General features: G+C 58.3%; 50 protein-coding genes (1 of these 50 cut by a window edge). 18 read left to right on the top strand and 32 right to left on the bottom strand.

Annotated elements, in window-relative coordinates; translation table 11 throughout:
- Window positions 1–607 carry the 3' end of a citrate synthase gene (locus tag BN1115_RS16005; RefSeq protein ID WP_042059419.1) on the top strand. The gene continues 680 nt to the left of window position 1, outside the view, so the window shows 607 of its 1,287 coding nt (coding positions 681–1,287); its start codon lies off the left edge, out of view; it ends in the stop codon at window positions 605–607.
- A gap of 93 nt (window positions 608–700) precedes the next feature.
- Entirely contained in the window at window positions 701–1,021 is a 321-nt protein-coding gene (locus tag BN1115_RS16000) for a DUF4377 domain-containing protein (protein WP_042657934.1), read from the top strand.
- 117 nt (window positions 1,022–1,138) lie between these two features.
- Here the strand turns inward: BN1115_RS16000 and BN1115_RS15995 are convergent, their stop codons facing one another.
- From BN1115_RS15995 to BN1115_RS15985, 3 genes are all read right to left on the bottom strand, one after another.
- Complete coding sequence (locus tag BN1115_RS15995) at window positions 1,139–1,609, bottom strand: GNAT family N-acetyltransferase (protein WP_042657933.1); 471 nt, start codon at window positions 1,607–1,609, stop codon at window positions 1,139–1,141.
- Between the two features lie 114 nt (window positions 1,610–1,723).
- Window positions 1,724–2,164: a GNAT family N-acetyltransferase gene (locus BN1115_RS15990; RefSeq protein ID WP_042657932.1), complete on the bottom strand. Its 441-nt coding sequence runs from the start codon at window positions 2,162–2,164 to the stop codon at window positions 1,724–1,726.
- Between the two features lie 57 nt (window positions 2,165–2,221).
- Window positions 2,222–3,067 carry a DUF5718 family protein gene (locus tag BN1115_RS15985; RefSeq protein ID WP_042657945.1) on the bottom strand — a complete coding sequence of 282 codons (846 nt, stop codon included), beginning with the start codon at window positions 3,065–3,067 and terminating at the stop codon, window positions 2,222–2,224.
- Between the two features lie 337 nt (window positions 3,068–3,404).
- On the opposite strand from BN1115_RS15985, the gene BN1115_RS15980 reads away from it, so the two are divergent.
- Window positions 3,405–3,797, top strand: coding sequence for an NUDIX hydrolase (locus BN1115_RS15980; RefSeq protein WP_042657931.1), 393 nt, complete (start codon window positions 3,405–3,407; stop codon window positions 3,795–3,797).
- A 74-nt stretch (window positions 3,798–3,871) separates the two neighbouring features.
- Here BN1115_RS15980 and pdxY read toward each other — a convergent pair whose 3' ends face one another.
- From pdxY to BN1115_RS15965, 3 genes are all read right to left on the bottom strand, one after another.
- Window positions 3,872–4,735: a pyridoxal kinase PdxY gene (pdxY, locus tag BN1115_RS15975; protein WP_042657930.1), complete on the bottom strand. Its 864-nt coding sequence runs from the start codon at window positions 4,733–4,735 to the stop codon at window positions 3,872–3,874.
- A gap of 173 nt (window positions 4,736–4,908) precedes the next feature.
- Window positions 4,909–5,685, bottom strand: a complete 777-nt coding sequence (locus tag BN1115_RS15970) for a DUF429 domain-containing protein (protein ID WP_042657929.1) — start codon at window positions 5,683–5,685, stop codon at window positions 4,909–4,911.
- Window positions 5,686–5,768: 83 nt separating this feature from the next.
- Window positions 5,769–6,350, bottom strand: coding sequence for a VC2662 family protein (locus BN1115_RS15965; RefSeq protein WP_042657928.1), 582 nt, complete (start codon window positions 6,348–6,350; stop codon window positions 5,769–5,771).
- A gap of 260 nt (window positions 6,351–6,610) precedes the next feature.
- On the opposite strand from BN1115_RS15965, the gene ybcJ reads away from it, so the two are divergent.
- On the top strand, window positions 6,611–6,844 hold the full coding sequence (gene ybcJ, locus BN1115_RS15960) for a ribosome-associated protein YbcJ (protein ID WP_005361116.1): 234 nt from the start codon (window positions 6,611–6,613) through the stop codon (window positions 6,842–6,844).
- 33 nt (window positions 6,845–6,877) lie between these two features.
- On the opposite strand, the gene BN1115_RS15955 is transcribed toward ybcJ, so the two are convergent.
- From BN1115_RS15955 to BN1115_RS15940, 4 genes are all read right to left on the bottom strand, one after another.
- The gene (locus tag BN1115_RS15955; RefSeq protein ID WP_019446113.1) at window positions 6,878–7,351 is read right to left on the bottom strand and encodes a DUF4442 domain-containing protein; all 474 of its coding nucleotides are present in this window, start codon (window positions 7,349–7,351) and stop codon (window positions 6,878–6,880) included.
- Window positions 7,352–7,517: 166 nt separating this feature from the next.
- A complete protein-coding gene (locus BN1115_RS15950) occupies window positions 7,518–9,269 on the bottom strand; it encodes an ABC transporter transmembrane domain-containing protein (RefSeq protein ID WP_042657927.1) in 1,752 nt (583 codons plus the stop codon).
- On the bottom strand, window positions 9,266–11,002 hold the full coding sequence (locus tag BN1115_RS15945; protein WP_042657926.1) for an ABC transporter transmembrane domain-containing protein: 1,737 nt from the start codon (window positions 11,000–11,002) through the stop codon (window positions 9,266–9,268). Before BN1115_RS15945 ends, BN1115_RS15950 begins: the two co-directional genes overlap by 4 nt.
- A gap of 168 nt (window positions 11,003–11,170) precedes the next feature.
- Window positions 11,171–13,975, bottom strand: a complete 2,805-nt coding sequence (locus BN1115_RS15940; protein WP_042657925.1) for a hybrid sensor histidine kinase/response regulator — start codon at window positions 13,973–13,975, stop codon at window positions 11,171–11,173.
- A 189-nt stretch (window positions 13,976–14,164) separates the two neighbouring features.
- Between BN1115_RS15940 and trxC the strand changes: the two genes are divergently transcribed.
- Together trxC and BN1115_RS15930 are read left to right on the top strand one after the other, a co-directional pair.
- Window positions 14,165–14,599 (top strand): thioredoxin TrxC, encoded by a 435-nt coding sequence (gene trxC, locus BN1115_RS15935; protein ID WP_042657924.1) that lies wholly within the window; start codon window positions 14,165–14,167, stop codon window positions 14,597–14,599.
- 161 nt (window positions 14,600–14,760) lie between these two features.
- Window positions 14,761–16,143 (top strand): SLC13 family permease, encoded by a 1,383-nt coding sequence (locus BN1115_RS15930; protein WP_042063238.1) that lies wholly within the window; start codon window positions 14,761–14,763, stop codon window positions 16,141–16,143.
- A 66-nt stretch (window positions 16,144–16,209) separates the two neighbouring features.
- On the opposite strand, the gene BN1115_RS15925 is transcribed toward BN1115_RS15930, so the two are convergent.
- Window positions 16,210–18,684 (bottom strand): glycogen/starch/alpha-glucan phosphorylase, encoded by a 2,475-nt coding sequence (locus tag BN1115_RS15925; RefSeq protein WP_042657923.1) that lies wholly within the window; start codon window positions 18,682–18,684, stop codon window positions 16,210–16,212.
- A gap of 375 nt (window positions 18,685–19,059) precedes the next feature.
- On the bottom strand, window positions 19,060–19,257 hold the full coding sequence (locus BN1115_RS15920; protein ID WP_042062288.1) for a DUF4250 domain-containing protein: 198 nt from the start codon (window positions 19,255–19,257) through the stop codon (window positions 19,060–19,062).
- A gap of 229 nt (window positions 19,258–19,486) precedes the next feature.
- On the opposite strand from BN1115_RS15920, the gene BN1115_RS15915 reads away from it, so the two are divergent.
- Window positions 19,487–19,972, top strand: a complete 486-nt coding sequence (locus BN1115_RS15915; protein WP_042657922.1) for a cell division inhibitor — start codon at window positions 19,487–19,489, stop codon at window positions 19,970–19,972.
- A gap of 171 nt (window positions 19,973–20,143) precedes the next feature.
- On the opposite strand, the gene BN1115_RS15910 is transcribed toward BN1115_RS15915, so the two are convergent.
- From BN1115_RS15910 to sixA, 3 genes are all read right to left on the bottom strand, one after another.
- Window positions 20,144–21,061, bottom strand: a complete 918-nt coding sequence (locus BN1115_RS15910; protein ID WP_042657921.1) for a DMT family transporter — start codon at window positions 21,059–21,061, stop codon at window positions 20,144–20,146.
- A gap of 164 nt (window positions 21,062–21,225) precedes the next feature.
- Window positions 21,226–21,432 carry a DUF1107 domain-containing protein gene (locus BN1115_RS15905; RefSeq protein WP_005336998.1) on the bottom strand — a complete coding sequence of 69 codons (207 nt, stop codon included), beginning with the start codon at window positions 21,430–21,432 and terminating at the stop codon, window positions 21,226–21,228.
- 133 nt (window positions 21,433–21,565) lie between these two features.
- Complete coding sequence (sixA, locus tag BN1115_RS15900; RefSeq protein ID WP_042657920.1) at window positions 21,566–22,033, bottom strand: phosphohistidine phosphatase SixA; 468 nt, start codon at window positions 22,031–22,033, stop codon at window positions 21,566–21,568.
- A gap of 162 nt (window positions 22,034–22,195) precedes the next feature.
- On the opposite strand from sixA, the gene BN1115_RS15895 reads away from it, so the two are divergent.
- A complete protein-coding gene (locus BN1115_RS15895; protein WP_042657919.1) occupies window positions 22,196–24,982 on the top strand; it encodes an insulinase family protein in 2,787 nt (928 codons plus the stop codon).
- Window positions 24,983–25,313: 331 nt separating this feature from the next.
- On the opposite strand, the gene BN1115_RS15890 is transcribed toward BN1115_RS15895, so the two are convergent.
- Window positions 25,314–25,961: a thiopurine S-methyltransferase gene (locus BN1115_RS15890; RefSeq protein WP_042657918.1), complete on the bottom strand. Its 648-nt coding sequence runs from the start codon at window positions 25,959–25,961 to the stop codon at window positions 25,314–25,316.
- 282 nt (window positions 25,962–26,243) lie between these two features.
- Window positions 26,244–27,614: a leucine-rich repeat-containing protein kinase family protein gene (locus BN1115_RS15885; protein WP_042657917.1), complete on the bottom strand. Its 1,371-nt coding sequence runs from the start codon at window positions 27,612–27,614 to the stop codon at window positions 26,244–26,246.
- Between the two features lie 321 nt (window positions 27,615–27,935).
- Here BN1115_RS15885 and BN1115_RS15880 point away from each other — a divergent pair, with 321 nt between their 5' ends.
- Together BN1115_RS15880 and BN1115_RS15875 are read left to right on the top strand one after the other, a co-directional pair.
- Window positions 27,936–28,700 carry an SDR family oxidoreductase gene (locus tag BN1115_RS15880; protein ID WP_042657916.1) on the top strand — a complete coding sequence of 255 codons (765 nt, stop codon included), beginning with the start codon at window positions 27,936–27,938 and terminating at the stop codon, window positions 28,698–28,700.
- Window positions 28,701–28,751: 51 nt separating this feature from the next.
- Window positions 28,752–29,579 carry a bifunctional transcriptional activator/DNA repair enzyme AdaA gene (locus BN1115_RS15875; protein ID WP_042657915.1) on the top strand — a complete coding sequence of 276 codons (828 nt, stop codon included), beginning with the start codon at window positions 28,752–28,754 and terminating at the stop codon, window positions 29,577–29,579.
- A 329-nt stretch (window positions 29,580–29,908) separates the two neighbouring features.
- Here the strand turns inward: BN1115_RS15875 and BN1115_RS15870 are convergent, their stop codons facing one another.
- From BN1115_RS15870 to BN1115_RS15845, 6 genes are all read right to left on the bottom strand, one after another.
- The gene (locus BN1115_RS15870) at window positions 29,909–30,718 is read right to left on the bottom strand and encodes a toll/interleukin-1 receptor domain-containing protein (protein ID WP_042657914.1); all 810 of its coding nucleotides are present in this window, start codon (window positions 30,716–30,718) and stop codon (window positions 29,909–29,911) included.
- Between the two features lie 103 nt (window positions 30,719–30,821).
- Window positions 30,822–32,543 carry a TIGR04141 family sporadically distributed protein gene (locus BN1115_RS15865; RefSeq protein ID WP_208597766.1) on the bottom strand — a complete coding sequence of 574 codons (1,722 nt, stop codon included), beginning with the start codon at window positions 32,541–32,543 and terminating at the stop codon, window positions 30,822–30,824.
- A gap of 418 nt (window positions 32,544–32,961) precedes the next feature.
- Window positions 32,962–33,234 carry a hypothetical protein gene (locus BN1115_RS15860; protein ID WP_042657913.1) on the bottom strand — a complete coding sequence of 91 codons (273 nt, stop codon included), beginning with the start codon at window positions 33,232–33,234 and terminating at the stop codon, window positions 32,962–32,964.
- A gap of 379 nt (window positions 33,235–33,613) precedes the next feature.
- Entirely contained in the window at window positions 33,614–35,203 is a 1,590-nt protein-coding gene (gene guaA / locus BN1115_RS15855; protein ID WP_019445882.1) for a glutamine-hydrolyzing GMP synthase, read from the bottom strand.
- Window positions 35,204–35,287: 84 nt separating this feature from the next.
- Complete coding sequence (gene guaB, locus BN1115_RS15850) at window positions 35,288–36,751, bottom strand: IMP dehydrogenase (protein WP_042657912.1); 1,464 nt, start codon at window positions 36,749–36,751, stop codon at window positions 35,288–35,290.
- Between the two features lie 442 nt (window positions 36,752–37,193).
- Window positions 37,194–37,745, bottom strand: a complete 552-nt coding sequence (locus tag BN1115_RS15845; protein WP_042657911.1) for a cytochrome b — start codon at window positions 37,743–37,745, stop codon at window positions 37,194–37,196.
- A 290-nt stretch (window positions 37,746–38,035) separates the two neighbouring features.
- On the opposite strand from BN1115_RS15845, the gene xseA reads away from it, so the two are divergent.
- Entirely contained in the window at window positions 38,036–39,403 is a 1,368-nt protein-coding gene (xseA, locus tag BN1115_RS15840) for an exodeoxyribonuclease VII large subunit (RefSeq protein ID WP_042657910.1), read from the top strand.
- Window positions 39,404–39,541: 138 nt separating this feature from the next.
- Here xseA and BN1115_RS15835 read toward each other — a convergent pair whose 3' ends face one another.
- On the bottom strand, window positions 39,542–40,531 hold the full coding sequence (locus BN1115_RS15835; protein WP_042657909.1) for a D-alanine--D-alanine ligase: 990 nt from the start codon (window positions 40,529–40,531) through the stop codon (window positions 39,542–39,544).
- 204 nt (window positions 40,532–40,735) lie between these two features.
- A complete protein-coding gene (locus tag BN1115_RS15830; RefSeq protein WP_042657908.1) occupies window positions 40,736–41,344 on the bottom strand; it encodes a 2OG-Fe(II) oxygenase in 609 nt (202 codons plus the stop codon).
- A 336-nt stretch (window positions 41,345–41,680) separates the two neighbouring features.
- Between BN1115_RS15830 and BN1115_RS15825 the strand changes: the two genes are divergently transcribed.
- Together BN1115_RS15825 and BN1115_RS15820 are read left to right on the top strand one after the other, a co-directional pair.
- Complete coding sequence (locus tag BN1115_RS15825) at window positions 41,681–42,157, top strand: glutathione peroxidase (protein WP_042657907.1); 477 nt, start codon at window positions 41,681–41,683, stop codon at window positions 42,155–42,157.
- A gap of 182 nt (window positions 42,158–42,339) precedes the next feature.
- A complete protein-coding gene (locus tag BN1115_RS15820; protein ID WP_042657906.1) occupies window positions 42,340–43,725 on the top strand; it encodes a DEAD/DEAH box helicase in 1,386 nt (461 codons plus the stop codon).
- A gap of 100 nt (window positions 43,726–43,825) precedes the next feature.
- Here BN1115_RS15820 and hutW read toward each other — a convergent pair whose 3' ends face one another.
- Window positions 43,826–45,187 carry a heme anaerobic degradation radical SAM methyltransferase ChuW/HutW gene (hutW, locus tag BN1115_RS15815; protein ID WP_042657905.1) on the bottom strand — a complete coding sequence of 454 codons (1,362 nt, stop codon included), beginning with the start codon at window positions 45,185–45,187 and terminating at the stop codon, window positions 43,826–43,828.
- Between the two features lie 254 nt (window positions 45,188–45,441).
- Here hutW and BN1115_RS15810 point away from each other — a divergent pair, with 254 nt between their 5' ends.
- Window positions 45,442–47,037, top strand: a complete 1,596-nt coding sequence (locus BN1115_RS15810) for a methyl-accepting chemotaxis protein (RefSeq protein WP_042657904.1) — start codon at window positions 45,442–45,444, stop codon at window positions 47,035–47,037.
- Window positions 47,038–47,142: 105 nt separating this feature from the next.
- On the opposite strand, the gene aroG is transcribed toward BN1115_RS15810, so the two are convergent.
- The 5 genes from aroG to BN1115_RS15785 all read right to left on the bottom strand — a co-directional run bounded on the left by aroG (window position 47,143) and on the right by BN1115_RS15785 (window position 52,860).
- Window positions 47,143–48,198, bottom strand: coding sequence for a 3-deoxy-7-phosphoheptulonate synthase AroG (aroG, locus tag BN1115_RS15805; RefSeq protein WP_042657903.1), 1,056 nt, complete (start codon window positions 48,196–48,198; stop codon window positions 47,143–47,145).
- A gap of 220 nt (window positions 48,199–48,418) precedes the next feature.
- The gene (gene aroA, locus BN1115_RS15800; RefSeq protein WP_042657902.1) at window positions 48,419–49,702 is read right to left on the bottom strand and encodes a 3-phosphoshikimate 1-carboxyvinyltransferase; all 1,284 of its coding nucleotides are present in this window, start codon (window positions 49,700–49,702) and stop codon (window positions 48,419–48,421) included.
- Between the two features lie 168 nt (window positions 49,703–49,870).
- A complete protein-coding gene (serC, locus tag BN1115_RS15795; RefSeq protein WP_042657901.1) occupies window positions 49,871–50,959 on the bottom strand; it encodes a 3-phosphoserine/phosphohydroxythreonine transaminase in 1,089 nt (362 codons plus the stop codon).
- A gap of 225 nt (window positions 50,960–51,184) precedes the next feature.
- Window positions 51,185–52,111 carry an electron transfer flavoprotein subunit alpha/FixB family protein gene (locus tag BN1115_RS15790; RefSeq protein WP_042657900.1) on the bottom strand — a complete coding sequence of 309 codons (927 nt, stop codon included), beginning with the start codon at window positions 52,109–52,111 and terminating at the stop codon, window positions 51,185–51,187.
- Window positions 52,108–52,860, bottom strand: a complete 753-nt coding sequence (locus BN1115_RS15785) for an electron transfer flavoprotein subunit beta/FixA family protein (protein ID WP_042657899.1) — start codon at window positions 52,858–52,860, stop codon at window positions 52,108–52,110. Before BN1115_RS15785 ends, BN1115_RS15790 begins: the two co-directional genes overlap by 4 nt.
- A 169-nt stretch (window positions 52,861–53,029) precedes the next feature.
- On the opposite strand from BN1115_RS15785, the gene BN1115_RS15780 reads away from it, so the two are divergent.
- From BN1115_RS15780 to BN1115_RS15770, 4 genes are all read left to right on the top strand, one after another.
- Entirely contained in the window at window positions 53,030–54,673 is a 1,644-nt protein-coding gene (locus BN1115_RS15780) for an electron transfer flavoprotein-ubiquinone oxidoreductase (RefSeq protein ID WP_042657898.1), read from the top strand.
- Between the two features lie 118 nt (window positions 54,674–54,791).
- On the top strand, window positions 54,792–54,887 hold the full coding sequence (locus BN1115_RS22980) for a 4Fe-4S dicluster domain-containing protein (protein ID WP_082034880.1): 96 nt from the start codon (window positions 54,792–54,794) through the stop codon (window positions 54,885–54,887).
- Window positions 54,888–55,180: 293 nt separating this feature from the next.
- Window positions 55,181–56,128, top strand: coding sequence for a magnesium/cobalt transporter CorA (gene corA / locus BN1115_RS15775; RefSeq protein ID WP_005337059.1), 948 nt, complete (start codon window positions 55,181–55,183; stop codon window positions 56,126–56,128).
- 148 nt (window positions 56,129–56,276) lie between these two features.
- A complete protein-coding gene (locus BN1115_RS15770; protein WP_042657897.1) occupies window positions 56,277–56,738 on the top strand; it encodes a DUF2919 domain-containing protein in 462 nt (153 codons plus the stop codon).
- A 12-nt stretch (window positions 56,739–56,750) separates the two neighbouring features.
- On the opposite strand, the gene BN1115_RS15765 is transcribed toward BN1115_RS15770, so the two are convergent.
- Window positions 56,751–57,470 (bottom strand): hypothetical protein, encoded by a 720-nt coding sequence (locus BN1115_RS15765; protein ID WP_425248145.1) that lies wholly within the window; start codon window positions 57,468–57,470, stop codon window positions 56,751–56,753.
- Window positions 57,471–57,671: the final 201 nt, after the last annotated feature.

Below are 57,671 nucleotides of genomic sequence, written 5' to 3'. Positions count from 1 at the left end.
TGCGGATCACGAGCAGAACGCCTCCACCTCCACCGTTCGTCTGGCTGGCTCCTCCGGTGCCAACCCGTTCGCCTGTATCGCCGCCGGGATCGCCTCCCTGTGGGGACCGGCCCACGGTGGTGCCAACGAAGCCTGCCTGCGCATGCTGGAAGAGATCGGCTCGGTGGATCGCATCCCCGAGTACATCGCCAAGGCCAAGGACAAGAACGATCCGTTCCGCCTGATGGGCTTCGGTCACCGTGTCTACAAGAACCACGACCCCCGTGCCACCGTGATGCGCGAAACCTGCCACGAAGTACTGACCGAGCTGCAGATCAAGGATCCGCTGCTGGACGTCGCCATGGAGCTGGAGCGCATTGCGCTCTCCGACCCCTACTTCGTCGAGAAGAAACTCTACCCGAACGTGGACTTCTACTCCGGCATCATCATGAAGGCGATCGGCATCCCGATGAGCATGTTCACCGTGATTTTCGCCATCTCCCGCACCATCGGCTGGATTGCGCACTGGAACGAGTTCCACTCAGACCCGGACAGCAAGATCGGTCGGCCACGCCAGCTCTACGTGGGCCACCCGCTGCGCGAGTTCACTCCGCTCGAGCAGCGCTAACCACTGCGCTGATATGGTTTGTTACAAAGGCGGTCATTGACCGCCTTTTTGTTTGTCGCTCTAATGCCCCCTTTCGCGTTGAAGGAGTCCATCATGAAACCACTGTTTATCAACGCCGCCTTGCTGCTGACCGCCTGCCAAAGCGCCCCCGCCCCGTCACAGGGGGAGACCCTCTATATCAACAGCCAGCTGGTCGATTGCGTCGGGGTCGGTCCGATGCAGTGCATGCAGGTTCGCAGCGATGAGCAGCAGCCCTGGACGCTGTTCTACCAGGATATTGAAGGCTTCCAGTTCGAGCCGGGCTACCGCTATCAGCTCAGCGTCAGCAAGGAGCAGCTCACCGATGTGCCCGCTGATTCGTCCTCCCTGCGCTATCAGCTGATCAAGGTGGTCAATAAAGTCGCGGCCCGTTAATCGCAGTCTCTCTTTCAGGAACGCATTCCCGCGCCGGGTGGCAACCCGCGCATCTCGTCTGTAAAAAACGGGAGGCCTTACGACCTCCCGTTTTTTCTAATTCACCCGCACCCAGTATCACACTTCCTGGCATACGCTATTTTCCTGCGGCCGTTTGATCACGAATCCCAGCTCGATCCCGGCCTTGAATCCCAGCTTCTCGTAAAGCCGATGGGCAGCCTTGCGCCCCTCCCCCGATAGCAGCATCACCTTGTAGCACCTCTGCTCCCAAGCGAGGGACAACGCCTTCTCCAGCACCCGCTGACTCAAACCACGACGGCGAAACCGCTTGGCGGTGATCACGTGCTCTATAATACCAAATGGCCTCCCCTCGTTGGTCAGCGTCGGAACGATCCCCAGCTGACAGGTCGCCGCCAGCTGACCATCCACCTCGGCAACAATAAGCCGAATACGGGGATCGCTCAGCAGTGACTCAAGGGTCGCGATAGCCATGTCGGCTGCCAGCGGAGGATCATCGGGTCGCAACTCTCCGTAGAGCGCCAGCAATCCGGCCAGGTCAGTCACTCTGCACGTTCTGATCATCTCCATCCCTTTTCTCCATCCAGACCGACGATATCCACACGGTGTCAGCGCATAAACGAACGGGAGCATACACGGCTATTCCCCGCTCGTTATATGGATCCTGCAACTCAACAGGAGCGATCAGCTCGGTGCCAACACCATATGCAACAGCGGATAGGGCTTGCCCTGCCCATCCAGCGGCGAGCGGCCCGTCTCGACAAATCCCATCTTCCGGTAGAAACCCACCGCCTGCTCATTCTGCTCATTGACGTCAACCATCGTCGCACCGCACTGGCCGATAGCATGCGCCACCAGCTGGCGACCGACGCCGCCGCCCCGCGCATCGGGGGCCACAAACAGCATCTCCAGCTTGCGCACGAGCACTCCGCTAAAACCCGCAATGTGCCCCTCTTCTGTGCGGACACAGTGCAGTGTCACCGCATCGAAATAGTGCTTCAGAATAAGCGGTCTGAGAGCCAGGATCTCGGCCTCTGGCAGGAAGTGGTGGGTCGCCCGCACCGAGGCCTCCCACAGATCGATCAGCGCCGGATAATCGGCTCGGGATACAGCAACAATCGTCATGAAATGACCCGATATGATAACCGGCGGGAAGAGACACCTTCCCGCTGGCAAAGGTGATTAACGAGCCTGCACCGCCTGCAGCAGCACAGACACATCGGCGCCAAAACTGCGGCTGCGGATCGCTTCACGGATATCCGCTTCGTTATAACGGCTGCCCGGATATACCACCACACAGGAGGTGTCGCCAGGCTTGAGGAAGTGGGTCTCGCCAAACGGGGTATAGCGGGTGGCACCAATACTGATCAACGCATGGGGAGGATGCCCCGCCTGTGCCAGCAGCCCCTGGATATGCTCCGCCGGCCCCTCGTCCTGCTGATGGTTGAACTTGTCGATGGCCCAGTCGAGCAGCTGACCGTGGAAGTAGCTGTAATCGATGGCAGCGCTGTCTACCCCGTAGGCGTGCAGCTCGCCATCGCGCTCCAGATAGCAGGCGATGCGATAGTCATCAAGCTCGCAACCGGCGGCAAAACCGGATAGCGGCAGCAGGTTGGCCGCCAACCCCTTGCTCTCTTCGCCCCAATTCTTTTTCTCGCTGATCTTCTTGGCGTTGGGACGACGGATGGAGCAGTCGTTATAGGCGCCAAAGGCACGGGGATGGATCGCCACCACCTGCTTGCCGGCATACTCCAGCTCGCACCAGAGCGCCACTTCCGGCTCGATCTGCACCTTCTCGTCACCGCTGACCGCCGCCTCCGGCAGGAAGATCGCCTTGTCGCTTAAGGGGAACACCCCGAGCTGGCCCGGGTGACCCGGCACGAAGAAGGGGAACAGTGCCTTGGGCGCAGTGGTGTCGCGCACCACGACTGCTACGAAATCCGACGCTTCACCCGCCTGCTCCAGATGGCCAGCGAAATTGCCCGCCACCCCGAGTCCGATAAATTTGCTCTCTGCTGTTACTTGCATCTTGCTCACCTGCATCTTGCCCACGCAAGGTAGCAGGCTCGTCGCCCACTACCGCTAAAGTGGCAAGATTAAACCACAAGGGCCACGCCTTCGCCCAGTCCGGCCCTATCGTGGTGTGCGCCAGTCCACTTTTTTAGGGACGAGAAGGCTGTGGCGAGACAGTCCTTGCGCACTCATTCAGCTACGCGGTCACCGCGCTGGAAACAGTGCGTTTCCAGCCTCTCCCCTCTTTCCCCTTGGGACTCAACTTCATCTTTGTTAGGCTGCCGGCATGAAAAGCAGCGGCGCGCTTGAGTGCGCCCGGCTCATCACGGCAACCCCATTGGAGAGAAAACGGATGATCGACAAACTCGCCTGGCTCACCTTTAAAGATCAGCAACTGCTCTGCGCCCGCTCCCACGGCAAGGCGATCTACTACATCCCCGGCGGCAAGCGGGAACCGGGCGAGAGCGACGAGGCGGCCCTTATCCGCGAGATTGAAGAGGAGCTGGCCGTCACCCTGCAACCCGATACCCTGCGCTTTGCCTGCGAGTTCAGCGCCCAGGCCGATGGCAAACCGGCAGGGGTCGAAGTGCGGCTGCGCTGCTACACCGGCGACGCGAGCGGTACCCCGGTCGCCTCGGCCGAAATCGCCGAGCTGCGTTGGCTCGACAGCACTCACCTCGATGAGCTCTCCCCCGTCTCCCATCTGCTGTTTGCCTGGCTGGTTGAGCAGGGGTTGATCCGCTAACCCCATAACTTGGAGCAATACAAACAAAAGAGGTGAGCCAATGGCTCACCTCTTTGCATCACAAGTTGCACAACTCAGGGCAGTTGCACCGCTCGTGCCTGAACTTCCGGCAAGGCAAAGGCATCTTGCGCAGCGATCAGCTGCAACTCGTAAGCCTGCTGGCGCCAGGTCTCCTGCAGCACCGCATCCACCGAGGCGTTGGTGCGCTCGAACGCGCTGACCGCATCGTGACCGGCCAGCAAATTGGCCAGCATCAGGGCGCTGATAAGATCGCCCACACCTACCGGCTGACGGGCAAAGTCGTAGAGCGGACGGGCAATCAGGTAATCCCCTTGCGGGGTCGCCAGCAGCATCTCAAAACGGCTGGAGTCCTGCGCCGCACGACCGAGATGCTTGACCAGCACCAGCTTGACGCCGCGAGCCAGCAGTTGATGGGCAGCGGCGCGGGTTTGATCCAAATCCGCCAGATGAGTGTCGCAGAGGGTCTCCAGCTCCAGCAGATTGGGGGCCATCATGTCGGCCACCGGCAGCGCCTGCTCGGTCAGGAAACGGGTGACGCCGGGGGCGACGATACACCCCTTCTCCGGGTGACCCATCACGGGGTCGCAGAAATAGATAGCATCGGGGTTGGCCGCTTTGACTGCGTTGACCACGGTCAGGATCTCGTCACCCTGCTCGGCGGAGCCGAGATAGCCACTCAGCACGGCGTCACAGCCGCTCAACGCCTCGATATTGCCCAATCCTTTCACCAGCGCGCTGATATGACCCGCCGGCATCGCCATCCCCTGCCACCCCTGGGCATATTGGGTATGATTGGAAAACTGCACCGTGTTGATGGGCCATACATCCATACCAAGGCGGCGCATGGGGAAGACAGCCGCGCTGTTGCCGGCACAACCAAAGACCACGTGGGACTGAATAGAGAGAACGGATTTCATCGGGAATACCACAGCAAAGGATCAGCAAGGTGGGCAATATATCGGATGAAGATAACGATGCGCCACCTTGTCACGGGATGAACAGGCAATTTCCTGACTAAAGACAGGTTTTTTGCGCCATTTCGCCAGCGTCGACAGGGTGAGCGGCGCCATGATGCGCCGCGTTCCCGTCGTCACATGCCGTTGTGCTCAACAGCATGACGGGCAAAGTGATAGACCCATCCCTCATCACGGGGCATGTCACCAGGTGGCTGAACCAACTCGGGCAACACAGTCACCTTGCCACCAGCGGCATATTGCAGCGCCATCAGGGCGCAGAGCGCCGCATCGTAGCGATCGGTGCCGACCAGCAGATCCTCGGGCAGCAAGGCCGCCAGCTCGGGTCGTGCCGGGGAGGCCTTGCCACCGACTTTGGCCAATGCCGGATAGACCTCCAGCACGGCGCGGCTGGCCTGCTCCTGACCCTTGGGCACCAGCTGCAGATCCGAGAGCTGCGGCAGCATGGAGAGCGCCAGGGTGGCGTTGTTGCCGAGCCGATCGAAGGTGGCTGAGAGCGGCTTCTTGCCATATTGCTGATACAGCCAGCGCTCGCAGTCACGATAGGCGTAGGGGTTGTCTATCTCCCGCTCGGGCACGGCGCAGCTGTGTGGTTGGCCGTTGAGCAGATCCCGCACGGCGCGGGGAAAGGCGAGCGGTGCATCGATACCGAGCGCCAGTTGCGGGCAGGCTTCTACCTGCATCAGGGTAAGCTCGTTTTGCAGGGCCGGACGCAGCAGAGCGGCCAGATCCGGCGCCACCCGCGAGCTCAGGCGAAACAGCGGCGACACCCCGAGCCAGTGCAAGCGGTTGGAACCGGCCTGCCAACCCACCACGGCCACCGCCTGGGCGCTGCCCTGCCAGCCACGCACATCCCAGCCGATCCCGATTGCACTCATCTGCCCTGCCGTCATCAATTACCTCTTTTCGCCTGCCACACGTTGCAAGAGGCACAGGGTAATCAGCAGAGGCCCTTAACGCAAAGCGAACCGCTAGGTCAGAACGATTTTTGGAAGTTCACCAGCGGCAAAATAGGGAACACGCCGTTGGCGGCGTAGTTGGCCAGCCCGATCTGCAAGCCATCGAGGTGCTGGGTGGCATTGATAAAGCCAATCTGGAAGGTGGTACGCTCGGCATAGTTGACGAAGCCGACGTTGGCAAGCGCATTGCCTTTGGCGATATTGACCGCCCCCCAGTTGAGCCCCTGCACGTTATTGGTCAAGTTGACCAGCCCCAGATTGACGCCGGTATCCTGCCCTTCGTGCCAGTTAATGGCGTTGATGGCGACCCCGCCAAACTGGTGGCGCACCCGACCGGCACCGAGGAAGATCCCGAGCTGCAGGCCGCTGAACCGATCCACATCGGAGAGGGCGAAGATCGGCAAATCAATGCCCTTCACCTGACCGGTTCGGCCATAGAGCAGCGAGGCGCGCGCCCCTTCAACCTGATGGGACGCGGGCAAATTGACCCCGGGCAGCGAGACCTGCACCGGAGTACTGGCCTGCGCGACACCGCACAGAGTAAGGGCGCTGCACAGGGTAAGGGCGCTGCGCGCCAGCAGCAGGCGGGAGAGTGTCATGGGAAGTTCCTTGGGCCATTGAGAGTGACCCGATCCTAACAGTCAGGGGCGTGTGCGGGCACACCCGCGGGGACGAGGTGCGTCACGATACGTCACGGGTGGCCCTCTCACCTGCACGTCAGGTCTTATAAAGTCGCCAACTCAAGGGCAATCGGCCACTTTTTCGCAGCGAGTGGCCCCTCTTCCTTTCTTTGCCTGAGCGAACTGCCTAAAATAGTCGCCCTGCTGTATCCGGCATTCATCCATCTAGAGGATTTCCCATGGAGACGTTTCTGCTCGAAGGTCACCCCTTCGTTGCCTTGTGTGACCTTATCAAACATCAGGGGTGGGCCGATTGTGGCGGCGCAGCCAAAGCCCTCGTTGCCGAAGGGCTGGTCGAGGTGGACGGTCAGGTCGAAACCCGCAAGCGCTGCAAGATCGTGGCAGAACAGGTGGTCAACTTCAACGGCATGAAGGTCGTGGTGAAAGAGGGCGTCAGCCCGGAGATTGGCTAAACCCGTTTCGGGGAGCCACGCTCTGGCAACCCGCTAGCTGGCCTTGATCGACAGGGTCAGCACAAAACGCGCCATCGCCTCATCCCCGTTCAGTGACGGACAGGTGGCCACCACCTGGATGGGGCGATTGATGCGCTGACCGCTTGCCAGCGACTCGTCGATCATGGCGTCGATCTCCTCCCCCGCTGCGCAGTCGAACTGCACATCCCCCTCCGGTCGTTTCAAAAACTCCCCCTGCACATCCTTGAAGGCGAAGTGCACCTTCTTGCGCCGCTGCCGCCCCTTCTCCATCACCAGCAGACCACCTACCAGATCGGCGCCGGTCGCCAGCGCGCCAAAATACATGCTGCCCAGATGGTTGCGGGTACGCCAGCCAAGGGGAATGCGAATGCGCAGCGCCTTGGCGTTCATCTCTTCGATGATCGGGGCACAAAACCCGATGACGGGAATGTAGCGCCAGGCAAACAGCCGAAGCGCCAGATTGGCTTTGAAGCGTTGCAAATCCATATGCGAACTGATCCGATGAGTTAATGTAAACAACATGTTGCCTGCATCTGTGGCATTCGACAAGCACAGGGATCACGGTTACGACCTTTTGATCGGCGTAAAAAAAGAGGGAACCGCACCGGTTCCCTCTTCTCGTTCATCTCTCTGATAACAGCAAATGTGCCACTCAGGCGCGCTTCTCTTCCAGCCAGGCCCCCTGACTCTGCATCTCGAACAGCTGGGCATAGTGACCGCCGAGGGCCATCAGCTCGCTGTGGCTGCCCCGCTCGCTCACCTGACCGCGGGAGAGCAGCAGGATCTCGTCCGCATCGACGATGGTCGAGAGGCGGTGGGCGATGGCGATGGTAGTGCGACCACGACGCGCAGCTGAAATAGCCTGCGACAGCGCCAGCTCGGTCTGGGAGTCCACGCTCGCCGTCGCTTCATCCAGAATGAGGATGCGCGGATCCCCCACCAGCGCGCGGGCAAAGGAGAGCAGTTGCCGCTGACCGGCGGAGAGGTTCTTGCCCCCCTCCTCCATCAGGGTGTTGATCCCCTGTGGCAGGCTGCGCACAAACTCGGCCAGCTGCACCTCGCTCAGCGCCTGCCAGAGCCGCGCTTCGTCTATTCCGGCGCGACCGAGACGCAGGTTCTCCGCCAAAGTACCGACGAAGATAAAGGGATCTTGCTGCACCAACCCGATAGTGCGGCGTACCGCTGCCAGCGACAGGGTATCCAGTGCGTGTTCATCGAAACGGATCTGCCCCTGATCCAGCGGATAGAAGCCCATCAGCAGGCTGATGATGGTGGACTTGCCGCTGCCGGTATGGCCCACCAGCGCCAGCATCTGGCCCGGTTTTGCGGCAAAGCTGACCTCCCGCAGCACCGGCTGCTCGCCATCGTAGGAAAAGCTCACCCGCTCGAAACTGACCCGCCCTTCCAGCGGGAGCATCTCGCCGTCGGTACTCTCGCGAGTTTCATCGAGCAGGGCAAAGACCCGCTCCCCCGCCACCATCGCCTGCTGCAGCTGGTTGAGCTGGTTGGTCATCTCGATGAGCGGCTCGATCATCCGTCCCAGATAGCTGATAAAGGCGTAGAGCACCCCCACCTGAATGGCACCCGCGCTGCTCAACCCCTCATGGGCAAACAGCGCCAACAGGCCGATCAGCACCATCATGTAGAAGAGATCGATGAGCGGACGCAGCAAGATGCCGTTGATCTTGAGGCTCTTGATCCGTGCCGCCCAGTGCTGCTGATTTACCTCGGCAAAGGCGTTGGCAAAGTGACGCTCCTGCACCATGGCCTGGATCACCGGCATCCCCTGCAGCGACTCGTTGAGACGGCTGTTGATGTCGGAGAGCAGGCTGCGGGTCGCTCGCACCACCGGCACGCTCAGTTTCTGGTAGAGCCACATCACCCCGCCCACCGCGGGCAGCAGCAGGGAGCAGACCAGCATCAGCCGCAGATCCAGCAGCGCCATGGAGATGAGGATGCCGCACAGCAGCACCACTTTTTGCACCAGCAAGCCGATCACCTGCACATAGAGGTTCATGATCGCCTCGGTGTCGTTGGTGATGCGGGAGATCAGCGAGCCGGAGCGATGCTTGTCAAAGTAGCGGGCTGGCAAACGGATGGCGGTGGCAAATACCTGCTCGCGCAAGGTTTGCACCACCGCCTGGGCGATGCGATTAAAGCGCAGGGATTGCAAATAGAAACCTGCCGCCGAGAGCACCTGCAAACCCAGATAGCCCGCCGCAATCAGGGCAATGTTCGGCAGCACGATATTGCGCGGCGCCAGATAGTCATCGATAAAGAGTTTGATCAGCAGCGGCCCGGCCACTTCGGCGCCGGTGGCGAGCAGCAGGCAAATCCCCGCCTGAATGAGCCAGCGAGGATAGCGGGCGCAGTAGGCGAGCAGTCGTTTAATGGTCGGATTCACAGGCTCTCCTCCACCGCTTCTTCGAGACGCTGGTAACGCACCATGTCGGCATACCAGCCATTGTGCGCCATCAGGGCACCGTGATGACCCCGCTCGCTGACGGCCCCCTGCTCCAGCACCAGGATCTCGTCGGCCTGCTCCACCGCTGTCATGCGATGGCTGACCAGGATCAGGGTGCGACGATGGGCTTTCAGGGCGTGCAGAATTTGCTGCTCGGTGTGGGCATCCACAGCCGAGAGCGCATCATCGAGCACCAGAATGGGCGCCTCCAGCAGCAAGGCGCGGGCAATGGCCAGCCGCTGTTTCTGGCCACCGGAGAGGGTCACTCCCTTCTCCCCGACCTCGGTCTCATAACCCTTGGGGAAACGCACGATATCATCGTGTACACAGGCAATGCGCGCCACCCGCTCGACCTCCTCGCGGCTCGCATCGGGTTTGCCGAGGGCGATATTGGCGGCGATGGTGGTAGAAAACAGGAATGGCTCCTGCGGCACATAGGCAAACTGGCTGCGCAGAGTACCGAGCGGCAGCTGCTCAATCGGTACGCCCCCCATGGCAATCGAACCGTCAGTCGGATTGGCAAGGCGCATCAACAACTTGAGCAGGGAGCTCTTGCCTGCCCCGGTGCGTCCCACCACCCCGAGCATGCCCCCTTGCTTGAGGGTAACGTCGATATCCGCAAGCAGGGTGCGCTGCTCAAGTCGATAGCTCACCTCTTTGATCTGCAAAGGAAACGCAGAGGTAAACGCCACCGGATTGGCAGGCTCTTCGATATCACTGCGCTCCCCCAGCAGGCTCTCGATGCGGGAGTAGGCGGCGCTGCCCCGCTCGATGATGTTGAACAGCCAGGCGATGGCAAACATCGGCCAGATCAGCTGGCCGAGGTACATGGTGAAGCTGGTGAGCTCACCCAGGGTCAGCTCATCACGCAGCACCAGCACACTGCCCCCCGCCACCGCGAGAAAGTAGGAGCAACCGATGCAGAGATAGATGACCGGATCGAACTTGGCATCGATGCGAGCCACCGCCATATTGCGCTCCCCCGCCTGTCTGGTCAGCTCGGCAAAGCCCTCATCCTCCAGCGATTCAACCGCATAGGATTTCAGCACCCGCACGCCGGAAAGGGCCTCCTGGGTCTTGTTGTTGAGCCTGGAGAAGGCCCCTTGCGCCGCCTTGAACTGGGTGTAGATCTGGGTGCCGAAGCGGTTCATGAAGTAGGCCATCACCGGCAGCGGCAGCAAGGAGACCAGCGTCAACTGCCAGGAGTACTGGCTGCACATGATGGAGAGCACCAATACCCCGACCATGATGGAGTCAACCAGCGTCAGCACCCCTTCGCCAGCGGTCATCTCCACCGCCTGAATGTCGTTGGTGGCATGGGCCATCAGATCGCCGGTACGGTGACGCTGATAAAAATCAGGGCTCATCCGGGTGAAATGGCTGAACAGACGATTGCGCACTACATAGGCCAGCCGGTAGGAGGCACCAAACAGCATCACCCGCCATACGTAGCGCAGCAGATAGATGAGCACACCTAGCCCGAACAGCCCGGCCAGATAACGCATCAGAGTGCCATTGTCGAGACCGCCCTTGGCGATGCCATCCACCACCCAGCCCACCACTTTGGGCGGAATAACGGTCAACAGGGCCACCATCAGCAGCAAAGCGATGGCGGCCAGATAGCGGGGCCACTGCTCCTTGAAAAACCAGCTCAATCGTAGAAATACGCTCACATCACCAACCTTTAGCGCTATCTGCCCGTGACCGCTCCCAGGAGCAGCTATCTGACAGATCACACAGAACAATAGAAGAATGAAAACAATCGCCTCCGGCTGGAGGCGATTCGAACGAAAGCTCATGATATCCCGAACAGGAATGGTTGAGAATAATTACTATTTAATTCACTGTGACATGCGATCATCCCCTAACGAATAGGGATTATACGAGTTTTCATGCTGCTCACCGGTCAACAAGAAGTGTGACACCTCTTCCCGGGTCTGGCTGAACACCTGTTGCAGCTGCTCCAGATCCGTCTCGCTCAGCACCTCGTTTTGCCGCAGGCGCCACTCCAGCTCGCCAGCCACCAGCTGCAGGCGGGCCGCCGAGATATTGGCCGACACCCCCTTGAGGGTATGCAGCAGCTTGCTGGCCACCTCGGGTTGCTGGCGGCGCAGGGCGGAGCGGATCTCCCACAGATCGTCCTTGTGCTCCGACATGAACAGCTTGAACAGGATCTGCAGCGCCTCCTTGTCCTGCTCCAGCCGCTTGAGGGCATCCTGCAGATCGAGGATCCCCATCATATCCGGCGGTTTCACCTCCATGATCCCCGCCTGCTCAACCCCTTGCGGCTTCACCCATTGCAGCAGGTTATTGTAGAGATCCAGCTTGCTCACCGGCTTGGTCACATAGCCATTCATCCCCACTCCCAGACAGCGATCCTTGTCGCCGGGCATGGCGCTGGCGGTGAGGGCAATGATGGGCACATCGTGCTTGTCGACCATTTTGCGGATCTGGCGGGTAGCATCGAGCCCGTCCAGCACCGGCATCTGCAAATCCATCAGGATCACGTCAAAAGGCTGCTCGGCGACCCGCTCCACCGCCTCCCGACCATTACTAACCACGCACACCACCGCATCGACCCGCCGCAGATACTCGATGATCAGCTGCTGGTTAACCCGGTTGTCTTCCGCCAGCAGCACTCGGGTACCCTGCAGCAGGGATTTGAAGTGTTGCTGATCCCCCTGCGCCTCGGCCTTGCGCAGGTTGAGTTCATAGGCGCTGCCGTTGAGCAGCTCATCCACCTTGGCCAACAGGGCATTTTCGGTCATCGGCTTGGGCAGAAAGTGGGTCAGCCCCATGCTGTCCATCCGGGCGTGCAACCCCTCTCTGGCCCAGGCGCTGATCATCAGGATGGGGATCCGCCGCCACTGGCTGTGCTGATACATCTCCAGCGCGAGATCGAGCCCATCCTCCTGACCCATCCGCCAGTCAAGGATCGCCAGCCGCAGATTCGGCCCCTCTTCACGGAGCTGCTGGCGGGCACGCGACAGGGAGTTGACCGGCAGCACCCGCACGCCCGCGCGAGTCAGAATGTCCCGGGCCAGATCCAGCACCAGCTCGTTGTCATCCATCACCATCACCAGCGGCTGGTTTTCGAAAAAGACCTTCCGTCCTGCCACGCCGTAGACCGCCTGCGCCATCGGGATATCGAACTGGAACAGGGAGCCCACACCGGGCTTGCTCTGGACAATGATCCTCCCCCCCATCAGTTCGACCAGCCGTTGGGAGATATTGAGACCCAGACCCGAGCCGCCATATTTGCGGGTATTGCCTGCCTCCAGTTGGGTAAACGCCTGAAACAGCTGGCTCTGCTTCTCTTCGGCAATGCCGATGCCGGTATCGCGCACGCTGAAGCGGATCCGCATTGGATGGGGATTGGCCAGCTCGATGGAAACTTCGACTTCACCGCGCTCGGTAAACTTGATGGCGTTGTTCACCAGATTGACCAGCACCTGCCCCAGTCGCAGGGGATCCCCGCGCAAGAAGACCGGCACCTCAGGCGACTTGCGAATGATCACCTCCACATGTTTGCGCTCCGCCAGATCGGCAAACATCCCCGCCAGCGAATCGAGCTGCTCGCTGAGATCGAAATCGATCTCCTCCAGCGTCAGCTTGCCGGACTCCACCTTGGTCAAATCGAGGATATCGTTGATAAGCAGCAGCAAGGTATCGGATGAGGATTTGATCTTGCCCAGATAGTCCCGTTGTTGCTGATCCAGTTCGGTCTGCAGTGCCAGCGAGCTGAAGCCGATGATTGCGTTCATGGGGGTGCGGATCTCGTGGCTCATGTTGGCCAGAAAATCGCTCTTGGCCTGGGCCAGCAAGCCGGTCTGGCGCGACAATTCGCTCAGCTTCTGATTGCGGCGCCACAGGGTGAAGGCCACCAGCGCGAAGCAGATCAAGGCCCCGCACAGCGCCATCAAATAGAAGCGGTTCATCAGCGAGGAGGCGCGCTCCAGCTTGTCGATTTTCCAGCGCACCAAGCTCTCGATCACATGCATGTCGATCAGCTGGTAACGCAAGGCGTGATAGGCGACCACCTGTTGGCTCATGTCCTTGCTCAGGCGGATCAGGGTAGCGATTTCCGGCAGGTGGCCGTAACGGGATACCATCTGCTGCTGCAACTGGGCCAGCGTAGTCTGCTCACGTTTGTCCCAACTGCGCTGCAGATAGTTGCTCAGCTGCGCCAGCTCCTCGACATCGCGATGCAACGCACTGTCTGACGGGCTTATCTCGCGCACCTTTTTAATCTGGGTCTGCAGGGGCGCATTGATATACTCGATGGCCATCTCCATGGCATGGAGCTTGGCCAGCGCCATCAGATAGGTATCCATATCCTCAAGCAGCGCCTGAGACAACTCGTCTTGCGCCAGATCGGGATCGCTGCGTACCTTGCGCACAAAACCGTCAAGGGTGATGGATAACTGGTTCAGGCGCTGCTGAACATTGCTGTCGTTGGCCTGCTCCCGCCCGAGCAGATAGACCGTATCGGCGTTGATCCGGTTCAGCACCACCTCGGCCGCTTCGTTCAGGTCGTGGGCCTGTTGCTGCTGACTGAGCGACTGCCAGCAGTAGCCCGAAAAGGCGAGCAGCAGGGCAACGATCAGCCCTGGTACAGCACGGTTTTTCCGTGATCCTTTTTTCATCCCGTCTCGACTCTCATCTGGTAGTCGCTGAATTATCCGGTTGGGCAATGAACCTTGGGGGGGAATTATCCACTCCCGCCGGTCACTGTGTTACCGTTATTGCTCTGATATTTCGCTGTTGTTTCGCTATTGCGTCATTCTGGCCCCTCATCATATCTCCGGCCAGCGCAGATCGAGAAGGAACCAATTATGTCATTTGTCACTACTTATTGTAGCCACTGCTTTACCAGGAACCGCCTGCCCATTACCCATATCGATACATCCGCCAAGTGCGGGCACTGCAAGGCCCCCCTGTTCAGCCAGCCCCCTTGCCTCGGGAAGGCGGATAACTTCGATACCCTGATCAACTCCGATATCCCGGTCGTGGTCGATTTCTGGGCCAGCTGGTGCGGCCCCTGCCAGCAGTTTGCTCCGGTATTTCATGATGTTGCCCATGAGCTCGAACCTAGAATGCGCTTTGTCAAAGTCGATACCGAGCAGCAGAGCACCATTGCCGCCCGTTATGCCATTCGCAGCATCCCCACCTTGATGGTCTTCAAACAGGGCAAACTGGTGAACCAGATTAATGGTTCCTTGCCCAAGAGCATGTTCAAGCAGTGGCTGGAGCAGTTCATGGATGTTTGATTTATATTTCAGACATGTTTTATTTATGTGTTCATTTCCTCATTTTTATCAATGCTTGTGTGAGTCGAGGCTGATTTTCAACATGTGAGCCTGTTTCAAACAAGTGAATAGATGTAATCTCGGCAACACAAAAACAACCATAAATTAACCGAGAGAACATTATGCACACATCGGCTGTACCCTCTGCTCCATCTCGCTGGCTGGACATCAAATCAGGGATCGTCATCCTGGATGTCCTGCTACTTTGTGCCATGCTCGCCTGGCTCCCGTTTGATCCCATGGTCAACAAGGGGCTGGGCATTCTGGTCTTTATCGCCATTCTCTGGCTGACCGAAGCGCTGCACGTCACCATCACTGCCCTGCTGGTGCCCCTGCTGGCCACCGTGCTCGGGGTGTTTGACATGAGCAAATCCCTCACCGACTTCGCCAACCCGATCCTGTTCCTCTTTTTCGGCGGTTTCGCCCTCGCGGCCGCCCTCTCCAAGCAGGGACTGGATACCCTGATGGCAGGCAAGGTGATGCACCTGGCCAATGGCCATCTGGGTTGGGGCATCATCCTGCTCTTTACCATCACCGCCGCCATGTCAATGTGGATCAGCAACACCGCCACTACCGCCATGATGCTGCCACTGGCGATCGGTATGCTGGCTCGCCTCGATAGCAAAAAAGATCGCACTACCTTCGTGTTCGTTCTGCTGGGGATCGCCTATAGCGCCAGCATCGGCGGCATCGGTACCCTGGTGGGCAGCCCACCCAACGCCATCGCTGCCGCCCAGATGGGGATCGGCTTCACCGACTGGATGAAGTTCGGTATTCCGGTGGTGCTGATCCTGATGCCCTGCGGCATTGCCCTGCTCTATCTGGTGACCCGTCCACAGCTCAACCATCGCGTCGAGATCCAGGATGTCACCATCAACTGGACCCGCGAACGTAAAGTGACGCTGGCAATCTTCCTGACCACTGTTGTGCTGTGGATCGGCTCACAGCCTATCTCCAACGCCTTTGGCGGCATCCCGCAACTCGACACTCTGATTGCCATGGGCGCCATTGTGGCCATCGTGGTCAGCCGCGTTGCCAGCTGGGATGATGTCAACCAGAACACCGACTGGGGCGTGTTGATGCTGTTTGGCGGCGGCCTGACCCTGAGTGCCATTCTCAAAGCCACCGGTACCAGCGCCTTCCTGGCCAGCCATCTGTCGGCCGTGCTCTCCCACGCCAATATCTTCGTGATCCTGTTGATGCTGGCAGCGTTCGTGGTGTTTTTGACCGAGCTGGTCTCCAACACCGCCACCGCAGCCCTGCTGATCCCGCTGTTCGCCGGTGTGGCAGAGGCGCTGGGTGTCTCCCCCATCGTGATGGCGGTGTTGATCGCTATCGGTGCCTCCTGCGCCTTTATGCTGCCGGTCGCTACCCCACCCAATGCCATCGTCTTCGCCAGCGGCCACATCCGCCAGAAGGAGATGATGAAAGCCGGTATGGCCCTCAACGTGGTCTTCACCGTGTTGCTCGCCCTGCTGGCTTACTTCGTTGGCGACATCCTCTGATCTACCTCCCCCCAATAAACAAAAACCCCCGCATTTTTGCGGGGGTTTTTTCATTTCTGCATCTGATTAGCCGATGTTGCAGGGCTTCAGCGCCCAGATCCGATCCACATAGTCCTGAATGGAGCGGTCGGAGTTGAACTTGCCCATGGTGGCCGAGTTGATGATGGCCTTCTTCGCCCACAGCGCCGGATCCCGATACCAGGTATCGATCAGCTTGTGTGCATCCGAGTAGGACTGGAAGTCCGCCAGGGTCAGGTAAGGGTCTCCCCCTTCCAGCAAGGAGCGCTTGATGGAGGCCAGCTCACCCGGGCGACCCGGCGTGAAGTAGTCGGTATCAAACCAGTCCAGCACGGCTTTGAGCTCGGAGTTGGCATAGTAGAAGTCGTACGGGTTGTAACCGCGCGCCTTCAACGACTTCACCTCGTCCACGTTCAGACCGAAGATGGCACAGTTTTCCGCACCCGCCTCTTCAGCGATCTCGATGTTGGCGCCGTCCAGCGTCCCGATGGTGATCGCACCGTTGAGCGCCATCTTCATGTTGCCGGTACCTGAGGCTTCGTAGCCAGCAGTGGAGATCTGCTCGGAGACATCGGCCGCCGGGATCAGCTTCTCGGCCAGGCTCACGCGGTAGTTCGGCATGAACACCACTTTCAGCTTGCCCTGGATACGGGCGTCGTTATTGACCCGATCCGCCAGCTTGTTGATGGCATAGATGATATCTTTGGCCAGCTTGTAACCAGGCGCCGCTTTGGAGCCGAAGATGAACACGCGCGGGTGCATGTCATAGTCCGGGTTGGCCAGCAGACGACGATAGAGCGCCATGATGTGAATGAGGTTCAGCTGCTGACGCTTGTACTCGTGCAGACGCTTAATCTGAACGTCAAAGATCGCCTCGGCACTGACATCGATACCGGTTTCGTCCTTGATGACCTTGACCAGCTTCTCTTTGTTGTGACGCTTGATGGTCATGAACTGCTGCTGGAACGCCTTGTCGTCGGCAAATTTCACCACGCCACGCAGCTTGTCCAGTTGCAGCGGCCACTCCTTGCCCACCACTTCGTTGTAGAGGCCAGCCAGTTCCGGGTTGCACGCCAGCAGCCAGCGACGCGGGGTCACCCCGTTGGTCACGTTGCACATTTTTTCCGGCCACAGCTCGGCATACTCGGGGAAGAGATCTTCCTTCACCAGCTTGGAGTGGATTTCGGCCACACCGTTCACTTTGGACGAGCCGATCACGCACAGATTACCCATGCGAACCTTGCGTACATCTCCCTCTTCGATGATGGAGAGCTTGGCCTTGATGGCATCGTTGCCCGGCCACTTGGGCTCGACCAGCTCGCTCAGGAAGCGGGCGTTGATCTCGTAAATCACTTCCAGATGGCGAGGCAGCACTTTCTCGAACAGACTGACCGACCACTTCTCCAGCGCTTCCGGCAGCAGGGTGTGGTTGGTGTAGGAGAAGACGTGATAGCAGATGGCCCAGGCGGCATCCCAGTTCAGATCTTCCTCGTCCACCAGCACCCGCATCAATTCGGGGATGGCGACAGTCGGGTGAGTATCGTTGAGCTGAATGGCAATTTGCGCGGCAAAGTTGCTGAAATCGGCACCATGGACCCGCTTGTAGCGGCGCATGATGTCCTTGATGGAGCAAGCACAGAAGAAGTACTGCTGGATCAGCCGCAGCTCTTTACCTGCATCGGTCTCATCGTTCGGATAGAGCACCTTGGAGATGGTCTCGGCCTGGGCTTTTTCAGCCTGGGAGTCGATGTAACCACCGGCGTTGAACACGTCCCAATCGAAAAACTCGGAGGCACGGGATTCCCACAGACGCAAGATGTTGACGGTGTGGCCACCAAAACCGACCACCGGAATATCCCAAGGCACCCCTTTGATCTTGCGACCGGCGTGCCATACCTTCTTCAGGCCGCCATTGTCACCAAACACAGTCTCGACGTAGCCGTAGAGCGGCACTTCTTGCACCGACTCGGGACGGCAGATCTCCCAGGGGTTGCCATATTCTCGCCAGGAGTCCGGACGCTCGATCTGGCGGCCATCCTGGATCTCCTGACGGAACAGACCGTGTTCGTAATGGATACCGTAACCAACCGCCGGATAGTTCAGGGTGGCCAGCGAGTCAATAAAGCAGGCAGCCAGACGACCCAGGCCGCCGTTGCCGAGTGCCATGTCCGGCTCTTGTTCGCACAGATCGGTCAGTTCCAGACCGAGTTCGCTCAGTGCCTCTTCGCAAGTCTTGTAGAGGGAGAGGTTGTGCAGGTTGTTGGAGGTCAATCGTCCCATCAGGAATTCAGCAGAGAGATAGTGAATCGCACGAGTATCTTTCTTGAAGTGAGTCTGCTGAGTGCGGGTCAGGCGCTCGTACACCTGTTCATTGACGGCCGCAGCAGTGGCTTTCCACCACGCTTCGGGAGAGGCTTTCTGTTCGCTTGTTCCCAAGGTAGAACGCAGGTGACGCACGATACTCGCCTTGAGCTGATCTTTATCCAGTTGGAGATCCTGGTCTGTCTTCTTCTTGGTAGCCATAAACCATATTCCTTCGTTACAAATAAAATTGTTATCCCGCTTGCGGGACCGGCGCTGTTGTTATCTCAAAATATGTACCGGCGTGAGAATACTAACTAAAGCGGCAGAATTAAAAGTTAACGCAAGTCACACTTTAACCGATAAAAACAGCCTGAAAAGCTTGAAAACCCTTTCCTTTAACTGATTACAGAAAAACAAAAATTCCCTTTTTTATCAGCACGTTAATGGATAAATAAAAATAATATGACATGAATAGGTTTTCAGAGATTGCCAAGCCTTGAAAATCCCTGAAAATAGGCAACAAGACAGCGCGTTGAAACCGGTTTCAACGCGCCTGAAAAATTACCGTATAAATATGAAGCAATCATTGCACCCTCAGCGATGTGCCTTGAACTGATTGCTCAATGGATCGTAATGGTACCCAATCTGATCCAGACGCCCTGCCAACTGCTCTTCACTCATATCGTAATAGGCCAGCAGCTCCTCCAGCCCGTCACACTCAAGCCTTAGCTTCTCATTGATGATGCCCAACAAGATGTTGGCATCCAGACGCTGCAAGGTACTGATATCCATGGCGGCACCTCCTTTAAATGACCTGTATAACCATGAGCGGTTACACAAGGTTTGTCCATAGTACGAAAAACACCCAGCTGGTTTTATATTAAATAACGTTTAAAAACATAATGTTATTAAGGGTGCATGCCAACACCATCACATTTTTCAGCAAAAACACCTTGTCACTGCCTCAGGATAGAACTACTGTATGCGCATACAGCTTGGATATTCATACAGGAAACCGTATATGAACCAGCCCCTGCACTCACTGTCCTTTGCGATGAATCGTGCCATGAGCAACCCCTGGCCAACCAGAACCGCCTGCAAGGCAGAGTCGGCTCATTATGGTGTGACTATCCAGGCTGAGGATCAGTTTCTCAGCGAGCTGAGCAAGTTAGGTGACTCTCATACCGGCTGGATCTTGTTGATCGCCCCGCCGGGACGCCCCACAGCAAGCCACCTGGAAGAGCGAGGCATCGATCCCAACAGAGTGCTGGTAGTGCACAGCCCCAAAATCAAGAACTGGCAGCAAACCCTGGAACGCAGCCTGGGCAATGGTCACTGCGCCGCTGTGTTTACCTGGCTACCCGAGCAGATCGAGCTGGATCACGTCAAGCTGCAGCGTCTGGGGCAACAATCCGGTGTACTGACCCGCTTCTTTGGCGCGAAACGCGCTAACCCCAGCACGCCGCTGCTGGCCTATGCAGAGCAGGATATCTATCTCAATCACTAAGTTAAAATTTGGCCCATTGTTGGACATGGCTGCAACGACAAAGCCATTGCCATCATTACTCAGTAAAATCCCTGAAAAAACAAACAACATGAAAAAGCGCCTGCATTGCTGCAGGCGCTTTTCATTGAAGGCCAAGCAGGCCACTTGGCCCCTCTACGCTTTCACGCAAGATTACTCTTCGGGGCAAGGAGCCAGCACTACCCGGCGGCGACCCATCACCACCGGACGCACCAGCAGCTGTGCCAGCAAGACACCCAGCAGGGTCAGACCGCCCCCGATCAGGTGATAGCTGGTCAACCGCTCACCCAGCAGGGTGATGGCAAGGCCAGCCGTCATCACCGGCAGCAGGTTCATAAAGATGGCGGTACGGTTGGCACCGAGCAGGGCGATACCCTGCATCCAGAGCCAGGGCGAGAGCGCCGAAGTGGGGATACCGGCATAGAGGATCAGCCACAGGGCCCGCCCATCAGGCCACTGGCCATCCATCAGCAAAAAGAAGGGGGTCAGGATCACCACACTGCAGATCACCTGACCATAGAGCAGCGACCAGTTGTCGAGCCCAAGATCCCACTTCTTGAGCAGCACACTGTAAAGGGCATAAGTGCCCGCCGAAATCAGCATATAGACAGAGCCGATATGAATGCCTTGGGTAAACAGCCGGGTCGGATCCCCCTGCCCCAGCAAGATAGACAAGCCAAGGATGGAAAGCAGCGCCCCCAGCACGGCGCCCCAGGTGGGCCGCTCGCGCAGCAGCCAGATGCTGAACAGCACGGTCAGCAGCGGCGTCAGTCCCATCATCAACCCCATCTCGGTGGCTCCCAGCGTTTGCGCCGCGTAGTACCCAAAAGTCTGGTTGAGCACCATGCCCAGCAAGGCCAGCATGGCGATCTGCCAAAAACCGGCACGAATGCGGGCACGCGCACGCCATACCCGACGGGCCAGAAACGGGCTTAATACCAGCGCAGCCACCACCCAGCGCGACCAGGCCAAGGCTGCGGGAGACAAAACACCAACCGCCAGTTTGCTGACGATGCCATTGCCAGCCCAGATGGCAATGCAGGAAAAGGGAAACAGAAAGGCAAGGGGCATGAGAAGATCCAGACCGAAGAGACAACAGCGGGCCAGTATAGGGGGCGATGGGAGATAAACAAAGGTGTGGGCCTGAACAGCCACGCGGTGAACGCCAGTCGCCAGAAACAAATATGCCCGCAAAAGTGCGGGCATATCAGTGCAGAAACAGGTTCAGAAGCGCATCACGCGGCATCCATGTGCAGTCTGGAGATCAGCTCGTTGACCTCGGTGACTGTCTGGCGGTGGGGAATATCCGCCGGATTCGGCATCAGCAACAAACCGGATTGGAAATCAAACCGCCCCCGACCATGGATGTAAATCCGACCTTTAAAGAAGGTTTTGACGTGCTTTGCCACCATCAGTGGCAGGTACTTCTTGAACACTCTCATCGTTTGCAACCTCTTGCAGTTGTATCCGTATGACAGCAGCTTCTGCGAATTAATTCCGTAAAGTATTTATAAAAATCCGGAAAACTCGCCCATCTCTTCCCAAAAAATTCAATCTATAACTTTTTATTAACTTTTAGCCTATTGTATGCGGCCCTTCGAGCCAGAGCAAGGCTCCTTTGCCATCGTGCCACTCGATACAGGCGATCCCCGAGGTGGCGAACATGGGTGCTCCTGCGGTCGGGCAGAGGCTTTGCACCAGATAACCCACCAGCGGCAGATGGCTGACCATCAGGATTTGGTCATGTTGTTCAGCCAAAGTGGTGAGGTAGCTGGCCACGAAAGCGGGATCACCGTAAGGGGTAATGTCGCCACTCTCTTCAACGGCTGCTGCGTCAGGTAATTCACTGCATATGGCTTGCCAGGTCTGGCGTGCCCGCAGATAGTTGCTGTGGATCACCCGATCCAGCGGGCCAATCAGCTGAGGCGCCAGCCAGCGGGCCATCTGGATAGACTCTTCAATACCCTGCTCGGTCAATGGACGCTGTTCATCTGTTTTCGCATTCATGCCAGCCTGGCCATGACGCATGATATAGATCTTCATTACAACCTCGCCCAACGGGCCTGTTTTGATAGCCGGGGGATCTTACCCCGCCACGGGTGTGGAAACAATTGCGCTACCTCTCAGAAAAGGGTTTGCCTGACGGGATAGCGGGGTCGATAATCATGTTTAAATTCAAATAAATCCAACGTGAGTCACACGCCAATGAGCCCATATGCCAGTCCCAATGACCATCGGCAATACCATTTTCTGGAGCTGGCCAACCGGCTCAGGGTCTTGTTGATTTGTGATCCCGACACCGACAAATCCGCCGCCTCGCTGGCGGTCAATACCGGCCATTTTGACGACCCCGCCGATCGGCAGGGAATGGCCCATTTTCTCGAGCACATGCTGTTTCTCGGCACCTGCACCTACCCCAAGCCTGGTGAGTACCAGCAATTTATGAGCCGTCATGGCGGCAGCAACAACGCCTGGACCGGTACCGAGTTCACCAACTTCTTCTTCGAGATCGACAACGGCTTCTTCGAAGCAGGGCTGGATCGCTTCTCCCAGTTCTTTATCTGCCCCACCTTTGATCCGGAGTGGGTGGACAAGGAGCGCAACGCGGTCGACTCCGAGTATCGCCTCAAGCTGCAGGATGACATGCGCCGCAGCTATCAGGTGCATAAAGAGACGGTCAACCCGGCGCACCCCTTCTCCAAGTTCTCGGTGGGCAACCTCGATACCCTGGCCGATCTGCCGGGACGGGATCTGCGCTCCGACCTTATCCGTTTTTACGAAAGCCACTACAGCGCGGATCGCATGGCGTTGGTGATGATCTCGCCGGAATCCATCGATACCCAGTTGCAGTGGTGCTGTCGCTACTTTGCTCCCATTTTGAATCGCAATTTGGGAACCCCGACTCTCACCATGCCGCTCTATCGGCTCGATGATCTCGGCGTGCGCATCCACATCAATCCGGTCAAGGAGACCCGCAAGCTGTCGCTGAGCTTCCCCTTGCCCAATGTGGACGAGTTTTACGACAAAAAGCCCCTCACCTTCCTGAGCCATCTGATTGGCTACGAGGGGGATGGCAGCCTGCTCTCCCTGCTCAAGGCGAAAGGCTGGGTCAACCAGCTCTCGGCAGGTGGTGGCATCAGCGGCGCCAACTTCAAGGATTTTGGCGTCAACTTTGGCCTGACCCCCTTGGGCCTTGAGCATGTGGATGACATCCTCGCCGCCCTGTTTGGCTATCTGAAACTGATTGGCCGCGAAGGGCTGCAGAGCTGGCGCTATGACGAAAAACGGACCGTGCTCGAATCGGCGTTTCGCTTTCAGGAGCGCGGCCGCCCCCTCGATACGGTGTCGGGGCTGGTGCTCAACCTCTTTAGTTACCAGCCTGAGGATCTGCTCTACGGCGACTACATGATGCGCGAATATGACGAGCAGCTGATCCGCCGCTTCCTCGCCAAGCTCACCCCGCACAATTTGCGTATTACCATCACTGCGCCGGAAGTAGCGACCGATCGGCTGGCCCGCTGGTATCAGACCCCCTACAGCGTGGCGACCATTACCGAGGCCGAGAAAATTCGCTGGCAGCAGAGCGAGCCGGATCCGGCGCTGGCGCTGCCCAAGCCCAACCCCTTTATCAGCAGCCGGCTCGATCCGCGCGCGCCAGAGCTTGCCGCCGACATGCCCGCATGCCTTATCGATCGCCCCGGTTTTCGCCTCTGGCACCTCCATGAGCACCTGTTCAGTGTGCCCAAGGGCAATCTCTATATCTCCATCGACAGCGAACATGCGGTCAAAAATCCGCGCAATATCGCCATGGCGCGCCTCGCCGTGGAGCTGTTGGCCGACCACCTCAACGCCCTCACCTATCCGGCGGAGCTGGCGGGGCTGGGTTACCAGATCTATGCCCATCAGGGGGGCTTTACCATCAACCTGAGCGGTTTTGCCGACAAGCAGCCGCTGTTGCTCGACATGATCCTCGGCAACCGCACCCTGGGGTATCCGGATCCGGGTCGCTTCGCCGAGATCAAGGAGCAGCTCATTCGCAACTGGGACAACCAGTCCAAGGCGCGCCCCATCTCCCAGCTCTTTAACCAGCTCACCAGCCTGTTGCAACCCAACAACCCGCCATTCGAGCAGTTGCTGCGTCACCTGCGCACCGTCGAGCTGGAAGAGATGCCCGGCTTCGTGGCCCAGCTGTTTGGCGAGGTGCATGTCGAAGCCCTGGTGCATGGCGACTGGACTGCCGCCGAAGCGCTGGAGCTGGCCGCCCTGATGGAGCGTCACCTGAGCGATATCAATGGCACCAGCAGCAAGCCGAGTGGCGAGACCCGCCGCCCGCTCATCTCCATTCAGGACAGGGGCACCCTTATTCGCGAGCAGGGTTGCGATCACGAAGACTCGGCACTGCTGGTCTACTACCAGTCCCGTACCACCCGGGCGCGAGATCTCGCCTGCTTCACTTTGGCGAACCACATCATGTCCTCCACCTTCTTCCACGAGCTGCGCACCCGCCAGCAACTGGGTTATGTGGTGGGCGCTGGCAACCTGCCCCTCAATCGCCATCCGGGCCTGATCTTCTATATCCAGTCGCCGGTGGCGGGGCCGCAGATCCTGCTGGATGCGGTGGAGGAGTTTATCGACCTCTTCCCGCTCGCCATGCTCGAATTCACCGAGCAGCAGTGGCAGGAGAGCAAGGCGGGGCTGCAAGCCCAGCTGAGCGAGCGGGATGCCAACCTGCGCAGTCGCGGCCAGCGGCTGTGGGTCAGCATCGGCAACAAGGATCTGGGGTTTGATCAGCGCGAAAGAGTCTGCGACGAGGTGGGCAAGTTGAGCCGCGCCGATCTGGTGCGCTTTATCACCCAGCTGCGCTCGCGCACCTCCGATCGACTGATCCTCTGTAGCTATGGTCAGGGGCACGAACATGACGAGCGGATCACCGGCCAGTTTATCGACGATCCACGGGCATTTCGGCTCAATGCCGCCACCTTCGAGGCCTGATCAGGCCTCGACATCCCCCGTTTTTCCTGCCCACCGCAAATCACAGACAATAAAAAGCCGACCCATCAGGGTCGGCTGGAAAAACCATAACAATTGCGACCAAAGCCGCCAAAAGTGAACATGAGCGTGAAAATCAGACACTGAGTTGCTGATCAGCAAGCGGGAAAGACCCGATACTCGCTTTGCAATGCCAACAGTGATTGAGAAACAGCCTCATATTAGGCACTCCCCCCGTCAGTCACGTTGATCTACGTCAAAGGAGGTAGCGAAGAGCGCATAGCCCGATGATTTGTCGGCGCAGATCACCCTTTGGCCGCCCGCTAGCTGCCCGTTAACCCCGGCGAACCAGTCGGTAGGCCACCTCATCGAAGTAGGAGAGCTGACCCGACAACACCCGCGGGTGATCCACCTCGGCGGCGCGCCCCAGCACCTCAATACGAAAATCGCGCTCGAACAGGGCTCGCACCTCCATCTCACCCACCGAGAAGGGGGGCTGACTCTGCTGCTCCGGCTGATATTCGAGGGTCACCAGCAGGATCTGGCCACCGGTCTCGACCAGCGAACTGATCAGGGCTGCATACTGGCGGCGCATCGCGGTCGGCAGGGCGATCAGCGCCGCGCGGTCATAGACCAGCCGGTAACGGCGACCCAGACTGGGGGCGGCGAAAAAATCCCCCTGAAAAATGCGCAGGCTGTCTACTTGATGGCACTGATAAGGGCACACTTCGCTCACGGTCGCGGCGAGCTGGTTTTCACTGAAGAACTGGCTGACGGCAAGGCTCGATAGCTCGAAACCGTCGACCGGATGACCCTGAGCGCTCAGCCAGAGCATGTCGCGGGACTTGCCGCACAGGGGAACCAGCACCGGCTCGTCCGCTTGCTGGGCCGACCACCAGGATTGCAGCCAGTGGTTGAAGTCCGCCTGATGAAAGCCAATCCGGTTCTCTTCCCAACGCTGATGCCAAAACGCAGCTTCCATCGTTATTACCCTTCTGTACTAAAGATGCCTCAATATCACAACTTAACCGGCACCGCGCAACCCTCTGCCCTCCCCTTTTTGCCGCGCAACCTCTGCGTGTTATCGGGCGAATGGCGGGACGTCATCTTGCCGTGCGCTTCACTGTCGCAATGGGCGCTATTGGCTGCATTTATAACGGACAAGGCACACCAATCCATGCAAATACGTCATGCATTGATAGCCATTAATGAAAGAAGGGAATGACGTTGGCAAGCCAAAACGTGCCTACCAACGCCAAAAAAGTCACGACAGCGTGGCGCGAGCAGCCGCCAGCTGACGCTCGATATAAGCAAAATCGGGGCGTTCGGCTGGGAGTTCCGAGAGGCAGGCCGCTTTGAGCTGATGCAACCCATCAAGCAGTGAGTCTTGCGTATCGCAATGGGCCAGCAGCTCCTCCAGCAGGCAGCCAAAGGCGCGCACTTCCAACCGCTCAAGGCCCACGGCCCGCTCGCGGTCGCTGCGCTCATACAAAGAGGCCGCACCAAAATCCCCCAGCAGAACGCGAGCCGGCGTGTCAGACCCACGGGCAAACAGGATATTGTGACCGTAGAGATCCCCGTGCATGATGCCCGCGCGGTGCAGATGGCCCGCCACCGAGGCGATGCCGTGGGCCATCGCCAGCGCATCTGGCACACTCAGATGCAGCCCCTCGGGATAGACATCCCGGGTACAGGAGTCCAGGCTCGGCGGCCCGGCCAGATTGGCAAAGGCCGGATCGATCAGCTCCATCACCAACGCCGGAATGCCGGAGGGGTGATCCGCCACCTTGCCTATCACCTTGATAAGGTTGGGATGGCTGCCCGCCGCCAGCGATGCCGCCATCTCGCAGCGGGGCAGCCCGTCGCTGGTCACCGCCCCCTTGAACAGCTTGACCGCCACCTGATTGCCATCGCCTCTATCGCTCGCCTGAGTCACTTCATCAGCAGTATTACCCACAAGGGTGGCGCGATGGATAACGCCGGATGCTCCCTGCCCCAGTAGCTCACCCAGCGCCAACGTCTCCCAGGCAAGAGGCGTGACATGGGCATCATCGATGGCCCGCGCCTCCGCCCCTTCGCTAAAGGGGTTGCCGGAGTAGGCGAGCCATGAAAGGCGCGGCAGCGAGAGCAACCACTCGGGGAAGCGTTCGATGCGGTTGGCGGCGATACGCAACAACTCAAGATTGCGGCAGTTGGCAAGACTTGCCGGCAGCTCGCGCAGGCGGTTGCCCGCCAGCATCAGCTTTTGCAGAGCGTCGCACTGGCCCAGCTCATCGGGCAACTGTTCCACCGCATTGTCGGTCAGGATCAACCAGCGTAACCCCGCAGGTAGCGCCTTGGCCGAAACTGTGACGATCTGGTTGGCCTTAAAACCCACCATGGTGAGCGCCGGGCAACGCCCCAGCACCTCGGGCAGCTCGGTAAAGCGGTTCTCGGAGCAGAAGATAATGCGCAGTTTGCCAAACCCGGCCAGCTCGTCGGGGAGCGTGCTTAGCTGGTTGTCGGTTAGATCCAGCACCTCCAGCGTCTCTTTCAGGCTCAAAATCTCGGGGGGGAAAACCGCGAGGTTTTCAGAGAGCTTCAGATGGCGGGCACCGCACAGTTCACCTGCGCGCAGCTGTTCCAGAGTATGCATAACCGTTTCTCAATCCTGATGATCTACCTGATGGCACAGCGACCATCAGCGCGCGCCGAACCGAGGTCCGGCGGTTTTAAAGGGGGGCATTATAAAGAATTCGGGGCGCAGATCGCCCCTTTTGTTGCCGCAAAGGCCTGTATCGACATGTAGCAAAACGACTCGGGAACAAAGAGAGCAAGATTCGGGTCGTCCCGGCAAGGAGTGGTTGCCATAGTGGGGGCCAAACCCAAGTCGGTTGGAACCTATTGGAGTTCCAACCCACAGCCAACCCTGTGTACCACTTAGCAGACGCACAACACACTCAGCGAGGGAACTGCCATGTCATTACTGTCCAACAAGGTCGCCATTATCACCGGCGCCAGCTCCGGCATCGGTCGCGCCAGCGCCATCCTGTTTGCCCGCGAAGGGGCCAGCGTCGTCGTCGGTGCCCGCCGCCAACCCGAGCTGGATCTGCTGGTGGAGGAGATCCGCCACAAGGGGGGCCAGGCGGTGAGTCTCGCAGGAGATGTGAAAAGCGAGACTTACGCCCGCGACCTGGTGGAGCTCGCGCTGACCCGTTTCGGCGGGCTAGATATCGCCTTCAACAACGCAGGTACCACTGGCACGCCGGGCAGCGTGGAGGAGCTTGAGCTGACGCAGTGGCAGGAAACGCTGGATACCAACCTCACCAGCGCCTTTGTGGGGGCCAAGTACCAGATCCCCGCCATGCTGGCGCGTGGCGGCGGCTCGCTTATTTTTACCTCTACCTTTGTCGGCCATACCCTGGGGCTGCCCGGCATGGCGGCCTATGCGGCGAGCAAGGCGGGCCTGATTGGCCTGACCCGGGTGCTGGCCGCCGAGTATGGGGCACAAGGGATTCGGGTCAACGCCCTGCTGCCGGGGGGCACCGACACTCCCATGGGGCGGGCTTTTGCCAATACGCCAGAGAGCCTCGCCTTTGTGCAGAATATGCATGCCCTCAAACGGCTGGCCCAACCGGAGGAGATCGCCCGCTCGGCCCTTTATCTCGCGTCCGATGCATCCAGCTTTACCACCGGCATTGCCCTGCTGGCCGATGGTGGGGTATCAATTTGTCGTACATGACGTTGTCGCCCCCAAGATCCTGCGACCGAAACCTTATCGTGAGAGCGCCTTATGTCTGATTACGCCCGCATCGCCGATGCCATCCGTTTTATCGCAAGTCAGGTGGAGCGCCAGCCCACTCTGGACGAGATAGCGGCGCACGTGCACTTAAGTCCCTTTCACTTCCAGCGGCTGTTCAGCCGCTGGGCCGGAGTGACGCCCAAACGCTATCTGCAGGTGCTGACCCTGGAGCGGGCCAAGGCACTGTTGCAGGAGTCGCGCCCGCTGCTGGAGGTGGCCGATACCCTGGGCCTTAGCAGCGGCTCGCGGCTCTACGATCACTTCGTGCAGCTCGAAGCGGTGACGCCGGGCGAGTACAAGCAGCGCGGGGCCGGGCTGGTTATCGATCACGGGGTGCACGACACCCCCTTTGGTCAGGCATTCGTCGCCCTGACCCCACGGGGGGTGTGCAACTTCTCGTTTCTCGATGACAAGGCCCCAGAGGCGCCACTGGCCACCCTCGCCCGCAGCTGGCCTGAGGCAACGTTGCAAGAAGCGCCATCACGCACCCAAGGGGTCATCAACACCATGTTCGATGGCAGCAAGGCGCCGGATCGCCCCATCTCGCTGCACGTGAGCGGTACCAACTTTCAGATCAGCGTCTGGCGGGCGCTGCTGCTGATCCCGCCCGCCAAGGTGGTGAGCTACGCCCAGGTGGCGAGCGCCGTCGGCAATCCCAAGGCCACCCGCGCCGTGGGGCTGGCGGTGGGCGCCAACCCCGTCGCCTTGATGATCCCCTGTCACAGAGTCATTCAGCAAAACGGCAAACTCGGCGGCTATCACTGGGGCGAGACCCGCAAACAGGCGATACACGCCTGGGAAGCGGCGAGGTATGAGTAAACGTGGCCTTTTTCTGCCCGGCCTGATAGGGGTGACGAAACAGGAGTGTTAGTAGTGACTCAGCAGACAATCAGACTGCGCCAGACAAGCGTGTGGCGATATAAAACGGGGACATAAGAAAAATCGGGGCGCAAATCGCCCCTTTTGTTGCCTTGGCAAGACATGGTGCCTAGCCACCCCACCCCAGCGGATTAACAAAACACGTAGGGTGCAATAAGCGCAACGCATTGCACCATTTGCAGAGCGGCTTTTGTGCAAGGTATGAGAAACAAAAGTAGAGGTGCAATTCACATTGTTCATTGCATCCTACGGACTTTCATAACCTCTCTTTAGGGTAGCTTCACTGCATCTGCTATTTTTTCAGCAATTTCTCTCACCGTAAGCGTTGCTGAATTCAGCGCTACTTTATCAACTAGAGAAGGACTTAAACGCATAATTTCATCTTTAGTAATATTGTGCCAAATAGGTAAGATGACCTTATTCCCTTCCATTTCCTTCACCACAAGTCCATTTAACTCGTATTGAGTCCAGTTCTTTTCAAAAAAAGCTTTCGAAAGGATAATCAAACCATATTTAGACTCTGCCAAACCTTTATCAATTGAACGCCGTAAACTGTCACCTATTCGCAATGTATATTCGTCATACCATACTGACACGCCCAATTCTATCAATTCATCTGCGAGTGGTTTTACAAAACCAGCTTTATCTTCCGATGCGTGAGAGATGAACAACTCAGTCCCAGTCTGCTGCTCTTTTTTTTGAAATGGGACATTGATTTTTACATTATTTAATTGAGACAAAATATTCTCCTGCTTCTTCATTTCTTCATTGATTGCACGATTTAAAGCTAATCGCTCCTTTTTCTTAGCTTGACCACCTAACTTACTATGCTGACGCTCATTGACTTTACGATTTCGCTGATCTTTTTTCGCTTTTACCTGTCGGCGAGCCTTTATAACCTGTTTTTCCTTACTTCTGAGTTGCTGCCTGAGCCTGTTAATGTTATCAACAGATGGATCTGCATTTTTTAACTCATTAACTATCCAGTTAAATTCAATTTCTTTACTTAGCAATTCTTTCTGAAATATATCTAACTCAGCATCTAAAGTGCCTATTCCTTTAAATTTTGGATGTTTCATAAAACCCCTGATAAAAAACTTTTATGTCATGTAAATTCTAGGTGATAGGCATTTCAAAAAAAAATATATATAAATCCTACTGCCGCTTCTTAAATATATGTTTTTATGTGCCATCTCGTACAACCTTTTCAGCCCCAGCAATCTTCACCTCGTAGCCTCTCTGTGAAAGATTTTCGAAGGCAAGGGTCAAATTAACCTTACTAAAAAAAGGAAGGTTCTCTTTGACACTTAAATTAGTATCACCCAAGATCAAAAATACAATCTCATAGTCTGAGCTTTTCAAGCCGTCGATAGGAATGAGCTCATGTGCAGAATTTGAAATACGACGCAATACTTTCCGAGCCTCTTTCCTAAATGCCCTATCACCGAGCATAACCTCTGCCGATATGCTACCTTGTGCAAATAAGTGGCTTAGGCCAGCTGAACCACCTTTTCGGTGCTTGACATGAATTAGTTTTTTGTCTTTTGTCAAAAGGTCACATAGCTCGATAGGGGACGTAGTCTTCGAACATTTCACAAGTTTCTTATCCAATAAATAGCAATCTAAGCTAACGGCTATGCGCTCGTTATAATCACCCTCCGCCTCGATTTTTTTCTTCTCCCCTTCCTCCCAAACTTCAATACTGGGAAATGGGATATCACTGACTTTTATCAAAGCTAACGTGGCATCGATACCACTCATGAAAGATTTATCGATCTCATACCAATTACCACCGAAAATTATTTTTTTGGAATTTATACCATCTAACTCGAAGTACAGGCAATCGTAGAGTGAGTGAGTAAATTCGTTGTCATGTATATCAGTAATGTAAAGTCGGTCTCGACGAATGGATTCGACAGATATAGAGTCAATAACAATATTCTCAAGATACTTACCAGTGTCAATTGTTGGCGAAAGATCGCGTTTAGACCGAGTGAAACTGAATCCAAGCACAGAATCCCACTCAATGAGCTCTGGCAATGTAACAACAATAGACTCATCCCGCCTCTTAACAGCTGCAAGTAATAAATCATCTAAAGCTGAAATCGACGCGGTGTCTTTTACACGCCTAATATTATCCACCCAACTGAACGATTTTTTATAAAGATCTAGATTGTAGTGTCCAAGAAGGTCTGCAGCAATTTTCGGTATATCTTCCACCAGCATTTCCATACCAAAAGAATATATCGCATCACCACCAGAAATGTTCTTGTACTCAATTCCAACTCTAGGTGAACCAGTGACCGCCCGGAGTACATCTCTAAATATATCAATTCCAAAGACGCTTGCCTCAGAACCTCGGGTAGCTTGGGACTTCTTTTGGATAGGTTGATCTTCAAGTGTGTGAAGCTCAACACTGCGTAAGCTCTGATGATTAAGTGTATTTAATGCCGTTTTTAGACCAAAATCCTGTTCAAAATACCCAGGATTAAGAAGAAACCGACCATAGCCAAAGGTAAATGCAAGCACCTTACTATTAACACGAATAAGAAGAACGGCTGAACTAGATTTATTAGATAACTGGTCTATTTCCCTACCGACAATTGCATCTGCCAGCGATGCCCAGTGTGGGCGTTTCTCTTGCGTAATTTTTATATATAAAATACCTTCAAAACCGTGTTGTTCCGACACTTCTAGCGAAATGACTCGAGCATCTGTACTCAGGAACTCTCTGAAATCAGTATCACCATGTTCGGCTTTCGCTAGCAGGGTGTTTAGGTATCTATATGGTTTAGGGTCTGGCATCTTTTCCTCTATGACAAATAAAATTTTGTTCGGTAGTTCCCACCTAGTGATACTTACCATCAAAACCAAGCACAGCCCTAGGATGATGATATTTTCCATCTACTCCGAATTTTTTCTTTCGTGACATATCTAATCTCCATTCAGGATGAACTCGGCTATGTCACCTAGCGTAACTAGATGGAACGGATCCACCGTTATCATTCCCCCTAGATAACAACCTCATCTCTTTCACTTTTTGCCGCTACCATATGCTTTTCTAGTCTGCTACATATGTGATTCAAAGAGAGGGTTGCCAATCGGCAATCTCAAAGAGATTAACGAGCGAGACAGATAAGAAAAAGAGAATGATGTTAGTTTCCTGAGCAAGATCAACAAATAAATCAATAAGTACAAATGCTGACCACGTCTGAGCAGTGCCGGAGCATAGATAAAGAAAAGACGCCCTAAGGCGTCTTTTCTTTTATCTGGAGTCTGGAGCAAACCAGTTAGGAGATCTCTCCCCCTTCCCACAACCCTATCAGATCGGGGTAATGGAGGTAATATGGGCATCCCCGTCCAGTGATTTGAAGATCTGCACCACGGCTTCGCCATGGATCGGTTTGGCAAGCGGCACAGTGCTCTTGCATTTGAAGCGGTAGTTGGTGCCAGCCACCACTTGAGTGGCGACTTCAAAGGGTACGTACTGCACCCCGACAAATCCCTTCAGCGCCTGGTCAAATACCGCCTGATCCTCGGCGGTCAGCTTGTGATATGCGGTCCATCCACCCACCAACACTGCTTGTTCTGACATATCAAACTCTCCGTGCTCTATGATCCCGACTCGTTTGGCCGTTCGGGCTGCGCCCCGTTGATTCAAGTGGTTTCCGGTCTCCACCGGGGTGTCATCACTGCCGGTTGGCACGATAACGATGGGCCCGTTTGCGCAGCTATCTGCAACTGGATCAGCCCTCCCCCCAGCCACGAGCCGCTGTTGATAGCGGGCTCAATTGGCATGAGAGAGCCTAGTGCGGGATGGCAAAAATGCCCCTGTCACATATGACAGGGGCAAGGTGGCGAAAAAGCTGCTCGAAAAAAGAAGATGTGTGGCGCAAACGATTGAGAAAAGAAAAGACGCCTCAAGGGCGTCTTTTTGCATTTTTATGCTCGAAGGGCAGAAGGGCGCGCGCCGCTTATTCCCATTCGATGGTTGCGGGCGGCTTGCCGGAGACGTCGTACACCACGCGGGAGATACCGTTGATCTCGTTGATGATGCGGTTTGATACGTGACCGAGGAAGTCGTACGGCAGGTGAGCCCAGTGGGCGGTCATAAAGTCGATGGTTTCGACGGCGCGAAGCGCAATGACCCAGTCATATTTGCGACCATCGCCCATGACGCCAACGGAGCGCACCGGCAGGAACACGGCGAACGCCTGGCTGACCTGGTTGTAGAGGTCGGCTTTACGCAGCTCTTCGATAAAGACCGCATCGGCGCGGCGCAGAATATCGCAGTACTCTTTCTTCACTTCGCCAAGGACGCGTACGCCCAGACCCGGGCCCGGGAACGGGTGACGGTAGAGCATGTCGTAGGGCAGACCCAGCTCCAGACCAACGCGGCGCACTTCGTCTTTGAACAGCTCGCGCAGCGGCTCGACCAGACCCATCTTCATCTCTTCCGGCAGACCGCCGACGTTGTGGTGAGACTTGATGACGTGGGCCTTGCCGGTCTTGCTGGCAGCGGATTCGATAACGTCCGGATAGATGGTGCCTTGCGCCAACCACTTGGCGTTTTTCAGCTTTTTCGCTTCATCATCAAACACTTCGACGAAGACGCGGCCGATGATCTTGCGCTTGGCTTCCGGCTCGTCAACACCGGCCAGCGCAGAGAGGAAGCGCTCTTCCGCTTCAACCTTGATGATGTTCAGACCAAAGTGGTCACCAAACATCTCCATCACCTGCTCGCCTTCGTTCAGACGCAGCAGACCGTTGTCCACGAAGACGCAGGTCAGGCGATCGCCGATGGCGCGATGCACCAGCATGGCGACCACGGAGGAGTCAACACCGCCGGAGAGGCCGAGGATCACTTCATCGTCGCCCACCTGCTCGCGGATGCGGGCGACGGCGTCGTCAATGATGGTGGCCGGGGTCCAGAGGCATTCGCAGCCGCAGATGTCTTTGACGAAGTGCTCCAGCATGCGGGCACCCTGACGGGTGTGGGTCACTTCCGGGTGGAACTGCACGCCGTAGAAGCGCTTGGCCTCACACGCCATGGCCGCGTGCGGGCAGGTCGGGGTCTGGGCGATGGTGGTGAAGTCGGCCGGAATGGTAGTGACCTTGTCACCGTGACTCATCCAGACATCCAGCAGGGCATTGCCGTTGTCAGCGATGGCATCTTCGATATTGCGCAAGAGCGCGCTGCTCTTGCCAGCTTCGCCCAGCACTTCCACCTTGGCGTAACCGAATTCACGCTCGGTAGAGGATTGCACCTTGCCACCCAGCTGCTCGGCCATGGTCTGCATGCCGTAGCAGATGCCGAACACAGGGACACCGGCGTTGAACACATACTCAGGGGCGCGCGGGCTGCCCGCTTCGGTGACGGACTCGGGGCCGCCGGAGAGGATGATGCCGCTCGGATTGAATTCGCGGATCTGCTCTTCGGTTACGTCCCAGGCCCACAGTTCGCAGTAGACGCCGATTTCGCGCACGCGGCGGGCGATCAGCTGGGTGTACTGGGAACCGAAGTCGAGGATAAGGATACGGTGCTGGTGAATGTCTTTAGTCATTTTATTCCTGCATCAGGCTGATGTTGTCACAAAGGGCACGGGATAAAAAAAGGGTGGAAAAACGGGGCGCAGGGCCCCGTTTTATCAGCCCATCCGATAGTTGGGGGCTTCTTTGGTAATGGTCACATCGTGGACGTGGGACTCTTTCATCCCGGCGCCGGAGATGCGCACGAACTCTGCCTTGGTGCGCATGTCGTCGATGGTGGCGCTGCCGGTCAGGCCCATGGAGGAGCGCAGGCCGCCCATCTGCTGGTGGATGATCTCTTTGAGGCGACCCTTGTACGGCACGCGACCTTCGATGCCTTCCGGCACCAGCTTGTCGGCGGCGTTGTCGGTCTGGAAGTAGCGGTCGCTGGAGCCTTTGGACATAGCACCCAAGGAACCCATACCACGGTAGGATTTGAAGGAGCGACCCTGATAGAGCTCGATCTCGCCCGGCGCTTCTTCAGTACCGGCGAACATGGAACCTACCATGACGCAGCTGGCGCCCGCGGCAATGGCCTTGGCGATGTCGCCGGAGAAGCGGATACCGCCATCGGCGATAACCGGAATACCGGTGCCTTCCAGCGCGTCAACGGCGTCGGAGATGGCAGTGATCTGGGGCACGCCCACGCCGGTCACGATACGGGTAGTACAGATGGAGCCCGGGCCGATACCGACCTTGACGGCGTTGACACCGGCTGCAGCCAGCGCCTTGGCGCCCGCGGCGGTAGCAACGTTGCCACCGATGATCTGAAGATCCGGATAGGCGTCGCGAGTAGCCTTGATGCGATCCAGTACGCCTTGGGAGTGGCCGTGGGAGGAGTCGATCAGCAGCACGTCAACACCGGCTTCCACCAGCGCAGCGACGCGCTCTTCGTTGCCGGCACCGGCACCGACCGCAGCACCGACCCGCAGACGCCCCTTGTCATCTTTACAGGCGTGCGGCTTGCGCTCGGCTTTCTGGAAATCTTTAACGGTGATCATGCCCTTGAGTTTGAAGTCGCCGTTCACCACCAGCACTTTTTCGATACGGTGCTTTTGCATCAGGGCAACCACCTCTTCACGAGGAGCCCCTTCACGCACGGTGACCAGACGAACTTTCTGGGTCATGATCTGTTCAACGGTCTGGGAGAGGTCAATCACGAAGCGTACGTCACGGCCGGTGATGATACCGACCAGCTGATTGCCGTCAGTCACCACGGGGTAACCGGCGAAGCCATTCTTGTGGCTCAGCTCCTTGATTTGGGCGATGGTCATGTCAGGGCGCACGGTGACGGGGTCAGTGACCACGCCGCTCTCGTACTTCTTGACCTTGCGCACTTCGGCAGCCTGCTGCTCGATGGACATGTTCTTGTGGATAAAGCCGATACCGCCTTCCTGGGCCAGTGCGATAGCCAGACGGGCTTCGGTCACTGTGTCCATGGCAGCGGAGATCATCGGGATGTTCAAGCTGATGGCGGAGGTCAGCTTGGTACGCAGATCGGCAGTATTGGGAAGAACTTCGGAGTGGGCGGGAACCAACAGTACATCGTCGAAGGTTAACGCTTCTTTGGCAATCCTGAGCATGGCAATATCTCACCGTTGAGGAAGTGGGGGTGTAAAATATTGCCGACGAAGTTTACTCACGCATTGGTCACTGGTAAAGAAGTTTTTTGAATTTTTTATGGCATAGCCCTCTTTTAGGCGGCCAAAACGCCAAAAAACCAAGATTATCAGTACGAAAAGCGCCATTTCGGGGCAAAAGAGTTGGCTAGCCGGTGATTTATGCAAAACCGGTAGGTGCCGACGCAGCGCAACCCCCATGCAAAGGAATGGTCGACAGGGGCTCAGGGGCAAGCGGCTTCTGCCCCCCTCCCCTTGTCTTGTGTCCTTGTATTGTCTCTTGCCCTCGCGGTGAACACTCGCACCGGTATCATTCTCCCCTCAATCTCCTTTGCTCAGTCTGAATAATAAATTTCGCCCGCTACCAATATATATTTCCCGGCACAACAAGGGGTGCCTCTCTTTATTATTTTCGCCCCACCATCCGCAGCAAGGTATTATCTTTATCCAGCAGATGATGTTTCAACGCTCCGACAATGTGCACCAGCAAAAATGCCAGCATGATACATGGCACATATATATGGACTGTGTGAGCCATATCCCGAACGGATTCACTGAATGGAATCACGTTGGCAGGATCATGGATATCTGGATTCATCGGGATAATAGACCAGCCAAATATCGCGACTCCTCGGCCAGCCGCTGCGGAATAACAGAGACCGGACACCGGAATAAGCAGCGTTGAAATCAGCAAACCCCAGTGGATCGCCCTGGCTGCCAATGCCTCGTAAACAGGATATTGACGAACAGGCTCAGGCCACCCTTTAACAAGGCGGAGAATGGCGCGGGGCAGGATCAAGATCAGTGCAATCACCCCCAGAGATTTATGCAGGGCATAGAGATCCCATATTTCAAATTTAACCATCAGATAGCCCACAAGGGTCAGGCCAATCATCAGCAAGGCAACCGACCAGTGCAGCAAACGGGTCGTCAAACTTAAGCGGATTGAGGGATTCATAAGCTACTCCAAACAGGGGGCGAGTAAACGTTGGTCAAGATAGTGGCGCCGTGAACATCAGCAGCACCTGAGAAATCAACGGCATCTAGGCAAGCCGCGACTTGGCCAGATGCAGGCAAGCACGAGGGCTTTTATCGGGAGCTATACTGCCTGCCCGAATAAACGGCAGCGTTTCCAATCTTGCTTTTCTGCTGCTGGCGCCTCCTGCTTAACGCCCTCCCCCTGTTTCGGGTTAAGATAGCGGCCACCGTTTTATCCCGGCCCCGCCGGAGCAGACCACAGGTACGCCATTGAACCGATTTACTCCATCCAGTACGGCGAACGGCCGCGAGCAGCAGGTCTTTACCGTCACCCGCCTCAACAGCGCCGTGCGCATGATCCTGGAGCAGGATCTGGGGCTGGTGTGGCTGACCGGCGAGCTCTCCAATCTGGCGATGCCAAGCTCCGGCCACTGGTATTTCTCGCTTAAGGACATGTCGGCGCAGGTGCGCTGCGCCATGTTCAAGGGCAACAACCGGCGGGTGGCCTTCCGCCCGCAGGATGGCATGCAGGTGCTGGTGCAGGCGCGGGTCTCCCTCTATGAGCCGCGCGGCGACTACCAGCTGATCATCGAGTCGATGCAACCCGCTGGCGACGGCGTGCTGGCGCTGCGTTTTGAAGAGCTCAAGCGCCGCCTCGGGGCCGAAGGGCTGTTTGACGAGAGCCGCAAGCGGCCGCTGCCCCGCGAACCGCGCGCGGTGGGCCTCATCACCTCCGCCACTGGCGCGGCTTTGCACGATATGCTGACGGTGCTTAAACGCCGCGCCCCGGATCTGCCGGTCTTTATCTATCCGACCCAGGTGCAAGGGAGCGCCGCCATCAGCCAGATCGTCGCGGCGATAGCCAAAGCGAACCAGCGCGCCGAGGTGGATGTGCTGATCGTCGGCCGCGGTGGCGGGTCGCTCGAAGATCTCTGGTGCTTTAACGAAGAGGCGGTAGCGCGCGCCATTGCCCACTCCGCCATTCCGGTTATCAGCGCGGTGGGCCACGAGGTGGATGTCACCATCAGCGACTTTGCCGCCGACTTGCGCGCCCCAACCCCGTCGGCGGCCGCCGAACTGGTGGCGCCGGACAATCAGGCCCGCATCCAGCGCCTCGCCCATCTCAAGCAGCGACTGCTGCAGGCGATGAGTCGCCGCCAGACCGCCGCCCGTCACGATTTCATCCTGCTGCAAAAACGGCTCGACCATCAGGATCCGAAGCGGCGGCTGGAGCAACAATCCCAGCGCCTCGACGAACTCTCTAGCCGTTTGCAGCAGCTATTGCGCCAGCGGCTGCATCAGGGTGAGCGGCGCCTCACCAACCTTGAGCTGCGCCTGCAGGGCAAGAGTCCGGAGCGCCTATTGGCAGCTGGCAAGCGCCGCCACCAGCTGGCCGAGGAGCGGCTCTATGCTCTGATTGCCAAGCGGCAAGACCTTGCTAGTCACCGCCTCGCCATGCTCACCGCCCGCCTCGACGGGGTGAGCCCGCTCGCCACCCTGGGCCGCGGCTACTCCATCACCCGCACTCCGCGCGGCGAAGTCATCAGCCGCGCCGATCAGGTCAGCAGTGGCGACCAGCTTATCACCACCCTGGCGCAAGGCAGCCTGCAGGTGCGGGTCGAGGGAATTAAGCCGTAACCCGCGTTCTTGAGCCGCGACCCGGCGCAGCGCCTCACTGGCAGCTGGTGCCCCGGTCATACCTGTATAAAAAATCCCCGCCAGTTGGCGGGGATTTTTATTGAGTCATCCTTCACTCCCATGAACGGGAGAGCACACTTAGCTGGCCTTGCGCAGGATCAGCTCAAGGTAGTCAGCGAAGCGGTGACCGTGATGCTCCAGCAGTTTCGGGAACATGGAGATGGAAGTCATGCCCGGGAAGGTGTTGATTTCGTTCAGCAGGATCTCGCCTTCCTCGGTCAGGAAGAAGTCGATGCGCGACAGATGGGTCAGTTTCAGCTGACGGAATGCCTTGAGGGCATACTCGTGGATAGCATCGGCCTGCGCCTGGGTCAGCCCTTGTGCCTTGAGGCTGGTCTCGGTGTGGCTGGCGCTGCTGTACTTCTCTTCATAGGTGTAGAACTTGTCCTGCGGCACGCAGATCTCGCCCGGGTAAGTGGCCACCAGCTCGTCACCGTACTGGTAAACCGCCACTTCCAGCTCGCGCGGCTTGACCGCTTTCTCGATCAGAACCTGCTCGGAGTAACCGAAAGCATCGGCAATGCCTTTCACCAAGTCTGCTTCGTTGCTGGCAGAGTAGCAGCCAACGGAAGAGCCCTGGGAGGCCGCCTTGATAAAGACCTTGCCCCACTTGGCCAGCGCAGCTTTCGCCTCGGCGAGCGCCGCATCGTTCTGCTCGGTCAGGAACAGGTAAGGGGTGTTGGGAATGCCGATGGCGGTGAGCCACAGTTTGGTGCTGATCTTGTTGAAGCAGATCTTGCTCGCCTCGGCATCGCAACCGAGATAAGGCAATCCGGCCAGTTCGAGGAAGGATTGCAGATCGCCGGTCTCACCCGGGTAGCCGTGGATGCAGGGCACCACGTAATCCACCGGACGGGCCACGCTGTCAAACGAGAGCAGCTTGTCGAGCCCCAGCTTGCACTCACGGCCATCGGCACTGAGCCAGCGATCGGCGAACATCTCGACGCGGGTCACTTCGACACTGGGCAAAAGGCCCAGTTGTTGCTCGAGGAAATTGGCGCTGCGCAGAGAAACCTCGTGCTCGGAGCCACCGCCGCCGCACAGCAGCAAGACATGCATGTTCTTCATTAGATGTGATCCCTTGGGAAAAGCGGCCTCGTCATGACCATTTGATAAGCCAACCACCATAAAAACCGGACGAAGCCAGATACGAACATAAGTGCGCGCCAGTGTAGCAAGGGAGATCAACCCTTGTCAGCTGATGGGAGACCCATGACCCCACTTCTTGCAGTGAAAAGTCTCCCCTGTGTCAAAATCGGGACACATTGCCCCTCAGCGCGGCGGATCGACCCTTCCCATGCCGTTGCCATTGACCCGAAACCAGCCGGCGATGCTGTAGCGCTCGCGGTTGGCCGGCAGCACCTCGTGGGGAAACTCCTCGGAGAGAAACAGCACCAGCCGCCCCCCCTTGGGACTGACATCCATCAGAAACTGCTCGTCGTTGTCATAGAAGCGCAGCAGCCCACCGGCTTCCGGTTGCCAGTCGTTGTTGAGGTAGAAGACCGAGGTCAGGCGGCGGTTGGAGCGACCAGCAAAAGCATCGCGATGGGTGGCGTAAAAATCGCCGCTGCGGTAGCGGGCAAAGTGGGCCTCGTAGTCAAACAACCCCAGCATCAACATCCGGTTGGCGGCAAGACGCAGGGACTCCATCCGGGCGAGGTAGTCGGCCACCGGCGCCCCGAGTGAGGGCTCCAGCCAGTGGATCTGGTCACGGCGAATATCGGGATTGCCCTGATGAAGGGCGTCACGGCCGATCCCGGCCGGTTGCCATTCGCCTGGCAAACAGGCTTTGAGGGCATCCACCTCGGCGGCGGTCAAAAAATCATCCACTATCACCCATCCCCGGGTGTAAATGGCATCCATGGCAGCTTGATAGTCCAAGATTGGCTCACAATGAGTGGAGAGAGGGCGCTTTTTAGCGACTTACCGGCCAAGTCACAAACCGGTTTGCTTCTCTTGAGAAGTCCCACCATCAATACGCGATTTGTCGCCCGCTTCCCCGCTTTTTGTCGCCAGTTGTGAACCCGCCCCACCGGACGGCGTATTGGCTGTCGAAACTGTGATGGCCCTTGCAATCAAGGAGAAGAGAGAGTGCGGGTCTCTTGCCGCACAAAGAGCCAACCGATACCGTACTCCTGTACCATCATGCCGTTCATCTGGCACTTATCGCCACAACCGACCGAACACCTCACGGACAACCAATAGAAGGATCTGCTTATGCCTCTGCCCGATCTCACTTTGCAACGACTGGATGGCACCCCCTATCCGCTGGCCCAACTGGCGGGCAAGGTGGTGCTGGTGGTCAATGTCGCCAGTCGCTGCGGCTTTACCCCACAATATGAAGGGCTGGAAGCCCTCTATCGGGAACTCGGCCCCAAGGGGCTGGTGATCCTGGGCTTCCCCTGCAACCAGTTTGGCAATCAGGAGCCGGGGGATGCGGACGAAATTGCCCGCTTCTGCTCCATCGACTATCCGGTCACCTTCCCCATCATGGCCAAGTGCGATGTCAACGGCGAGCATGCCCACCCCTTCTACCAGTGGCTTAAAAAACAGAAACCGGGTTTTCTGGGGCTGGAAAACGTCAAATGGAACTTCACCAAGTTCCTGATCGACCAGGAGGGTAATGTGGTGGACCGCTTCGCCCCCCAGGCTAAACCGGAGAACCTGGCCGAGCAGATCCGCGAGATGCTCTGAATCGCCCGATGCGTGTTGCGCCACTGCGTTGAATGATTGTGTGGCGGCCGGTGCGACAGCTACTGCGCAGCGGCCGCTATTTTGCTATATTACGGCCCCACTATCTTTTCCATATCGTGGCTGGCCCCAAAGTGCTGGCTGCCCGTTGAGCCAAAGGCTCATCTCAGGAGTGTCTCTCGAACATGTCATTCAACGAACTGGGTCTGTCTCCGCATATTCTGCGGGCCGTCAAGGAGCTGGGTTACGAACAGCCAACCCCCATCCAGCAGCAAGCGATTCCGGCGATTCTTGCCGGTCAGGATGTGCTCGGCGGCGCTCAGACAGGCACAGGCAAAACGGCCGGTTTCACCCTGCCGATGTTGCAGCGTCTGCTGGCCAACCACGGCCGTGGCCGTCGTCAGGTGCGCGCCCTGGTACTGACCCCGACCCGCGAACTGGCGGCACAGGTGGGCGAGAGCATCATCAAGTATGCCCACCACCTACCGTTCAAGACGCTGATCGCCTACGGCGGCGTCAGCATCAAGCCCAATCTGGATGCCATCAAGCTGGGTGTGGACATTCTGGTCGCCACCCCGGGCCGTCTGCTGGATCTGCTGACCCAGGGTGCCCTGACCCTGAGCGAGCTGGAAGTGCTGGTGCTGGATGAAGCGGATCGCATGCTCGACATGGGCTTCATCGTCGACATTCGCCGCATTATGAAGGCGCTGCCTGCAGAGCGGCAGACCCTACTCTTCTCCGCCACCTTCTCCAACGATATCAAGGCGCTGGCCGATGATCTGCTCAACGATCCCACCCTGATCGAGGTGGACCCGAGCAACACCGCCGCCGAGCAGGTCTCCCAACGCATCATTCAGGTGGATCGGGAACGCCGCCGCGAGCTGCTTTCCCACATGATTGGCCGTGGCAACTGGCAGCGGGTGCTGGTGTTTGTCCGCACCAAGCAGATCGCCGATCGCCTCGCCCAGCAGATGCAAAAAGATGGCCTCAATACCGTGGCGATCCACGGTGACAAGAGCCAGGGAGCCCGCAACCGGGCGCTGGCCGATTTTCGCAGCGGCGCTGTGCGAGTGCTGGTGGCGACCGACATCGCCGCCCGCGGTCTCGATATCGATCAGCTGCCCCACGTGATCAACTTCGAACTGCCCCAGATGGCGGAGGATTACATCCACCGCATCGGTCGTACCGGTCGTGCCGGTCGCGGTGGCGAGGCAATCTCGCTGGTCAGCCATGACGAACTGGGTCAGCTCAAGGCCATCGAGGCGCTGATCGGCCAATCCCTGACTGTGGAGATCCTGGAAGGGTACGAACCCAGCGGCAAGCCGAGCCGTCAGACCCTGCCGGGCAGCAAACCGGTGCAGAACCCGCCCCGTGAGCGCGGCCATGCCAACGCCAAGAGCAATGCCAAAGGCAAACCTGCCGCTGGCAAGGGCAAAGCCAAGGGTGATGCCGCCAAGAAGCCAGCGCCGGCCCGCAAGCGGGAAGTGGTGGGCGAGGATATCGGCTTTACCCCGATGCGCCGCCTGCCCAAGGCGATGCGCGACAGCTATCAGGACAACAGCGACGAGTAAGCTCGTGCGCGACGCTAACTGCCAAGCCCAAAGAGGGAGCCTGCAAGGCTCCCTCTTTCGTTATGGACGGTGCGAGTTGACGCAAACGCAGCGCTAAGGCTCAGACCAGCGAATGGTGCACCGCGGCGGCGTCATGGCTGGGCGGTACTGAACCATCGAGCGGATTGAGCTGCAAAAATTCGAACAGCCCGGCCTGCATATTGACGTTCCAGAAGCGCCCGGCGAGGGTGAGTTGCAGCCGTGCGCTCTCTATCTCGGCCAGCCCGTGCTGCTGCCAGGCGGCAAAGAGCGGCATCAGATGGGTCAGCAAAGGCGCAGGCAGACGCTCCAGCGCCAATACGCCGCTGTCGAGGGCGCCGCGCAGCAGACCGTCCATCCGCGCATTGGGGTTGCGCCCCATCACCATGCCGGGCGTCCGCTTGCCGTTGGCCAGTGCGTCGTGCCAGGGGGCAAGATCCCGCCCATACATCAAACCGTGACCGAGAATACTGCCCCCCGCACCGGCGCCAAAGGGGAGGATCTCGGCGCCGCGCTTGGCCATCTGGTTATAGCGGCTCTGTTCGGCCGGGCTGCGCCGCCAGTGACTGCAAGAAAGGCGCTCCCAGCCGTGGGCTTCCAGTTGCGCTCCGCCATAGGCATACATGGCCGCTCGCTGCTGGCCATCGGCGAGCCAATCCAAGGTGCCCTTCTCCTGCGCCCGCTCCAGATTGGTGCCCGGCATGGCGATGAGCTGGTAGAGATCGACCCCGTGCACCCCGCTCGCCATCACGTCGCGGATATCCTGCTGCCACACGGCATCATCCTGACCGGGCAGACCGAAAATGAGATCCGCCACGATCACCGCCGCATCATCCCGGGTCAGCTCGCCAAGGCGGGCCAGCAACGTCTCCCTGTCATCGAAACGGGCCGCATGCTGACGGACTCGGGTATCAAAGCTCTGCACCCCGAACGAGAAACGGTTGAAGCCACCCGCCAGCGCCGCCTGCCATTTCTCATCGTCAAAACCGTTGAGGCGCCCCTCCAGCGTCACCTCGGCATCGGCCGCCAGCGGAAAACGGCGGATCACGGCGGCCAGCATGGCCAACTCGCCGGCGCTCATGTCGGTCGGTGTGCCGCCCCCCACATAGACGGCTGAAAATGGCATGCTCTGCGCCAGCGGGGTATCAGCCGCCTGCGCAAGGGAGGCGCAGAGCGCGTTGACATAACGGTTGATCCGCGCCGGATTGGCGCCATTTTCAAAGAAATTGCAGAAGCTGCAACGCTTGCGGCAAAACGGAATATGGATGTAGAGGGCGCGCTCCTCAGCTTCACTCTCTCGCTGCCACCAGCTCTGCCAGCCAGCCTCATCCAGCGGGAAGGGGCGCATCCCTCCCCGACTGGCGTGAGCCGAGGTCTTGGCACTAAAGGCAAACTTGAGGGGATCCGGCGAGGCAATGCCGGTCATTGAAGGAGTCAGAATCATGGTGGTCACTATTCAGCAAATAATGACAATGATAACGATTATCGTTACTTGCAATTTGTTCTGGATCAACCCGCAGAGCCGCGTACCTCGCCGAGGTCATTTTGGCAACCTGCATTACCGATCTGCTTAACAGATTATTTACTAAAGAGCGTTTATGGTGTGCCGATAGAGAACCATCTCCCGCCATTTCATCGTCTACGATCAAGACGATACGGGATCACATAACAACACCGAGCGCCTGGAACTTGCCCAACATGCATAACCTCTCCCTGAACTGGAAAATCTTCCTTCCCCTTGCGCTGGTCATCAGCACCACCTTTGGCCTCTGCTTCGAACTCTCCGCCTGGCTGCAACGGGATCTCGCCATCCGGCTGGCGGGCGAAAAAGTGGAGAGCGCCGCCAACACCTACATGGATCAGCTCAACGTCCTGATGATGACCGGTGGCATGGCCAACCGGCAAATCGTGCAGACCAAGCTCAAGAGTGAAGCGGGCATCGTCGAGGCTCGCCTGATCCGCGCCCCGGCCGTCAGCAACCTGTTTGGCCCGGGTCACCCGGATCAGAAAGCGCAGGATCCCCTCGATGAGCGAGCCATCAATCAGGGAGAGACCATTATGGAGCAGCAGGGTAACCGGCTCACCCTGATCAAACCGTTCAAAGCCTACAAGGAGTATCGCGGCACCCAGTGCACAACCTGCCATCAGGTCAATGAAGGGACAGTGATGGGTGCGGTGCGGATCAGTTACGACCTCAGCCACACCTTCGGCGAGATCCGCCACAACAACCTGATCCTGAGCGGCAGTCTGGCCGCCGTCTTCAGCATCGGCTTCGGTTTGCTCTGGTGGGTGTTGCAACGCTACGTAAAACGCCCCCTGCGCCAGCTGCAGCTCACAATGATCCAGATGGCCAAGGAGCGCAACCTCGCCCTCCCCCTGGTCAATCATAGCCGGGATGAACTGGGCCAGATGACTCGCGCCGTCAATGACATGGTGCAGGGCTTCCGCCACAGTCTGCAGGAGGTGGAAGGGGCAACCCACCAGCTCTATCAGGAGTCGAACCAGATCCGTCAGGTGGCAACCCAGACCGAAAACTCGGCCCGCCAGCAAGAGGGGATGACCACCCAGGTCGCCGCCGCCGTCAGCGAGCTGGCCGCCAGCTCTCATGAAGTACGTGAACATGCCCGCCACAGCGCCGAGCTCTCCGCCCTCACCAATCAGGATGCCGCCGACACCAGCCGTCTCGCCCAGCACTCCATCACCGATATGGGCGAGATGTCGGCAGAGATCGATCGGGTGGATCAGGTGATCCAGCAGCTCGACAGCCGTTGCCTGGCGGTTGACGGTGTGCTCGAGGTGATCAAGGGGATTGCCGATCAGACCAACCTGCTGGCCCTCAACGCTGCGATTGAAGCGGCCCGGGCAGGTGAGCAAGGCCGTGGCTTTGCGGTAGTGGCCGATGAAGTGCGGGCCCTCTCCAACCGCAGCCGCGCCGCCAGCGAGGAGATCTCCCAGATGATCGCCGCCCTGCAAAATGAGGCCCAAAGTGCAGTTACGGTGATCGGGGATGCAAAAAGCAAAGCCGATGAGAGCATCAGCAAGACCGAAGCGACCCTGGCAGCCATGCAGAACATCATCGAGCGCATCGCCCGCATCAACGACCTCAACGCCCAGATGGCCCAGTCGGCCGAAGAGCAGGACAGGGTCTGCCATGAGGTAGACAGCTCGGTGAGCGATATTCGAAATACCTCCAACGACACCCTGGGTCAGGCGCACGCCGCCAACCTCGCCAGCATTCAGCTGGTGGAGCAGTGCCAGAAACTGGAGGCGCTGCTGAAAACCTACCGTTGGTAATCCGCTTCACAAATGAAAAAGCGCGACCCGAGGGTCGCGCTTTTGCTTTATGGATTCGATTTGGCCGAACGGCAGCGTTGCTGTTCCAGCGCCGCCAGGATAGCTTTAACGGGCGTTACGGGTTGCGACGGCATCAGCCAAGTTGCGCAGCAGCACTTCGGTATCAGCCCAACCGATGCAGGCATCGGTGATGCTCTGGCCGACGGTGAGTTCACACCCTTCCACCAGATCCTGACGGCCTTCTACCAGATGGCTCTCCACCATCACACCAAACACCGCCTTGCTGCCGGCACGCAGTTGGCCGGCCACATCCTCGGCCACCACCATCTGGTTCTTGAACTGCTTGCTGCTGTTGGCGTGACTAAAGTCGATCATCACCTTCTGCGGCAGACCGGCCTTCTCCAGCCCCTTCACAACTTCGCTGACATGGGCGACGCTGTAGTTCGGCTCACGACCACCACGCAGAATGATGTGACAGTCCGGGTTGCCGCGGGTCGCCACGATGGCGGAGTGACCGTATTTGGTGACCGACAGGAAGTGGTGCGGCGCACTGGCAGCGCCAATGGCATCGATGGCCACCTTGATGGTGCCGTCAGTGCCGTTCTTGAAGCCCACCGGACAGGAGAGGCCGGAGGCCAGCTCGCGGTGTACCTGGGATTCAGTGGTACGGGCACCGATCGCGCCCCAGCTCATCAGATCCGCCACATATTGCGGGGTGATCATGTCGAGGAACTCGGAGGCAGTTGGCAGCCCCATGTCGTTGAGATCCAGCAACAGCTTGCGACCAATGCGCAGACCGTCGTTGATCTTGCAGCTATTGTCGAGGTACGGATCGTTGATCAGTCCCTTCCAGCCCACTGTGGTGCGCGGTTTTTCGAAGTAGACCCGCATCACGATCTCCAGCTGACCTTTCAGCTCGTCACGCAACGCCTTGAGGCGCTTGCCGTACTCCAGCGCGGCGACCGGATCATGGATGGAGCAAGGACCAATCACCACCAGCAGACGATCATCTTCGCCGGCCAGGATATTGTGAATGGCCTGACGGGATTCAAAAACGGTGGACGAGGCAACCTCGGTAGCCGGAAACTTCTCAAGCACCGCAACCGGGGGTAATAACTCTTTGATTTCACTGATACGAACGTCGTCGGTTTGATGCTGCATGACAAGGCTTCCTGCTAGATGACTGCGATTAGGAAATCTCAACATAGCCCGCGACAGCGCATGTGTAAATAGGAAATTACAGCAATCACAAAACTATTTTATATGGCAATCTTGCAAGTTATTGAAATGATGCTAAGGGAAATGACGATGCTGGTGAGGAAGGCAAAAAGGCCCGCTCAGCGCGGGCCCGAAGCATCGGTGATGACGGGTTTGTCAGTGATCAGCCACGCTGGCTGATACTGGCCAGCTTGTCGAAGTAATCCGGGAAGGTCTTCGAGGTGCACTTGGGATCATTGATGGTGACCGGGGTATCCGACAACGCCACCAGCGAGAAGCACATGGCGATACGGTGATCGTTGTAGGTATCGATCTCGGCATGCTTGAGCTGGGTCGGCGGGGTCACGGTAATAAAGTCACGTCCCTCCTCCACTTCTACGCCCAGCTTGCGCAGCTCGGTCGCCATGGCATGCAGGCGATCGGTCTCTTTCACCCGCCAGTTATAGATATTGCGAATGGAGGTCGGCCCCTCGGCAAACAGCGCAGCAACCGCGATGGTCATGGCAGCATCGGGAATATGGTTCATATCCATATCGATGCCGTGCAGCGGCGCCTGCTCCGCTTCGATAAAGTCATCACCCCAGGTGATGCGCGCACCCATCTTCTCCAGTACGTCGGCGAAATGGATATCGCCCTGAATGCTGTGCTTGCCGATGCCGGTGACCCGCACCTTGCCCTTGATGGCGCCAGCCGCAAGGAAATAGGAGGCGCTGGAAGCATCTCCTTCCACCAGAAAATCCCCCGGGCTGATGTAGGTCTGGTTGCCCTTGATGTAGAACAGCTTGTAGTTGTCGTGCTCGATGACCACCCCGAACTGCTTCATGATGTGCAGGGTGATATCGATGTAGGGCTTGGAGACCAGCTCCCCCTTGATATGGATGCGAGTGTCGCCGGCCGCCATGGGCGCAGCCATCAGGAAGGCGGTCAGGAACTGGCTGGAAACGGAACCATCGACGTGCACATCGCCGCCCCACAGCCCCTTGGCATCCACCACCAGCGGCGGAAAACCATCTTTTTTCAGGTACTGGATATGGGCGCCCGCCTCACGCAGAGCATCTACCAGATGGCCTATGGGGCGCTCTTCCATGCGCGGCTCGCCACCCAGGGTGTACTCACCGGAGCCCAGACACAGCGCGGCACAGAGCGGGCGCATGGCAGTGCCGGCATTGCCAAGAAACAGATTGATCGGCTCTTTGACGGCAAAACTGCGGCCAAGGCCTTGCACGGTGCATTCGGTCTTGTCGGCAGAGAGCTTGTACTTGACCCCGAGCTGGGTCAGTGCTGCCAGCATGTGACGAATGTCATCGCTGTCGAGCAGGTTGGTCAAACGGGTAGTACCACGGGCCAGTGCCGCCAGCAGCAGCGCCCGGTTAGAGACACTCTTTGAGCCGGGCAGATTGACCTCACCGGCCACACGAGAAATGGGTTCCAAACGCAACGAATTCATAGACTTCCTGTGCAATCTCAAATAAATGACCTGACCGGACGTTAACAGTACGCGCCCCGCTCGGCAAGGGCAGCGACAGGGGAAAAACGGGGCTGCGCGCTAAGATTCAGTCGTTGTTGAAAAAAAGACGCCGGGCAAGCCCGGCGTCAGGATTAACTGCAGACCGGATCAGCCGTGACGCTTGGCAAACTCATCCATAAAGCTGACCAGCGCCTTCACACCCTCCAGCGGCATGGCGTTGTAGATGCTGGCCCGCATGCCACCGACGATGCGGTGTCCTTTGAGCGCCAGCAGGCCAGCCGCTTCAGATTCAGCCAGGAACTGCTTGTCCAGCTCGGCATTTTTCAGCTGGAACGGGATGTTCATCCGCGAACGGCAGCTGACATCCACCTGATTGCCGTAGAAGCTCGACTGATCGAGATAGTCGTAAAGGAAGTCGGCCTTCTCCTTGTTGCGCGCTTCCATCGCCGCAAGGCCCCCCTGTTCTTTCAGCCACTCGAACACCAGACCGGCCAGATACCAGGCGTAGGTGGGCGGCGTGTTGAACATGGAGTCGTTCTTGGCGGTGAGCTTGTAGTCAAAAATCGAGGGCACATCGGCTCTGGCCTGATCCAGCAGATCATCGCGCACGATGGCGATGGCGAGCCCGGACGGGCCGATATTTTTCTGGGCACCGGCATAGATGATGCCAAAGCGGCTCACATCGATGGGACGGGAGAGGATGGTGGAGGAGAGATCCGCCACCAGCGGTACATCGCCGGTTGCAGGGATATCGAACATTTCGATCCCTTCAATGGTCTCGTTCGGGCAGTAGTGCACATAGGCGGCATCAGAGCGAAACGCCGGTGTCGGCAACAGGTGCGTAATCCCCTGCTCGTTTTTGGCAACCCCTTGCCAGGTCTGGATGTCGCCGTACTTTTGCGCCTCATCCACCGCCCCTTGCGACCAGACACCGGTCAGCAGAAAATCGGCTTTCTTGTTGGCGCCGCCCAGCAGGTTCATGGGCACGGCGGAGAACTGACCCCGGCCACCCCCATGCATGAACAGCACCTTATAGTTGTCCGGTACCGCCAGCAACTCGCGCAGATCGGCTTCTGCCTTCTCGGCGACCGCCATGTAGTGCTTACCGCGGTGGGAAAGCTCCATGACCGAGGCTCCCAGCCCCTGAAAATTACAAAATTCGCGCTGGGCGCGCTCCATGACTTCAACCGGCAACATGGCGGGGCCGGCGCAGAAGTTGTAAACCTGTTTGCTCATGACGCTTTCCGTGAGTGGATGAGTGTGATCGATGACTTGTCAGGTTTTACACAAGAGCAGCCAGCGGATCAAAGGCTTTTTGGGAGCTGGCTCAACCTTTTACCGTCACTCTTGCTCCCCCTTGCAGTAGAAAAAGCCCTGAACGGGTCAGGGCTTGCAGAGAACATGCGCAGAAATGGCGGGCAGAGCGCATAAACGACCACAGCCCAGCCATTTCTGACAAATTTACAGTTTGGCGGTGAGCTCCGGCAGCAGAATGAAGAGATCCCCCACCAGCCCGTAGTCCGCCACCTGAAAGATGGGGGCGTCGCTGTCCTTGTTGATGGCCACGATCACTTTCGACTCCTTCATCCCCGCCAGATGCTGGATGGCCCCCGAAATGCCGACCGCGATATAGAGCTCGGGCGCCACCACCTTGCCGGTCTGCCCCACTTGCAGATCGTTGGCGACATATCCCGCATCAACGGCGGCTCGCGATGCCCCCACGGCGCCGCCCAGCTTGTCGGCCAGCGCCTCAATCAGGGCAAACTGCGCCTTGGAACCAAGGGCGCGGCCACCGGAGACAACCACCCGGGCAGCGGTCAGTTCGGGCCTGCTGGAGCGCACCGCGCGGCGCTCGACCAACCGGGTACGACCAGCGAATTCGGGCACGGCCAAGTGCTCGATAAGAGCCTGTCCGCCCGTCGCCGCCTTGGCAAACGCGCTGGCCCGCACTGTCATCACTTTGACGGGCGCCGAGCTTGCCACTCTGGCGATGGCATTGCCTGCATAGATGGGGCGCAGGAAGGTGTCGCTGCTCTCGATAGCCGTCACCTCGGAGAGCATCTCCACCCCGAGCCGGGCCGCCACCTGTGGCAGCAACGCCTTGCCCATGGCACTCGCCGCCATCAGGCAGTGGCTGTAACCTTCGCACCAGCTGGCCAGCAGCTTGTCGACCCCATCCAGCAGCCCGTCGGCCAGCAGGGGATGTTCGGCAAGCAACACCTTGTCGACGCCGCCGAGAGCTGCCGCCTGTTCACTCGCCTCGGTCAGCCCCTGACCCAGCAACAGCAGGTCAACCTGACCGCCGATGGATCCGGCGGCGGTGACCAGTTGTGCCACGTTGTCGGCCAGATGGCCCTGATGATGTTCGGCAATGATCAGCACGCTCATGGCAGCACCTTCGCTTCGTGTTTGAGTTTGTCCACCAGCTCGTCCACCGAGCCCACCTTGATCCCGGCGCTGCGGGCTGGCGGCGCCATCACCCCGAGCAAGCGGGTCTGATTGGCCACCTCAACGGCAAGTGTCGAGAATGGAGCGCTATCAAGCGGCTTGCGCTTGGCCTTCATGATGTTGGGCAACGAAGCAAAGCGCGGTTCATTCAAACGCAGATCGGCGCTCACTACCGCAGGCAACGGCATGCCGAGGGTCTCGAGGCCACCGTCGATTTCGCGAGTCACCAGCAGTTCCCCAGCTTCCACCTTGAGGGCGGACGCACAGGTCGCCAGCGGCCAATCATTGAGGGCAGCCAGCATCTGGGCCACCTGATTGTTGTCTGAATCGATGGACTGCTTGCCGAGCAGCACCAGATCCGGCAGCTCCTGCTCACACACCTTGTGCAAGGCGCGGGCAACCGTCAGCGGGGTGAGCGTCTCATCGGTGACATAATGCAGCGCCCGATCCGCCCCCAGCGCCAGCCCATGGCGCAGTTGCTCGGCGGCAGCGTCAGGGCCGAAGGTCACCACCACCAGTTCGCTGGCAACCCCGGCTTCCCGCAGCCTGACCCCCTCCTCCACCGCAATTTCACAAAAGGGGTTGATCCCCATCTTCACATTGGCCAGCTCCACGTCGGAGCCGTCTCCCTTCACCCGAATCTTGACGTTGTAGTCGACTACCCGTTTGATTGCGACCAGCAGCTTCATGGGGTCATGCCTCGTCTCTTTGGATTGAATTCATTAGTGTGCCTCTGCGTTTGTTGCAGTACGCTCTTCCCTGATTTTTTGCTTTTTCTTGCTCAGCTTTGCTTACAACTGCTTTACGTTTACGTAAACTACCAGCATTACCCTAGGCCAACCAGAGCGCAGAGGCAAGATGGAACGGGAAGCAATGGAATTTGATGTCGTCATCGTCGGCGGCGGTCCGGCGGGGCTCAGTGCAGCCATCGCCCTGAAACAGCAGGATGCCACTCTCTCCGTCTGTCTGCTGGAGAAGGGAGCGGAAATTGGCGCCCATCTGCTCTCCGGCGCCCTGTTTGATCCCGTCGCCTTGCAAGAGCTGCTGCCGGATGGCTGGCAGCAAGCGCCGCTCGGCGTGCCGGTCAGCGACGATCAGGTTCATCTGCTGCAAAGCGAGCAACGTTCCCTGCAACTCCCCGCCTGGGCGGTGCCACCCCGGATGCACAATGAGGGCTGTCACATCGTCAGCCTCGGCAACCTTTGCCGCTGGCTTGGCCAACAGGCGGAAAAACTGGGAGTCGAAATATACCCGGGATTTACCGCCAGCGAACTTATCATGGACGCGGGCCGGGTCAAGGGGGTGATCACCGGCGATCTGGGGCTGGATCGCGCGGGCAATCCAAAAGCTGATCATGTGCCCGGCATGGCGCTGCTCGGCCGCTACACCCTCTTTGCCGAAGGGGCTCGCGGCCATCTCGGCAAGCAGCTGATCGCCAACTTCAATCTGGAAAACCCCGCCCAACCCCAACACTACGCCATCGGCTTCAAGGAGCTGTGGCAACTGCCAGCAGGTCAAGGCAAAGCGGGACAGGTGCTGCACGGCAGTGGCTGGCCCCTCGGCAAGCAGGGCGGTGGCAATAGCCAGGGTGGTTTCTATCTCTATCACATGGAGGGGGATCAGGTCGCGGTCGGGCTGATTGTCGATCTCAACTACCAGAATCCCTGGCTCAGCCCGTTCGATGAATTCCAGTGCCTCAAGCATCACCCGCTTATCGCTGGCGTGTTGCAAGGGGGTGAGCGCATCAGCTATGGCGCCCGCGCCATCACCAAGGGGGGCTGGCACGCCCTGCCCCGCATGCACTTTCCGGGCGGCCTGCTGATCGGTTGTGATGCGGGCACCCTCGATTTTTCCCGCATCAAGGGGATCCACACCGCCATGAAATCGGGGATGCTGGCGGCAAAAACCGTCGCGATGGCACTGCGGGGGGGCGATGAGGGGGGCCGGGATCTGGCCCAGTATGGCGACGAGCTGCAACAGAGCTGGCTGGCTCGCGAGCTCAAGGCAGCGCGCAACTTCGGCGCGGCTCTTCACCGCTATGGTCCCTGGTTGGGTGGTGCCTTCAACTGGCTGGAGCAGCGGCTGTTTGGCACAAACTCGCCCTTCAAACTGCTCGATAAGGCTCACGATTACCGTCAACTGCGCGTGGCCAGCCGCTGCGAGCCCATTCATTATCCCAAACCCGATGGCATGCTGAGCTTTGACAAGCTCTCGTCTGTGTATCTCGCCAACACCAGTCACGACGAGGATCAGCCCTGCCACCTCAAGCTGCAGGACGCGCGCATTCCGGTCGAGGTCAATCTGCCCACCTGGGCCGAACCCGCCCAACGCTACTGCCCGGCCGGGGTGTTTGAAGTACTGGAAACGGAAGGCGCGGCGAAACTGCAGATCAACGCCGCCAACTGCATTCACTGCAAGACTTGCGATATCAAGGATCCCAGCCAAAACATCATTTGGACCCCACCGCAAGGAGGCTCGGGGCCGAACTATCCCAATATGTAATGAAGTACGGCGATACCAGATACGGTGATATAAAGGATGCTCACCCCAAAATGTCTTCTGGACACCGCCACAAGGAGGATCCTGGCCCAACTATCCGAATATGTGATGGAATACGGCGATACCAAGACGCGGTGACATCAAAGATACTCAGTCCCAAAACATCGTCTGGACACCGCCCCAAGGGGGATCCGGGCCCAACTATCCCAATATGTGATGAAGCGGGACGATAGCAAAAGGCAGCCTCAGAAATCCTTCCCCCCTGCCAAAGGCGGGTTCTACCCCGCACGGCCGCTCAGGTGATCCGACCTCGCTGTTTTTTTGAACAAACAGGCTGGATCCCTGATGAATAGCCCCTGACAAGCGCGGCCCGCCCCTGTATAGTTCGCCGCATTCAGGTTTTCCATCGGCCCGATCTGCTTATCCACGGGATCGCCTTCTTCAGCGATCTAAGGCCGCATGACCTGTGCAACCATCCCTGATTACCCATGACTTTTTAAGGGGGGACAGATGATCACCGCCTACATTCTCAATAACAAGGTGCTGGACATAGTCACGCTCGGGCCTGACGACATAGTACCTGACAACACGGTCTGGCTGGATGCCTACAAGCCGGACACGGCAGAGCGAGAATGGTTGACGGGCCTGTTCCTGGAAGAGGTTCCCGACAAGGAAGAGCTCGACGACATCGAAGCATCCGCCCGTTTCTACTGGGATACCGATGGTCTGCACATTCACTCCCTGTTTCCCCAGCGGATCGGTCGTGACACCAAGGGTGTCCACGTCTCCTTTACCCTGCGCAACAACCTGCTGATCAGTATTCGTGAAGATGACATCGGGCTGGTACGCCTGCTGCGCCACTATATGCGCCAGGATCGGCTGGAAGTGGAGGATGCCCTCGATATCCTGCTGGAGGTGCAAAACCTCAAGGTTGAGTACCTCTCCGACCTTATCGAGGATGGTTACAAGACGTTGGAAAACACCGCAGATCAGATCTTCGAGCCGGATCAGATCAACCCCATGCTCAAGGAGTTGATGGCACAGGAAGAGGCCAACGGCCAGATCCGTCTCTCCCTGCACGATACCCGCCGCGCCTTGCGTTTCCTCAAGCGCAGCCTGCGCCAGCGCATGAGCCTGGAGCAGAACAAGTGGATCGACGAGATGCTGCACGACGTGGAGTCACTGTTGCCTCACACCCAGTTCCTGTTCGACAAGATCAACTTCCAGCTGGAGGCCTCCATGGGGGTCACCAATCTGGAGCAGAACAAGGTGATCAAGATCTTCTCGGTTGCTGCCGTGATCTTCCTGCCGCCGACCCTGATCGCCAGTATCTACGGCATGAACTTCGGCCGCATGCCGGAGCTCGCCTGGGAGTATGGTTATCCCATGTCGCTGGTGCTGATGGTGATGTCATCGCTCGGCACCGGGCTCTTCTTCAAGCGCAAAGGCTGGCTGTAACGCCGCCGACGCGCGCTGCGATATCTGAAGAAACGGATTGGGGGGCATGGCCCCCCGATTAATTCACGCAGATCCCAATGCCTTGCAAAGGGCGCTTCGTCGCCCCATATCCCCTCTATCACTCAATTCCTGTGGCTAACGGGCAACCATGACCCTCTACCCCGAACACCGATATGACGATCACGGCCAGTTGCGCCCGCCCCTCTGGTTCTGGCCCATCGCCCTGTTGCTGACCCGCTCGGTCTGGCTCTTCCTGATGGCAGGGGTCACCCGCGAGAGCGGCAGCGAGATCCTGACCCTCTTCTATCCGGACAAGATCACCCTCTACATCAGCCTGCTGACCGACGTGCCCGCCATGCTGGCGTTGCTCGCCTGCGGCGGCACCTATCAGCAGACCCAAAGCATTCGCGCCAGACTCCGGCGCCACAGCCCGCTGCTGCTGCTCTGCTCTGCCGTCAGCGGCCTGCTGATGCAACTGCACAGCCTCAATCTGCAGAAGTGGTCGTTCAGCTGGCCCACCGCGCTGGTGCTGGTCGCCAGCCTCTGGTCCCTCTGGTATCTGCTGCGCAGCCGCCAGCTACGGGAATATGCCGCAGATCAGCCCCACTGACGGGGCTGACACCTATTGGCGAGTGACCCGGATCTGCAGGGTCTGGCGCTCGCTCTGGCTGCCTCGCGCTCCCTGTAGCTGGGTACCGAGGCGGCTCCCCTGATCCGCAGAGCTGGTGGAGAGCTCCCCCACCGTCAGCCACTGGCCCGGTGCCCCGCTCACTTCGGTGGCACTCTGCCCACGATTGATGGTGCCCTGCTCCAGCCTCGCCTGTTCGCTGCTCAGCGCAATCTGCACCCGATCGCCAATCAAGGTGGCCGTGGCATAGAGGCCATTCACCAGCGGCATCATCCCCACCACGGCGCCCCCGTTCCACTGATAGAAGGTCACCGGTTGATAGGAGCCCATCTGCAGCAGCACGGGGCGGCCCGACAGCCCGCGCACCTGCCAACTGTCGTTCTGGCTGCGCTGGTACTGTTGGGCATTGCCATCGAGCAGCCACTGCCGCTTGGTCTCGTCGCGACTGATTGAGCCCCCCAGTTGCTGACCGCTGGCGGCCCCATCCACCCGCCACTCGATAAGCAGGCTTTGCGGCGGCTGGTTGATCTGGGCCAACGTGGCTTCGGCCTCCTGCAGCTGGGCTGGCGTCCCGCTCAGCACCAGCTGGTTACCCATGGCGCTTACCCCAAGCTGGGGATAGATCTCCTTGAGGGTCTGCACCGCCGCCTGCGCTTCGAAGACCGGGATCACTTTCACCTCGGCCCACAGCGACGGGCTCCAGAGCCCCATCATGCAGCCAAGCCACAGCAGCGCCCTGCAGCCAACCTTGCCCATCCGAACCATTGCGCTCTCCTCGCTCTCTGTTCTCTTCTTGTGCTCTGCTCAGGCTGCTCAGCTCGGACGTGGCCCAACGCCTGCAGCCAACCGATCGGCCCGACTCTGTTCACCCGTTGATGATGAACCCGGCTGTTGCCAAAAAACAACCGGGAATGC

The organism is Aeromonas allosaccharophila (assembly GCF_000819685.1).
Lineage (GTDB): Bacteria > Pseudomonadota > Gammaproteobacteria > Enterobacterales > Aeromonadaceae > Aeromonas > Aeromonas allosaccharophila.
This window is presented reverse-complemented; position numbering and strand designations above follow the sequence as displayed.

What these genes read in the sequence shown, in the direction of transcription:
- BN1115_RS15890 (WP_042657918.1), bottom strand. Translation starts at nt 25,961, where the DNA reads ATGGAAGCTGCGTTTTGGCATCAGCGTTGGGAAGAGAACCGGATTGGC.
- serC (WP_042657901.1), bottom strand. Translation starts at nt 50,959, where the DNA reads ATGAGCAAACAGGTTTACAACTTCTGCGCCGGCCCCGCCATGTTGCCG.
- BN1115_RS15765 (WP_425248145.1), bottom strand. Translation starts at nt 57,470, where the DNA reads ATGATGGGGCTCTGGAGCCCGTCGCTGTGGGCCGAGGTGAAAGTGATC.
- BN1115_RS15895 (WP_042657919.1), top strand. Translation starts at nt 22,196, where the DNA reads ATGAGCCCATATGCCAGTCCCAATGACCATCGGCAATACCATTTTCTG.
- BN1115_RS15930 (WP_042063238.1), top strand. Translation starts at nt 14,761, where the DNA reads ATGCACACATCGGCTGTACCCTCTGCTCCATCTCGCTGGCTGGACATC.
- BN1115_RS15835 (WP_042657909.1), bottom strand. Translation starts at nt 40,531, where the DNA reads ATGAAGAACATGCATGTCTTGCTGCTGTGCGGCGGCGGTGGCTCCGAG.
- BN1115_RS15920 (WP_042062288.1), bottom strand. Translation starts at nt 19,257, where the DNA reads ATGGATATCAGTACCTTGCAGCGTCTGGATGCCAACATCTTGTTGGGC.
- BN1115_RS15940 (WP_042657925.1), bottom strand. Translation starts at nt 13,975, where the DNA reads ATGAAAAAAGGATCACGGAAAAACCGTGCTGTACCAGGGCTGATCGTT.
- BN1115_RS15885 (WP_042657917.1), bottom strand. Translation starts at nt 27,614, where the DNA reads ATGCATACTCTGGAACAGCTGCGCGCAGGTGAACTGTGCGGTGCCCGC.
- BN1115_RS15915 (WP_042657922.1), top strand. Translation starts at nt 19,487, where the DNA reads ATGAACCAGCCCCTGCACTCACTGTCCTTTGCGATGAATCGTGCCATG.
- BN1115_RS15865 (WP_208597766.1), bottom strand. Translation starts at nt 32,543, where the DNA reads ATGGAAAATATCATCATCCTAGGGCTGTGCTTGGTTTTGATGGTAAGT.
- sixA (WP_042657920.1), bottom strand. Translation starts at nt 22,033, where the DNA reads ATGAAGATCTATATCATGCGTCATGGCCAGGCTGGCATGAATGCGAAA.
- BN1115_RS15860 (WP_042657913.1), bottom strand. Translation starts at nt 33,234, where the DNA reads ATGTCAGAACAAGCAGTGTTGGTGGGTGGATGGACCGCATATCACAAG.
- BN1115_RS15875 (WP_042657915.1), top strand. Translation starts at nt 28,752, where the DNA reads ATGTCTGATTACGCCCGCATCGCCGATGCCATCCGTTTTATCGCAAGT.
- BN1115_RS15780 (WP_042657898.1), top strand. Translation starts at nt 53,030, where the DNA reads ATGGAACGGGAAGCAATGGAATTTGATGTCGTCATCGTCGGCGGCGGT.
- BN1115_RS15770 (WP_042657897.1), top strand. Translation starts at nt 56,277, where the DNA reads ATGACCCTCTACCCCGAACACCGATATGACGATCACGGCCAGTTGCGC.
- guaB (WP_042657912.1), bottom strand. Translation starts at nt 36,751, where the DNA reads ATGCTCAGGATTGCCAAAGAAGCGTTAACCTTCGACGATGTACTGTTG.
- corA (WP_005337059.1), top strand. Translation starts at nt 55,181, where the DNA reads ATGATCACCGCCTACATTCTCAATAACAAGGTGCTGGACATAGTCACG.
- BN1115_RS15845 (WP_042657911.1), bottom strand. Translation starts at nt 37,745, where the DNA reads ATGAATCCCTCAATCCGCTTAAGTTTGACGACCCGTTTGCTGCACTGG.
- BN1115_RS15965 (WP_042657928.1), bottom strand. Translation starts at nt 6,350, where the DNA reads ATGACACTCTCCCGCCTGCTGCTGGCGCGCAGCGCCCTTACCCTGTGC.
- BN1115_RS15970 (WP_042657929.1), bottom strand. Translation starts at nt 5,685, where the DNA reads ATGACGGCAGGGCAGATGAGTGCAATCGGGATCGGCTGGGATGTGCGT.
- ybcJ (WP_005361116.1), top strand. Translation starts at nt 6,611, where the DNA reads ATGGAGACGTTTCTGCTCGAAGGTCACCCCTTCGTTGCCTTGTGTGAC.
- BN1115_RS15910 (WP_042657921.1), bottom strand. Translation starts at nt 21,061, where the DNA reads ATGCCCCTTGCCTTTCTGTTTCCCTTTTCCTGCATTGCCATCTGGGCT.
- hutW (WP_042657905.1), bottom strand. Translation starts at nt 45,187, where the DNA reads ATGATTCTGACTCCTTCAATGACCGGCATTGCCTCGCCGGATCCCCTC.
- BN1115_RS15790 (WP_042657900.1), bottom strand. Translation starts at nt 52,111, where the DNA reads ATGAGCGTGCTGATCATTGCCGAACATCATCAGGGCCATCTGGCCGAC.
- BN1115_RS15820 (WP_042657906.1), top strand. Translation starts at nt 42,340, where the DNA reads ATGTCATTCAACGAACTGGGTCTGTCTCCGCATATTCTGCGGGCCGTC.
- BN1115_RS15880 (WP_042657916.1), top strand. Translation starts at nt 27,936, where the DNA reads ATGTCATTACTGTCCAACAAGGTCGCCATTATCACCGGCGCCAGCTCC.
- BN1115_RS15825 (WP_042657907.1), top strand. Translation starts at nt 41,681, where the DNA reads ATGCCTCTGCCCGATCTCACTTTGCAACGACTGGATGGCACCCCCTAT.
- BN1115_RS16000 (WP_042657934.1), top strand. Translation starts at nt 701, where the DNA reads ATGAAACCACTGTTTATCAACGCCGCCTTGCTGCTGACCGCCTGCCAA.
- aroA (WP_042657902.1), bottom strand. Translation starts at nt 49,702, where the DNA reads ATGAATTCGTTGCGTTTGGAACCCATTTCTCGTGTGGCCGGTGAGGTC.
- BN1115_RS15905 (WP_005336998.1), bottom strand. Translation starts at nt 21,432, where the DNA reads ATGAGAGTGTTCAAGAAGTACCTGCCACTGATGGTGGCAAAGCACGTC.
- BN1115_RS15995 (WP_042657933.1), bottom strand. Translation starts at nt 1,609, where the DNA reads ATGGAGATGATCAGAACGTGCAGAGTGACTGACCTGGCCGGATTGCTG.
- BN1115_RS15985 (WP_042657945.1), bottom strand. Translation starts at nt 3,067, where the DNA reads ATGCAAGTAACAGCAGAGAGCAAATTTATCGGACTCGGGGTGGCGGGC.
- guaA (WP_019445882.1), bottom strand. Translation starts at nt 35,203, where the DNA reads ATGACTAAAGACATTCACCAGCACCGTATCCTTATCCTCGACTTCGGT.
- BN1115_RS15870 (WP_042657914.1), bottom strand. Translation starts at nt 30,718, where the DNA reads ATGAAACATCCAAAATTTAAAGGAATAGGCACTTTAGATGCTGAGTTA.
- BN1115_RS15955 (WP_019446113.1), bottom strand. Translation starts at nt 7,351, where the DNA reads ATGGATTTGCAACGCTTCAAAGCCAATCTGGCGCTTCGGCTGTTTGCC.
- trxC (WP_042657924.1), top strand. Translation starts at nt 14,165, where the DNA reads ATGTCATTTGTCACTACTTATTGTAGCCACTGCTTTACCAGGAACCGC.
- BN1115_RS15785 (WP_042657899.1), bottom strand. Translation starts at nt 52,860, where the DNA reads ATGAAGCTGCTGGTCGCAATCAAACGGGTAGTCGACTACAACGTCAAG.
- BN1115_RS15990 (WP_042657932.1), bottom strand. Translation starts at nt 2,164, where the DNA reads ATGACGATTGTTGCTGTATCCCGAGCCGATTATCCGGCGCTGATCGAT.
- pdxY (WP_042657930.1), bottom strand. Translation starts at nt 4,735, where the DNA reads ATGAAATCCGTTCTCTCTATTCAGTCCCACGTGGTCTTTGGTTGTGCC.
- BN1115_RS15925 (WP_042657923.1), bottom strand. Translation starts at nt 18,684, where the DNA reads ATGGCTACCAAGAAGAAGACAGACCAGGATCTCCAACTGGATAAAGAT.
- aroG (WP_042657903.1), bottom strand. Translation starts at nt 48,198, where the DNA reads ATGCAGCATCAAACCGACGACGTTCGTATCAGTGAAATCAAAGAGTTA.
- BN1115_RS15810 (WP_042657904.1), top strand. Translation starts at nt 45,442, where the DNA reads ATGCATAACCTCTCCCTGAACTGGAAAATCTTCCTTCCCCTTGCGCTG.
- BN1115_RS15980 (WP_042657931.1), top strand. Translation starts at nt 3,405, where the DNA reads ATGATCGACAAACTCGCCTGGCTCACCTTTAAAGATCAGCAACTGCTC.